This window comes from Acidobacteriota bacterium (genome assembly GCA_003225175.1).
Lineage (GTDB): Bacteria > Acidobacteriota > Terriglobia > Terriglobales > Acidobacteriaceae > Gp1-AA112.
Window position 1 is genome coordinate 113,271 of record QIBA01000066.1, and the last position, 41,532, is coordinate 154,802.

At 54.0% G+C, this 41,532-nt stretch carries 45 protein-coding genes and 2 tRNA genes (1 of these 47 cut by a window edge); 21 read left to right on the forward strand and 26 right to left on the reverse strand.

Translation table 11 applies throughout. The features are described from left to right. The 3 genes from DMG62_19825 to DMG62_19835 all read left to right on the forward strand — a co-directional run. Positions 1-519, forward strand: partial view of a hypothetical protein gene (locus tag DMG62_19825; GenBank protein ID PYY21257.1) — the 3' portion only. Its footprint begins 840 nt before the window's first position; 519 of the gene's 1,359 nt are visible here — the last part of the coding sequence; its start codon lies off the left edge, out of view; its stop codon occupies positions 517-519. Between the two features lie 316 nt (positions 520-835). After that, a complete protein-coding gene (locus tag DMG62_19830; protein PYY21258.1) occupies positions 836-1,162 on the forward strand; it encodes a hypothetical protein in 327 nt (108 codons plus the stop codon). Positions 1,163-1,200: 38 nt separating this feature from the next. After that, entirely contained in the window at positions 1,201-1,503 is a 303-nt protein-coding gene (locus DMG62_19835; GenBank protein ID PYY21259.1) for a DUF962 domain-containing protein, read from the forward strand. Between the two features lie 110 nt (positions 1,504-1,613). Here the strand turns inward: DMG62_19835 and DMG62_19840 are convergent, their stop codons facing one another. The 4 genes from DMG62_19840 to DMG62_19855 all read right to left on the reverse strand — a co-directional run bounded on the left by DMG62_19840 (position 1,614) and on the right by DMG62_19855 (position 5,547). After that, the gene (locus DMG62_19840) at positions 1,614-2,657 is read right to left on the reverse strand and encodes an agmatine deiminase (protein ID PYY21260.1); all 1,044 of its coding nucleotides are present in this window, start codon (positions 2,655-2,657) and stop codon (positions 1,614-1,616) included. 303 nt (positions 2,658-2,960) lie between these two features. Further along, on the reverse strand, positions 2,961-3,860 hold the full coding sequence (locus DMG62_19845; GenBank protein ID PYY21261.1) for an acyltransferase: 900 nt from the start codon (positions 3,858-3,860) through the stop codon (positions 2,961-2,963). Positions 3,861-3,984: 124 nt separating this feature from the next. Further along, a complete protein-coding gene (locus tag DMG62_19850; GenBank protein ID PYY21262.1) occupies positions 3,985-4,530 on the reverse strand; it encodes an arginine decarboxylase, pyruvoyl-dependent in 546 nt (181 codons plus the stop codon). A gap of 114 nt (positions 4,531-4,644) precedes the next feature. Then, the gene (locus tag DMG62_19855; GenBank protein ID PYY21263.1) at positions 4,645-5,547 is read right to left on the reverse strand and encodes a LysR family transcriptional regulator; all 903 of its coding nucleotides are present in this window, start codon (positions 5,545-5,547) and stop codon (positions 4,645-4,647) included. Between the two features lie 179 nt (positions 5,548-5,726). Between DMG62_19855 and DMG62_19860 the strand changes: the two genes are divergently transcribed. After that, complete coding sequence (locus DMG62_19860) at positions 5,727-6,008, forward strand: hypothetical protein (protein PYY21264.1); 282 nt, start codon at positions 5,727-5,729, stop codon at positions 6,006-6,008. Further along, positions 6,001-7,608 carry a methylmalonyl-CoA mutase gene (locus DMG62_19865; GenBank protein PYY21265.1) on the forward strand — a complete coding sequence of 536 codons (1,608 nt, stop codon included), beginning with the start codon at positions 6,001-6,003 and terminating at the stop codon, positions 7,606-7,608. The genes DMG62_19860 and DMG62_19865 overlap by 8 nt, the downstream gene beginning before the upstream one ends. A gap of 318 nt (positions 7,609-7,926) precedes the next feature. Here DMG62_19865 and DMG62_19870 read toward each other — a convergent pair whose 3' ends face one another. After that, on the reverse strand, positions 7,927-8,121 hold the full coding sequence (locus DMG62_19870) for a hypothetical protein (protein ID PYY21266.1): 195 nt from the start codon (positions 8,119-8,121) through the stop codon (positions 7,927-7,929). A gap of 138 nt (positions 8,122-8,259) precedes the next feature. Between DMG62_19870 and DMG62_19875 the strand changes: the two genes are divergently transcribed. After that, positions 8,260-8,988 carry a hypothetical protein gene (locus DMG62_19875; GenBank protein PYY21267.1) on the forward strand — a complete coding sequence of 243 codons (729 nt, stop codon included), beginning with the start codon at positions 8,260-8,262 and terminating at the stop codon, positions 8,986-8,988. Positions 8,989-9,079: 91 nt separating this feature from the next. Then, positions 9,080-9,973, forward strand: a complete 894-nt coding sequence (locus DMG62_19880) for a putative sulfate exporter family transporter (GenBank protein PYY21311.1) — start codon at positions 9,080-9,082, stop codon at positions 9,971-9,973. A 229-nt stretch (positions 9,974-10,202) separates the two neighbouring features. Here the strand turns inward: DMG62_19880 and DMG62_19885 are convergent, their stop codons facing one another. After that, entirely contained in the window at positions 10,203-10,400 is a 198-nt protein-coding gene (locus DMG62_19885) for a hypothetical protein (protein ID PYY21268.1), read from the reverse strand. Between the two features lie 25 nt (positions 10,401-10,425). Next, positions 10,426-10,632, reverse strand: a complete 207-nt coding sequence (locus DMG62_19890) for a hypothetical protein (protein PYY21269.1) — start codon at positions 10,630-10,632, stop codon at positions 10,426-10,428. A 320-nt stretch (positions 10,633-10,952) separates the two neighbouring features. On the opposite strand from DMG62_19890, the gene DMG62_19895 reads away from it, so the two are divergent. Next, positions 10,953-11,264, forward strand: coding sequence for a hypothetical protein (locus DMG62_19895; GenBank protein ID PYY21270.1), 312 nt, complete (start codon positions 10,953-10,955; stop codon positions 11,262-11,264). Between the two features lie 143 nt (positions 11,265-11,407). Beyond that, the gene (locus tag DMG62_19900; GenBank protein PYY21271.1) at positions 11,408-12,103 is read left to right on the forward strand and encodes a hypothetical protein; all 696 of its coding nucleotides are present in this window, start codon (positions 11,408-11,410) and stop codon (positions 12,101-12,103) included. 5 nt (positions 12,104-12,108) lie between these two features. Here the strand turns inward: DMG62_19900 and DMG62_19905 are convergent, their stop codons facing one another. After that, positions 12,109-12,444 carry a hypothetical protein gene (locus DMG62_19905; protein PYY21272.1) on the reverse strand — a complete coding sequence of 112 codons (336 nt, stop codon included), beginning with the start codon at positions 12,442-12,444 and terminating at the stop codon, positions 12,109-12,111. Positions 12,445-12,503: 59 nt separating this feature from the next. On the opposite strand from DMG62_19905, the gene DMG62_19910 reads away from it, so the two are divergent. Beyond that, positions 12,504-13,349, forward strand: coding sequence for a hypothetical protein (locus tag DMG62_19910; protein ID PYY21273.1), 846 nt, complete (start codon positions 12,504-12,506; stop codon positions 13,347-13,349). A gap of 2 nt (positions 13,350-13,351) precedes the next feature. Here DMG62_19910 and aroF (DMG62_19915) read toward each other — a convergent pair whose 3' ends face one another. Further along, positions 13,352-14,371 (reverse strand): 3-deoxy-7-phosphoheptulonate synthase, encoded by a 1,020-nt coding sequence (gene aroF, locus DMG62_19915; GenBank protein PYY21274.1) that lies wholly within the window; start codon positions 14,369-14,371, stop codon positions 13,352-13,354. Positions 14,372-15,043: 672 nt separating this feature from the next. Here aroF (DMG62_19915) and DMG62_19920 point away from each other — a divergent pair. Next, the gene (locus DMG62_19920) at positions 15,044-15,547 is read left to right on the forward strand and encodes a pili assembly chaperone (protein PYY21275.1); all 504 of its coding nucleotides are present in this window, start codon (positions 15,044-15,046) and stop codon (positions 15,545-15,547) included. A gap of 103 nt (positions 15,548-15,650) precedes the next feature. Beyond that, positions 15,651-15,726 (forward strand) — tRNA-Lys (locus tag DMG62_19925). 31 nt (positions 15,727-15,757) lie between these two features. Here DMG62_19925 and DMG62_19930 read toward each other — a convergent pair. From DMG62_19930 to aroF (DMG62_19940), 3 genes are all read right to left on the reverse strand, one after another. Next, positions 15,758-16,186: a hypothetical protein gene (locus DMG62_19930; GenBank protein PYY21276.1), complete on the reverse strand. Its 429-nt coding sequence runs from the start codon at positions 16,184-16,186 to the stop codon at positions 15,758-15,760. 164 nt (positions 16,187-16,350) lie between these two features. After that, on the reverse strand, positions 16,351-17,562 hold the full coding sequence (locus tag DMG62_19935; GenBank protein ID PYY21277.1) for a hypothetical protein: 1,212 nt from the start codon (positions 17,560-17,562) through the stop codon (positions 16,351-16,353). Positions 17,563-17,642: 80 nt separating this feature from the next. After that, entirely contained in the window at positions 17,643-18,728 is a 1,086-nt protein-coding gene (gene aroF / locus DMG62_19940; protein ID PYY21278.1) for a 3-deoxy-7-phosphoheptulonate synthase, read from the reverse strand. A gap of 148 nt (positions 18,729-18,876) precedes the next feature. Between aroF (DMG62_19940) and DMG62_19945 the strand changes: the two genes are divergently transcribed. The 3 genes from DMG62_19945 to DMG62_19955 all read left to right on the forward strand — a co-directional run bounded on the left by DMG62_19945 (position 18,877) and on the right by DMG62_19955 (position 23,386). Then, entirely contained in the window at positions 18,877-19,806 is a 930-nt protein-coding gene (locus DMG62_19945; protein PYY21279.1) for a deoxyribonuclease IV, read from the forward strand. A 125-nt stretch (positions 19,807-19,931) separates the two neighbouring features. Continuing rightward, a complete protein-coding gene (locus DMG62_19950; protein ID PYY21280.1) occupies positions 19,932-22,472 on the forward strand; it encodes a leucine--tRNA ligase in 2,541 nt (846 codons plus the stop codon). Beyond that, entirely contained in the window at positions 22,472-23,386 is a 915-nt protein-coding gene (locus DMG62_19955) for a hypothetical protein (GenBank protein ID PYY21281.1), read from the forward strand. Before DMG62_19950 ends, DMG62_19955 begins: the two co-directional genes overlap by 1 nt. 56 nt (positions 23,387-23,442) lie before the next feature. On the opposite strand, the gene DMG62_19960 is transcribed toward DMG62_19955, so the two are convergent. The 7 genes from DMG62_19960 to DMG62_19990 form a co-directional block, all read right to left on the reverse strand. Further along, entirely contained in the window at positions 23,443-24,321 is an 879-nt protein-coding gene (locus DMG62_19960) for an ABC transporter substrate-binding protein (protein ID PYY21282.1), read from the reverse strand. A gap of 279 nt (positions 24,322-24,600) precedes the next feature. After that, positions 24,601-25,191 (reverse strand): biotin transporter BioY, encoded by a 591-nt coding sequence (locus DMG62_19965; protein ID PYY21283.1) that lies wholly within the window; start codon positions 25,189-25,191, stop codon positions 24,601-24,603. A gap of 301 nt (positions 25,192-25,492) precedes the next feature. Beyond that, positions 25,493-25,765: a hypothetical protein gene (locus tag DMG62_19970; GenBank protein ID PYY21284.1), complete on the reverse strand. Its 273-nt coding sequence runs from the start codon at positions 25,763-25,765 to the stop codon at positions 25,493-25,495. Between the two features lie 53 nt (positions 25,766-25,818). Continuing rightward, entirely contained in the window at positions 25,819-27,345 is a 1,527-nt protein-coding gene (locus DMG62_19975) for a peptidase C45 (protein ID PYY21285.1), read from the reverse strand. Between the two features lie 257 nt (positions 27,346-27,602). Beyond that, a complete protein-coding gene (locus DMG62_19980) occupies positions 27,603-28,103 on the reverse strand; it encodes a DNA-binding protein (GenBank protein ID PYY21286.1) in 501 nt (166 codons plus the stop codon). A 115-nt stretch (positions 28,104-28,218) separates the two neighbouring features. After that, complete coding sequence (locus tag DMG62_19985) at positions 28,219-29,235, reverse strand: tagatose 1,6-diphosphate aldolase (GenBank protein PYY21287.1); 1,017 nt, start codon at positions 29,233-29,235, stop codon at positions 28,219-28,221. A 132-nt stretch (positions 29,236-29,367) separates the two neighbouring features. Further along, positions 29,368-30,099 (reverse strand): ribonuclease PH, encoded by a 732-nt coding sequence (locus DMG62_19990; protein PYY21288.1) that lies wholly within the window; start codon positions 30,097-30,099, stop codon positions 29,368-29,370. A 229-nt stretch (positions 30,100-30,328) separates the two neighbouring features. Between DMG62_19990 and DMG62_19995 the strand changes: the two genes are divergently transcribed. From DMG62_19995 to DMG62_20005, 3 genes are all read left to right on the forward strand, one after another. Further along, on the forward strand, positions 30,329-32,914 hold the full coding sequence (locus tag DMG62_19995) for a hypothetical protein (protein ID PYY21289.1): 2,586 nt from the start codon (positions 30,329-30,331) through the stop codon (positions 32,912-32,914). Positions 32,915-32,959: 45 nt separating this feature from the next. Next, positions 32,960-33,481: a hypothetical protein gene (locus DMG62_20000; protein ID PYY21290.1), complete on the forward strand. Its 522-nt coding sequence runs from the start codon at positions 32,960-32,962 to the stop codon at positions 33,479-33,481. Between the two features lie 308 nt (positions 33,482-33,789). Then, a tRNA-Leu gene (locus DMG62_20005) sits at positions 33,790-33,879 on the forward strand. A gap of 70 nt (positions 33,880-33,949) precedes the next feature. On the opposite strand, the gene DMG62_20010 is transcribed toward DMG62_20005, so the two are convergent. From DMG62_20010 to DMG62_20040, 7 genes are all read right to left on the reverse strand, one after another. Beyond that, positions 33,950-34,330 carry a response regulator gene (locus tag DMG62_20010; protein PYY21312.1) on the reverse strand — a complete coding sequence of 127 codons (381 nt, stop codon included), beginning with the start codon at positions 34,328-34,330 and terminating at the stop codon, positions 33,950-33,952. A gap of 148 nt (positions 34,331-34,478) precedes the next feature. After that, positions 34,479-35,165, reverse strand: coding sequence for a hypothetical protein (locus tag DMG62_20015; GenBank protein ID PYY21291.1), 687 nt, complete (start codon positions 35,163-35,165; stop codon positions 34,479-34,481). Beyond that, complete coding sequence (locus tag DMG62_20020; protein PYY21292.1) at positions 35,162-36,085, reverse strand: ABC transporter; 924 nt, start codon at positions 36,083-36,085, stop codon at positions 35,162-35,164. The genes DMG62_20015 and DMG62_20020 overlap by 4 nt, the downstream gene beginning before the upstream one ends. A gap of 73 nt (positions 36,086-36,158) precedes the next feature. Next, entirely contained in the window at positions 36,159-36,467 is a 309-nt protein-coding gene (locus DMG62_20025; protein PYY21293.1) for an ATPase, read from the reverse strand. A 234-nt stretch (positions 36,468-36,701) separates the two neighbouring features. Further along, a complete protein-coding gene (gene atpB, locus DMG62_20030) occupies positions 36,702-37,475 on the reverse strand; it encodes an ATP synthase F0 subunit A (protein PYY21294.1) in 774 nt (257 codons plus the stop codon). A gap of 25 nt (positions 37,476-37,500) precedes the next feature. Further along, positions 37,501-37,938: a hypothetical protein gene (locus DMG62_20035; GenBank protein ID PYY21295.1), complete on the reverse strand. Its 438-nt coding sequence runs from the start codon at positions 37,936-37,938 to the stop codon at positions 37,501-37,503. Then, positions 37,931-38,158 (reverse strand): ATPase, encoded by a 228-nt coding sequence (locus DMG62_20040; protein PYY21296.1) that lies wholly within the window; start codon positions 38,156-38,158, stop codon positions 37,931-37,933. Before DMG62_20040 ends, DMG62_20035 begins: the two co-directional genes overlap by 8 nt. A 94-nt stretch (positions 38,159-38,252) precedes the next feature. Between DMG62_20040 and DMG62_20045 the strand changes: the two genes are divergently transcribed. The 3 genes from DMG62_20045 to DMG62_20055 all read left to right on the forward strand — a co-directional run. Beyond that, positions 38,253-39,416 carry an aminofutalosine synthase MqnE gene (locus DMG62_20045; GenBank protein ID PYY21297.1) on the forward strand — a complete coding sequence of 388 codons (1,164 nt, stop codon included), beginning with the start codon at positions 38,253-38,255 and terminating at the stop codon, positions 39,414-39,416. Between the two features lie 186 nt (positions 39,417-39,602). Beyond that, a complete protein-coding gene (locus tag DMG62_20050; GenBank protein PYY21298.1) occupies positions 39,603-40,655 on the forward strand; it encodes a hypothetical protein in 1,053 nt (350 codons plus the stop codon). Between the two features lie 128 nt (positions 40,656-40,783). Further along, a partial coding sequence (locus DMG62_20055; GenBank protein PYY21299.1) for a glycosylasparaginase occupies positions 40,784-41,532 on the forward strand: 749 nt, incomplete at its 3' end.

Consider the following 41,532-nt stretch of genomic DNA (forward strand, 5'->3'; position numbering starts at 1 on the left):
GCGAAAGAAGGCCGCGAGTCGAGCGCCGATGCACGTGTCGCTTTGGCGTTTTTCTTGCGCAGGGAAGCGCGTTACGACGAGGCGAGTGGAGTCGTCGAGACGCTCACCAGACAGTACCCGAGAAATTTTCTCTTCGCGCTTGAACATTGCAATTTGCTGAAGGATGGCGGCAAGGGGCCGGAGGCAGTGAATTGCTACGAAAAATTGCTCGACGGCGCCAGATCCGCGCAGTATGCCAATCCGCATACCGAGTTTGCTGCCTTTGGACTGGCAGAAAGTTTGCGCGGCCAAAAGGACTATGAACGCGCGCTTCGGAATTACCAGTTCACCGCCAATGTGCCCACCGGACAGTCAAGCCTCCGTCAACGCGCCGAACTGGCGTCGGGAGAGATGTATGACGTACTGCGCAATCGAGATCAGGCTGTAATTCAATATCAGGCGGTTATTGAGCAGGACAATTCGTCAGCGCAGGCCGAAGTCGCTCGCAAGCTGCTGCGGGAACCTTATCGTCCGGAGTAGGTCCACAGAAGTGCTGAGGGAGGCTGCTTCAGGGAGGGCATCGGCTTCAGCCGTGCCGTATCTGAGCAGGAAAAATCTTGAGTGCCGGAGGCACTGCACTCGTAAATCACAGGTATGCGCAGGATTGTGCGCGCCTCCGGCGCTCAATTGTTATTAGGGAGCAGGATCGCACGGGTAAAGCCGATGCTCCTCCCTGCGCCTATTTCGCCGTTGCGTGGTGAGTTTTGTATCGGGGAACTTTTTGGGAATAAGCTGCGTTTCTTCCAATGAGTGGCTATCATGTTTTCGAGACGTCATCTTGGCCACTGGAGGCTTTATGTACTGTAATTTCTGTGGACGAACCATGGCCGATGATTGTCTTTACTGTTCGGCATGTGGACGGCAGCTAGGAGCGAAGGTGGTTCGGAGGCCGCTAGAGCGCGCGCGTGAGGGCAGGAAAATCGGAGGCGTGTGCATGGGCCTCGCGCGCCATCTTGATGTAGATGTGACGCTCATCCGGCTACTCACGCTAGTGGCAGCTGTGTTCACCGGAATCGGATTCATCGCGTATTTGATCGCGTGGATCGTGATTCCGGAAGAGCCCATAATGGTGCCGCAGACCCAGCAGGTAGTGCATACTCAGTCCAGTCCCCCGATGGCATAGCTCGCAATCACGACAAACCTGAAGGTTGGAGGATCATCATGTTCTTCGGCCGATCCTGGAGTGACTGGATCGCGCAGTACGCAACCAGTCACCAGAATGCCGCGAATCGTTTCTGCCACACGGTAGGCATTCCAATGATCATCCTGTCTGTGCTCCTCACTCCAGTGATTCCGTTTGTGGCAGGTTTCTGGAAGCTGCCTGTTGCGCTGTTCGTGATCGGTTGGATCTTCCAGTTCGTAGGGCACGCGTTTGAGGGCAAGCCTCCGGAGTTCTTTCATGATTGGCGGTTTTTGCTCGTGGGGGCGAGGTGGTGGGCAGCGAAGATGAGAGGTAGGGCTTAGGCAGGACGGGAGCGAATTCCCATTTCGAGTTCGCTCGGGCAGGCTCTGGTCACGAAGGAAGAGGAAGTAAGTTCAGGACGGACCCGCCGCCTCGCGCGGGCGCAGGTCCGTTACATGGGCGGCGCAGGCTGCTGCTGGGTTGCGCAGTGGATCGCGCCCAGTCCCCAGATGAAATCCCCGCAGTAGATGCTAACCACATCCCGATTCGGGAATAGTGCTCCAAGAACGCTCAGTGCGACTCTGTCATTCGGATCATTGAACGTTGGGACCAACACTCCGGCATTAGCGATGTAGAAGTTGGCGTAGCTCGCCGGTAGCCGCTGTCCACGAAACCATACGGGGGAGGGCAGCGGAAGCTCGACTACGTTCAGAGGCTTTCCGTTCTGATCGGTTGCGCTTCGCAAACGGCGCAGGTTTTCCTGCAACGGCGCGTGGTTGGGATCGGACGCGTTTTTGGCGACGACAGTGACGATTGTGTCCGGCGAAACGAACCTCGAGATGTCATCGACGTGGCCGTGAGTGTCGTCGCCGGCGATTCCGTTTCCCAACCAAATCGTCTTTGTCACTCCAAGGTAATCAGCGAACAGCTGCTCCAGCTGATATCGCTTTACATCTGGATTTCGTTGCTGCACATCGCTCAGCAGGCATTCCTCTGTGGTTAACATCGTGCCACGGCCGTTGACGTCGATGCTGCCGCCTTCGAGCACGATGCGCCGGAGCTTCCCGTTTATCTTTAATTTCGGTTGCCAGCTTTCAAGTGCGAATTTCTGAGCAATCAACGCAGGAAGCTTTTCATCTCTCTGGTGATTCGAATATTTCGCCCAGCCGTTGAACTGCCAATGAGTCATTGCCAAGGCAGAATCCTTCTCACGCGCGACGAATATGGGACCAGAATCGCGAGTCCAGACGCGATCTGTTTTCCAGCAAAAAAACTGAACTCGCTCCAAGGCGACGTGAGCATCTTTCAAAGTGCGCTCGGCTGAACGCTGATGTGCTCTGCCATTCACGATGATTCGCACGTGTTCACCGCGCGCAAGATGGCGAACGATGTCAGCATAGATCCACGGAATAGGCTGGAACTTGCCGGGCCAGTCGTCGCGATTGTGCGGCCACGCAATCCAGGTAGCTTCGTGCGGCTCCCATTCAGCCGGCATGCGATAACCGAGTGACGCTGGTGTGGACTTTTTGGCTTTTTCTTTCAACTTGGCAGAAATCCAAAAGGCAAATTAGCCAGGATGCTTTCTCATCGTCATTCTGAACTCGGCCCAGTCTGCCGAGTAGCGGCTGCTACGCCGCTGAATCAGTGAGGTTCGTCGCAGCTTCACTTTGAAGAACTCATGATGCGCTTAGTGCATTCGAATGAAATCACGGCATCGAAATCCGTAGGTATTCCTCATCGCCGCACAATACGCCGCATTTCGCAATGACAAACACACGTTCGTGGTTTCATTCTGGGCTCAGTCGAGGAATCGCTGCGTAATGCCCGAGTAGCTCTCGATGCGGCGGTCGCGCAGGAACGGCCAGTTGCGACGGATTTCGTCGATTTCGGCTAGATTCACGTCGGCAAAGAGGATTTCTTCGCGGTTGTGCGAAGCTTCGGCGAGGACTCGTCCGAAGGGATCGGCTAGAAATGATCCCCCCCAGAACTCCAGGCCGGCGCCTTTGGCTTCATTTCCGCGAATGTTGCCGGTCTCATGGCCAATTCGATTTACAACCGCAACGAATACTCCGTTTGCGATCGCGTGTGCGCGCTGAATCGTGCGCCAGGCGTCGTGCTGCGCTGCTCCGTACTGCTCCTTTTCAGCAGGATGCCATCCGATGGCCGTCGGGTAAAACAACACTTGAGCACCCTGCAGCGCGGTGAGGCGAGCTCCTTCGGGATACCACTGATCCCAGCAGACGAGTGTGCCGATGCGGCCGACCTCGGTATCAAATGCCTTGAACCCGAGATCTCCGGGCGTGAAATAGTACTTCTCGTAATAGAGCGGATCATCAGGAATGTGCATCTTGCGGTAGACGCCCTTGATGGCACCATCACTTCCAATGAGCACGGCGGTGTTGTGATAGAGGCCGCGTGCTCGTTTCTCGAAAATTGAAGTGACTACGATTGCCTTGGCTTCAACTGCTGCCTTCGAAATTGCTTCGGTCGTCGGACCTGGAATTGTTTCCGCCAAGTCGAAGAGCGTGGGATCTTCGCGCTGGCAGAAGTACTGCGTGCGAAACAGCTCGGGCAGGCAAATAACCTGTGCACCGTTGCGCCCGGCTTCCCGCACTTGCTGGACGGCCTTGTGCAGATTCGCATCCGGATCTGCGGAGCAGGAAAGTTGAATTAGTGCGATTTGGAAATGGTCGTTCATGAAAAATAAGAACAAGAGCGAACACCAAGATCAGGAAGGCAATATAGAAGGTCATGAAGAACCTGGAACATCACTTCGTGACCTTTGATTCGCGCTTTCGTGGCTTCGCGTTCGCCTTCCGGGTTTACTCGAAAATTAAAATCGCCGCTGCGATCACAGTGGTCCAGCGTCCATGCTTATCGCCTACTGCGGACTGAGTGATATTTGCGGTGCGCACGATCTTATTGGAAATGCGATAGATTTCCTTCTTCTCGTCCCAGGACTTGTCTGCGTCGAAGTCAACATCGAGCGTTGTAGCCAGCATCTCGGCAGCGAGTTCTTCCGCGTAATCACCTGCCTGGTCGTCCGTCTCGCCAAAGCTGTGGTGTTCGCTCATATAGCCGTAAGTACCGCGATCCGTCGGGATCGCTACGCCGATGCTAGAAGCCAGCAAACGATGCGGCTCGCGGGTTGAATTCTCGGCCACTACGGCGAATACGACCTCGCCATGATTGAGATATTTCTGGCCTTCCTTGCGAGAAACCAATTTGCAGTGCGGGGGAAAGATGGAAGAGACGCGCACTAGATTTTGAGATGCGATGCCCGCGTCACGCAATGCGAGCTCGAAGGAGGTCAAGCGCTCTTTGTGTTTTCCCACTCCTTTGGTGAGAAAGAGCCGCTTGGGAACCATGTCTTTGCCCAATTCAAAAGCCCTCCGGAAAAGGCGTCTACAAAAAACTAAAGCTAACAGAAATTGTGCACTGCGCGCAGAGGAAAATATTTGAGCGATATGAATTTCGCCGGTTCAGGAGTGTGCCAACTTGTGCACTGCCTTTTTATTGACCGCGATCTCCATAAAGGCGCGCGCAGCCCGGCTGAGAGTTTTGTCCTTGCGATGGACCAGGGCCAAATCCCTGCTGATAGGCGGGTCGATGAAGCTTAAAGCAGACAGCGTTCCTGCGCGGATTTCATCGGAGATATTTGAACGTGCGACAAAGCCGACACCAACATCGGCAGCGACGAAACGCTTGAGCAACTCACTGGAATCGAGCTCCATCGACACATGAAGCTTGAGGCGTGCTTCTTCAAAGACATCGTCGATTGCGTCGCGTGTGCGTCCGAGCTTCGGCAGTACTAACGGATACTTAGCGATTTCTTCCAGTCGGGCGTGGGAGAGCTGTGCCAAAGCATGTCCAGGCGAGGTGATCAGCACAAGTTCATCGTGGTGTATTGGCAGCGCGTCGAGGCGAGAGTCTTTCACTGGCATCGAGACCACTCCAAAGTCAACGGTCTGGTCTATGACTGACTCCAGCGTCTTTGCTGTTTCTGCCCGCTGAATGCTCACTGAAACTTTCGGGTACTGCCGCTTAAAGTCGGCAAAGACCTCGGGAAGGACATAAAGACAGGTGGCCTCGTTGGCTCCGACAACAATCTCCCCCCGTGGAGTGCGCTCCATCTCTGCAATCGTCATCTTCACCGATCTCAGCGCGCGCAGCGCTTCTTCAGCGTAGGTTTGAAACGCCTTGCCAGCAACGGTGAGACTTACCTTCGCTCCGGAGCGGTCGAACAGTTTCGCGCCAACTTCTTCTTCGAGAGCGCGAATCTGTGACGAAATCGCAGGCTGGGTACGGAAACAACGTTCGGCAGCTTTGGAAAAGCTGGAGTGTTTGGCGACTTCCAGGAAAGAGTTGAGTTGGTCCAAATCCATGGGACTGATGGGAAGCTTGGTTTGTATCGTACGCCGGATTTTGCAATTCCGCAGTGGAAATGCCTATTTCCCCATGTGTGGCCTGCGCTTAGAATCTTGCAGTGGCACACTCGCGAAATCTTCTCCGCGCTCACGCTGTTGGACGCGTTTTGTGGAGGCTCAGCAACCGTCATTACGCGGTGAGGGGCGGGGTAGCGGCGGCCAAGAGTGTAGGGAAGGCGACGGCACGCGCCACTCGGATTCTCATTCTTGAGATCACCGGATTCTTCTTCGCAGTCTTTGCTGCTATGGGCCTCGCAGCTGCATGGCGACAATGGCAGAGGATTCAATCGGGCCAGTCCGCTCCAGTGTCACACGTCATCGTTACTCTGGCATTTGTCGCCGCATTCATCTACTTCTCGGTTAGCTCGTTCTGGCGTGCTCGACGCCATGCAGCGGTCAAAGAGAGTGGCAATGGCTGATTCGGCACGACCGGAAAGACTAAAACACGCCTCTGACGTCGAATTGCGCGAGCTCTACACGGACGAAGAACTCGCGCAATCTGGCTGGAGCTACGACGAGCAGGTTGGATTTCCTGGTCAATATCCCTTCACTCGTGGCATTCAGCCGACCATGCATCGCGGTCGTCTATGGACAATGCGCCAGTATGCAGGCATGGGAGACGCGGAAGAGTCGAACCGTCGCTACAAGTACCTTTTGGCGCATGGCACCACGGGACTTTCTGTGGCCTTCGATCTGCCGACACAAATCGGCTACGACTCGGACGATCCTATGTCATTGGGTGAAATCGGTAAGGTGGGAGTGGCGATCGACTCGATTGAAGACATGCAGCGGCTGTTTGAAGGCATCGATCTCGAGAAAATCTCGACGTCGATGACGATCAATGCCACAGCCATCATCTTGTTGGCGTTGTATGTTGCGGTTGCGAAGCGCAAAGGAGCGGATCCTCGCAAACTGTCGGGTACGGTGCAGAACGATGTGTTGAAAGAGTACATCGCCCGCGGCACTTACATTTATCCGCCGCAGCACGCCATGCGAATTATTACCGATATCTTCGCGTTTGCTAATGAGCACTTGCCGGAATGGAATCCCATATCAATCTCCGGTTACCACATGCGAGAGGCCGGTTGTACTGCGGTGCAGGAGGTGGCTTTTACACTGGCAAACGGCATCGCATACGTCGAGGCTGCGCTAAATGCCGGATTGCAAGTTGATTCGTTCGCGCCGAGGCTCTCGTTTTTCTTCAATGCTCATAACAACTTTCTGGAGGAAGTTGCAAAATTTCGCGCTGGGCGGCGGATGTGGGCGCACATCATGCGTGATCGGTTTCGCGCGAGAAATCCAAGATCGTGGATGCTCCGCTTCCATACTCAAACAGCAGGTTCAACGCTGACGGCGCAGCAACCAGAAGTAAACATTGTGCGTACAGCAATTCAGGCGCTGGCGTCAGTTGTCGGCGGTACGCAGTCCCTTCATACGAACGCATACGATGAAGCCTTGGCCATTCCCACCGCAGAGGCGGCGCGCATCGCGTTGCGCACGCAGCAGATCATCGCTTACGAATCAGGTGCCGCACATACGGTTGATCCGTTTGCTGGTTCATATGCGATTGAAAGCCTCACGGATGAGATCGAGGTTCGTGCGAGTGACTACATCCAGAAGATCGAATCTCTCGGCGGCATGATCAGTGCAATCGAGCAAGGCTTTGTGCAGCAGGAGATCCAGAACGCCGCTTATGAGGTGCAGCAGAAGATCGATCAAGGCGAGGCCATCGTGGTCGGCGTGAATCGCTTTACGCTTAAGAGTGAGAAATCGATTCCGATCCAACGCCTCGACGAGGCTCTTGAGCGCAAGCAGGTAGAGCGAGTGCGCGCCCTGCGCGCAACCAGACACCTGGAGCAATGGAAAATCGCCATGCGCAGATTAAAGGACACCTCTGCAAGTGGTGCGAATCTGGTCCCTGCAGTAATCGAAGCTGTCGAAAACAGGTGCACCGTTGGCGAGATTTCTAATCAATTACGTGAAGTATTTGGAGAGCACCGAGAAACAGTCGTAATCTGACCACAAAGCATCCAACCAGCAGGTCGGCTAGGAAGAACGCTGGGCCTGGTAATCGCATGCTTCGCGGCAGTCGCGGCAGTAGTATGCGCCGTCAGCGGACAAGCGAACGTCATTTAGTGCCTGGCACAAAATACAGTATTTTTCGCAGGCACAACGCGCTTCCTCGCGGTCGCACTGCGAACAGATAAACTTGGTTGCCATAGTGAGTAATGTAGCGCGGATGACCATGAAGGAAACGGGAGGGCAGACCAAATTGTTCTGAAGGAGTAAACTTCAGTAAGAGGTGGAGCGCAGAACTGCCGTTGTGAGGCTCCTCAGTCAGTTGGGACCCTTTTCGATCCTGCGCATCTCCTTCAGCAACGCGGCCTCTACTTTCGCGGATTGGCGTTCCCCTCGCGCAACGCGGCTGACATAAGAAGGATCGATACCAAGTTGCTTTGCAATTCTGCTGTAGATACCGCGATAGAGGCTAAGTCGATTCAACTTGGGGTTTTTGATATTATCCAACGTCATGATTCGTGACCCGCTGTCCTGGTCAGCGTGGCGCGATGTTAGATCACGGCAACTGAGGGACGAGGATACTGCCCTTAGGAGTTATAACTCTAATGTTATCGAGAATAGCTCCGGCATCATCCCCTGTCAAGAACTGATATGCGCGCTGGCACCAGGCTGGCAAGGCCAGAATGGGCAGTACAGATTGAACGTCTGCGTGAGCGTCTGCACTTAAATCAGGCGGGGCTCGCGCGTCTTCTGAATGTCTCTCCCATGGCAGTATCCCGCTGGGAGCGGGCAGTCAACGAACCCGAAGCTGCGTATTACATCCATATGGGCACTCTTTCGGGAGATCCGGACTGCTGGTATTTCTGGCAACGTGCGGGACTTCCTGCCAGCGATCTAAAACGAGCGCTACGCAAATCGAAAAGTAGCAAGAGCCCGCAATCCACGGTAGCAGAGCTGGAGAACCAGTCGGTTCCGCTGCTGGGCGTCAAAGTAGGTACCACCGAGCCAGGGGACAACGATCCGAATATCGATCGCAGCCCAGTTCTTGCCAGAGTGATGGCGCCTAGTGACTGGAGCGCGAACAAGCAGAGCGTTCGCTGTATTCGGATTGTCGGGGATGGCATGAGCCCATCGATTTCCGATGGTTCCCTCGTTGCGGTAGATCTTTCACAATTCGATTCCGCGAAACTGAACAACACGATCGTGCTCGTCTGGCACAAAGACTTCGGCTTGCTTCTTCGCAGGCTTAAGAGATTTGGAGCGGCAGAGGTACTGGTTGTGGATGCTGATCATAATCAATCCGGCACACTCACCCTCGATCGAAATTGCCGTATCTTAGGACGAGTTGTTTGGTGGTTGTCTCGACCCGAGCAGGGTTGAATTTCTTTAATGCTTTGTTCGCGCATTCCTTTCCGCGGATTCGATGCTGCTATTCTGATTGTTGAAAAACGTTGGTCGACTCGCTTTCGTAATCGCTCTCATTGGCTCGGGCTACTCAGCTTCTCCTTCTCTCGCACTCGCTTTAGGGTTAGCCCTGGCGTTCATATTAGGGAATCCCTTTCCTGCATTCACGTCCCGCTGGTCGAAGTGGTTGCTCCAGATTTCGGTTGTGGGACTCGGTTTCGGCATGAGTCTCGCCGACATCATGCGTGCCGGACGCTCAGGATTCCTTTATACGCTCTTGGGAATCAGCTTTGCCATCGCATGTGGTTTGCTTCTCGGACGCGGGCTGGCGGTGCAACGGATACCTTCCGCGTTGATCTCTATAGGCACGGCCATTTGTGGAGGAAGTGCGATTGCAGCCGTGGCACCAGTCTTAGACGCTGATGAGCACGACGTGGCGGTGTCGCTGGGCACAGTTTTCATCTTGAATGCGATTGCTCTCTTCCTGTTTCCTCCAATCGGACACTGCTTCAGGCTTTCGGAAACTCAGTTTGGGATTTGGTCAGCGCTGGCGATTCACGACACAAGTTCTGTCGTCGGAGCTGCAGCGCGTTACGGAAATCTTGCACTCGCAGTGGCTGCTACAGTGAAACTGACGCGCGCCCTTTGGATCGTCCCAGTAACGCTCGTAGTCGCTGCGCTTAAGAACCACAAAACATATGTGCAAGTGCCCTGGTTCATTCTCATGTTTGTCGTGGCGTCGGTTGCGAGGAGTTATTCTCCGCCATCCTTTATTCCTGGCTATGCAATGTTACTAAGTGCCGCGAAAGTCGGGCTTGCAGTGACTTTGTTTCTCATTGGGAGTGGATTGTCACGCAAGGCGATCGCCGAAGTCGGAATACGTCCCTTGATACAGGGAGTTCTCTTATGGGCAATCGTTGCCATAGGGTCGATCTGGCTCGTACGATCAGGGTTGATTTGAGCTGCCTATGACCATTGCAGGAGCCTGCCAATGATAACGGTGTCCTTCTCGCTCTGTACCGGGGCTATCAGAGTAGGACTTGGATCGCACTCACAAAGCAGGAGCGGCTCAGATGACTGGAAAGTCTTCCCAACTCCGCTCCTGCTTGCTATTTATCTCTGCGCGCTAGTGCGCTGTTGCAGTCGGCGAAGCGTAATCCAATCGACTGCTCCACAGCCCGAATAAATGATTACCAGCCGTATTCTTTGAGCTTGCGATATAGAGTTGTCTTGCCGATCCCAAGCAGGCGGGCGGCTTTGAGCTTATCGTCGTTGACGACTTTCAAAGCGTTGGCGATTGCTTGTTTCTCCAGAGTTGCAAGAGGGACAATCTTCCCAGCTGCGCCTTTGCGCGACGCTGGAGCTTTCTTTTTCGATGATTTAGGCATATTTGGCTTAGTCCTTGGCCATTCTTTAGGATTTTGACTTCTTGCGCTGTTCCGCCCAGCGCCGCTTCTGTGCTTCTGAGATGCGTCTACGTGCTTCTGCACTCATATGCCGCGGTCCTCGGCGTCCCAGCGCGCTTCGTCCCGTTCGAGAACTCCCTCCGAGTGCAGCGATGGCCTTGTCGATGCGCTGACGTTCGGCCCTCAGTGCTTCAAGAATCTGTTCGGTATCCAACAGCGTCTCCTAACTCCCGATTCGGGAAGAAGAAATTGTATCAACAAAACTCAAAAAGTTCATGCCACAAAAGTCGCACGGATTCGCTACTCTGGACAATCGTTCCTAAGTTGTTTTGCAAATTCCAAAATGAGTTTACAGGCGAATTGAGAATGCGGCGAGGGGATTCCAATAAAGTTACTAACTTTTTGATGGCAAAATGGGAATATCCGGTAACCTGGAAGCGTTACGAGAGTTATACGAAGTTACTATCCCAAATCCGAACCGAGAATGCGTTTTCAGCACCGAATTGTTGTTGAAATTGCAGTGCACGCAGCGGAATCCGCAGTTGCGGCCAGGGCTGGCGGAGCGGATCACATCGAGCTGTTCAGCAATCGTGTGGAAGGTCGGGTACGCCCAGCCAAGGTCTCATTGCCACTGTACGCGAGAATGTAACGAAAAGTGTGCACGTAATGATTCATTCCCGTGGCGCAGATTTCCACTACTCTGATCTTGAATTCCTGACAATGACTCGCGATATCGATATGGCCAAGGGTCTCGGCGCTAACGGAGTTGTGTTCGGGCTCGTCAATCTGGATAAGGCTACAGAATATTCGGCAAAGCGTGCGAGAAACTGGCGTAAGAGAAGTTGATGCCGGGTTGCGGAGCACCATTCTCAGCCCAATACGTTGTCACAACCGGAACATTTCATTTGTGCATACAGCTCCGAATGACTACGAACGGCTTCTCGTGAAGGAACAAAACGTCCGGGATCTATTAATGAAGCGGGACAATCATGATCCGGTTTTTAGCCATAGTTCTTATTTCACAGTCAATTTGCGCAGTAGGACAGTCTTCCCAACTGGCGCGATATCAAACGAAGTTCGAAAATGACGTGGTGGCGGTCTATGGAGTCAATCTGCAGGCGCACGCTTCCGTCCCTGCGTTTCAATCAGCACGTGACACATTCTGGGTTGCTCTCACGGACTCGTCGCTAAGCTTCACTCGCCAACAAGGGAAGACTGACATTCGCTGGCAGGCAGGAGACACCCGATTCTTTCCGAGTTTTGAGACTAACGTTCTGAGCAACAGGGGGACAGCTGAGTTTCGAGGCGTGATGATCGCACTGAAGCCTCGCAGCCTCATCTCCGGCGCGTGCGGTTGTGCAGAAAACACGGCAAGAGCGATCTGTGGATGCAAGGGAGCGACCCACCTCGAACCCTTGTGGGCGCTGAGCTTGGGTGAAGTCACCCTTGCAGGGACGTCATTGGCTGCGGGTGAATCGTTTCGAGCTGCAGCCCTGCGAGATGACATGCTGCTTGTAGCAGTTACGGATCTCGACTTGACTGATCTGGGCAGCCAGGATTCCGAATCCGGCGAACGGCCGGTGCTGCACCTCAAATCCGGCGACGCTGCCTGGATTCCGGGGGGCAGACACCAGTTCAAGAACCTTGACAGCGCTGCGGTACGCTTCGTGACTTTCGAATTCTGATTCATCTAGGGGGCAGTCTGCTGCGAGTTGAGCTTCTTTTCCATGTCGCGCAGGACGAGCTGCCACATATCGATTTCAAGTTCGAACTGATGCTTCAGTGGCGTGTCTCCCGTTGAAACGAACGCAACATTTCGCTGCATCTGCCCAAGCAAGGCTCGCATTTTCGCGACGTCGGCTTTGAGATCATTGGTCTCTTCTGCGGCGCGCTGGGAGCTTGCCAGTGTCGCCGCGCTCTTGGGTGCGTCTTGAAGATCTTGTCCAGCAAGCGTAAGGATTGTGCAGAATAAAATAGCTATCGCTCCAATGAGCCTGTGACTGATCATCTTTCCTCCTCCAGACATCAGGTTTTCGGCAATATCAGAGAAATCAATTGTGAGAATTGATTTTTCTTATTGGGATAATGGAGCAGTTGCAAGGTGTAATCGAGACGAGCATAAGAGACGCCGTGAATGGATTACCAGGATTGGACCTAGATCACCTCAAGACATTCGTCGAAGTGGCGAAAGAGGGCAATTTCTCGCGCGCTGCTGCGAAAGTATTCCGGTCGCAGCCTGCGGTAAGCGCGCAGATTCGTCAACTCGAGGAAGCCTATCAGCAAAGACTGTTTGACCGGTCGGGAAAGGCCGTGCGCCTCACGCCTGCTGGCGAAATCCTCCTGCAATACGCGCAGAGCTTGTTGCGCTTGCACGACGAGTCGAGGAACGCGTTGTCGCATGCTTCGCAGGAAACGCGCGGCGTGCTCTCGATCGGCGCCAACGAGGCAACTTTTCTCTATGTGTTGCCAAGGGTCTTTGAGCATTTTCATCAGAAATATCCATCGGTCCGGATCAGTGTGTATCGGAATTTCAGTCGCAAGATCATCGAGAAGATCGAAGCTGGAGCCGTGGATGTAGGCATCGTCACGCTGCCGGTCAAGAGTTCGTCGTTGCGTGTGGTTCGCATCTTCAGCGACGAATTGCAGCTGGTAATTCAGGCGAGCCATCCCTTCCGCGATCGGCTGCGGATCTCAATGGAGCTCGGCAGCATTACTCTCATCAAGCAGTTCGTCGCGGGAGGTTTTGGAGCCTCAGTCATCAGCACGAGTTTCGCGCAGGACGATGTACAAGCCGGACGTCTTCGGCTAATCCCTATTAAGGATCTCAAGCTCAAACGAGAACTCGGGCTGGTGTACCGCAAGGATCGCACTCTGCCGCGAGCTGCAACAGCGTTCGTGGAAGTTGCGCATCAATCGCTTCGCACGAATTGAGCTCACGCCGAAACCTTCATCTGCAATGGAGCCACCCTCCGCAGCGGCTCTGATAAGGAGCGGATCATCGCGGCAAAGCCGGTCAAATCGAGGGACTGTGGGCCATCCGACAGCGCTCGCTCGGGGCAAGGATGAACCTCAACGATCAGGCCATCGGCACCAACCGCAATTGCAGCCCGTGATACAGCGCTAATCAGACTTCGTCTTCCAGTCCCATGCGACGGATCGGCGATGACGGGCAAGTGCGAGAGTTCCTTTGCCAAGGCGATTGCAGCAAGATCGATTGTGTTTCGCAGTTCCGTTTCGAAGGTCTTGATTCCACGTTCACAGAGAATAACCTGAGAGTTTCCTCCGGAGAGCAGGTACTCCGCGGCCAAAAGCCATTCCTTAACCGTCGCCGATGGTCCACGCTTCAGCAAGATAGGGCGATCGACTTTCGCGAGTCGCCGTAGCAGCGCAAAGTTCTGCATGTTGCGCGCGCCAACCTGAAGCATATCCGCGTGTTCCGAAATGAGATCAACGTCCTCGGTGCTCATCACTTCCGTGACGATAGGCAGTCCAGTCAGCTTACGAGCTTCGGAGAGGATTTTTAATGCTTCGACTCCTAAACCTTGGAAGTCATACGGAGACGTGCGAGGTTTGTAGGCTCCTCCGCGAAGCATGCTGGCTCCAGCTTCCTTCACTGCAACTGCCGTGTCGAGCAGTTGCTCTCGCGACTCAACGGAGCAGGGTCCAGCAATTACGACTACCTCTTCTCCACCGATCTTTACGCCGCCGACTTCCAACACGCTCGGTTCGCCTCGAACTTGCCGGCTAACCAACTTGAATGGATGTGCAATAGGGATGGCGTCCTCGACGCCAGGTGCGATCTTGAGCGCCTCAAGCAGTGTTCGATTTCCGCCGCTGCCGACCGCTGCAACGATGGTTCGCTCAGTTCCGCGAATTACGTGAGGTTGATAGCCACAAAGAACCACGTTATCGATGACGTGCTGAATTTCAGCCTCGGTCGCGCCTTCTGCCATATTAATGATCACTGCCCGCCTCCTTGGAATCAGTACTGAAAAGCGAAAGCCGCAACTTAAAGTTGCGGCCTTCGGTGTTTTCTGCTGATGATTGCTAAACGATTAAACTTCAGCTTCGTTCGCAGGCACGCGCTTCACCGGAGCCGCTACTCGTAAAGAACCAGTAGCGGTAGCTAAAGCCGGTAAATGGGAGTGCTTGCATCAGAATTGTCGCATAGAACTATAGGATAGCCTGCTTTCGGTGTCAATGAACGCTGGCTGAAGGAGCGGTTTCTCCCAGTCGGACTATCACACGTTTTCGATGATCACGGACCTGTCATGAGCAGTTATTCGGGCGTGAGCGTAGTGCAACAATCCAATGAACCCGTGTTTCCACACTTAGAGAACTGAACTTCGAGCCAACTTTTGTTCACCCATCCGCTATCAGGAAATGACAAATTACCGCTTTTGTGGGATGACAAAAAGTGTCATAGATCGCTGCAAATGGAGGTCGTCGTATTTTCCGCTGCGATCGCGCTCTTGAAAGTTTTCCGTAAGTAGTTGAGTTTTATGGAAATAGGAGCCATCGTTTGCAAGTTTGAGACGGGAAAACGAAATTGTCGTGATTGGCACTTCGGGTGCGATACATACTGGGTGACAGCCGCTGTATGGCTGTAGAAGGATAATTGCGACATGCGAAGGCAAAAGGGATTCTCGTTAATTGAGTTGCTGATCGTTGTCGCCATCATTCTCATCATCGCGGCGATTGCGATTCCTAATCTGCTGCGCGCGAAAATGGCAGCTAATGAAGCGTCAGCCGTATCCAGCCTACACACGATTTTCACGGCCGAATCCGCCTATTTTGCAGCAGGATGGAGCAATCCGGGAGCCCTTGGTTTCTCCACTGTCTTGCAGGATCTGGGTGATTCGAAAGGTTGCACCCCGCCTAAACTTGACAGCGCCTGTCAGATTGACAACATCTTGGCGAATGCCACGACGCCGGGAACTGCAAAGTCTGGATACTACTTTACTTATGTGCCAATCCCCAATGGACAATTGAACGTTGGTTTTTCAGTACAGGCGGATCCTGCAGCTCGTGCCCAGACTGGTAATCGCAGTTTCTTCACCGACCAAAGCGGCGTAATCCGCGCTAATACATCGCAGTCTGCTGGCTCGAATGACGCTCCAATCCAGTAATCGGCAAACCAGAATCTGTTTACACTGTGCAGTGTTTTCAAATCATCTCAGGTGCGCTGATTCCACCGCCCACGAGCTAACCCCGTGATAAATTGGGAATAGTGGGCGCGTAGCTCAGTTGGTAGAGCAACGCCCTTTTAAGGCGTGGGTCGCAGGTTCGAATCCTGCCGCGCTCACCATCCTCCAAAGATCCACGCTAACATGCCGCGTTTACTCTGTTCCGGACTTGCTCATAATTTCATTACTGATCCCGCTCGAAGTTTGCCATGCTAGAACTGGAGTGTCGGTAAAACGATAACGCAGAAAACGTGGCCGGCCTTTCCGCCTCCAGTAGTTTGACGTGTAACTGGCTACTTTCACGCCGGATCTAAGTGCGCTTACGAATTTTTTCTGCTCGGGATCAATAACGATACCGACATGTCCCGGCCAGACAATCAGGTCACCAACAGTTGGTCGATAGATTCGTCGGAAAGCATCGCTACCTCGGTAAAGGACTCGCGAGGGCTCGTAGTGATAGAAGAGGCCCATCGCGTTAAACAGCGAATTCACGAAGTGTGAGCAGTCGAGTGTGGTTTCGTGAATCTGCAAGCCGAGTTCCACTAATTTTTCCGCATGCTGCCTATGCGCCGGTTGGTTCATGAACTCACCTGATTGCGCGGCACTGATTGTTGACAGCAACAAGAATGCTCAGAGCAGCAGAGATGCTGCCACTGGATTCGAAATTGGCATTGTGGTTGAAAAATTCGATGCGCAGTAGTGAGCCCGAGCCGTGCGGAATCGAGAGTTGCCGATTTTGGACTACGCTACTGCACGACCGGTGGTTTCCGCAGCAGGAAGGCTTTTACGGCAATTGCATTTGGCTGCTGACCAACTGGGATGATGGTGAGCAGCACGGCTCCCTGTTTCACAGCCGTTCGCACGACGCTTACGTCCCCTGCAGCTGTGTCAGCGACGAACAGGAAGTTCTGATTTGGAGAGAGAGCGAGGGCGTCCGGACGCCGACCCACGGGCACCGTTGTAACGAGCTTTCCTTCGTCAATGTCGTAAACCGAAACGGTATCGGAATTGAAGTTGCTAACGTACAGAGTGGAATTGTCGGCACTCACGATCGAGCGAACTGGTCCAGCGCCAATGAGATAACTCGCCCCAACTTCATTTGTGCTCGCGATAATCTCCGAGATCGTGTTTGCGCCGAAATTGCTGACAAAAACCTGACCGCCATCGGGCTTAAGCGCCAGGTGAGTCGGCGTGGAACCAACATCGAGAATTGAAAGCAGGCGATCGGCTTTGATAGCGGCAAACTCCTTGGACTTTGTTACCTCTTTGCGATCAACAACCGACTGCGCAGAAGTCTGTGGATTCGTCATGTCAGTTTCCATATTCAACCCGATTACGGCAACCTGCCCCGAGCCGCTGCATGCTACGAATGCCTTTCCCGAATCGGGCAGGATTTCGACATCCGTTGGTTCCTTACAGGCTGAGACTGAAGACCGCACCTTCATAGTCTGAGCATCGATCACGGAAACAGAATCGCTCAGGCGTTCCGATACTACGACGGTCTTCCCGTCGCGTGAGACGCGTGCTTCTCCAGGAGCTTTGCCCACGGTTATGTTGCGCAACACTCGCCGTTGGAAAATGTCGATGATGGAGACGCTGTTTGAGCCGGAGTTTGCCACGAAAGCTCGAGTACCATCCGCAGAAACATCGACGAAATATGGTGTGCGCTCCAGGGCGATGATTCCAACGACTTTGTTCAGTTCAGCATCGATCACGCTCAGTGAGTTGGATCCCGTGTTGACGACATAAACCTCGTTTTTCTGGGTATTGACGGCAACACCAGTTGGATTGTTTCCTACCGGTATTGTGGCGATCGGCTTGTAATTGCGCATGTCCAAAACGGAAACGCTATTGCTTTTCCCATTCGTGACGAATGCATATTCGCGATAGGCCGGCGGATAGTTTGGTAGCTTTTGAGTACAAGCACCTGTGACTACAAGGCAGGACGCAATCAACATGGACAAGGTGTTTTTGAAATGGGAGAGCACTTGAGAACAGGCGGAGACCCGGAATTAGAGAGTGTAGCAGTACCAATCGACTATCGCGCAATAGCGCGACGCGAGGAACCTTGTCCCGTCCATGCCGCAGATGGGTATACCGGAGCGGTCACGCCGCGCCGCAGCACCGCGGCAATTTGAGTGACTTCTGACATCAAAGTGGCAAATTGCTCAGGCACGATCGATTGTGGTCCGTCGCTGAGCGCATGGTCGGGATCGTGATGCACTTCGACAATCAATCCGTCGGCGCCAACAGCCACAGCGGCCCGCGCCATGGGAAGCACTTTGTTCCGCTTGCCCGTTCCGTGACTTGGATCGACAAGAATCGGCAAATGACTGAGCCGTTGCACGGCAGGTATAAGGCTGAGATCGAGCGTGTTTCGCGTGTGATCGGCAAAGGTTCTGACCCCTCGCTCACAAAGCACAACGTTATAGTTGCCTTCGCTCATCACGTACTCGGCAGCCATGAGCAACTCTTCCAGCGTGGCAGACATGCCTCGCTTGAGCAGTACCGGCTTGCGAGCGCGACCTGCACGCTTAAGAAGTGAGAAGTTCTGCATGTTGCGCGCACCGATTTGGATCATATCGGCATATTCTTCTACGAGGTCCAGTGATTCGTTATCGACAGCCTCAGTAACGATGAGCAGACCAAAGCGATCACGCGCTTCCGCCATGATCTTTAATCCCTCTTCTCCCAATCCTTGGAATGAGTATGGGGAAGTGCGAGGTTTGTAGGCGCCGCCACGTAGAAAATGTGCTCCTGCATTTGCAACTTGTTCGGCAACAGTGAGCGCCTGCTCGCCAGATTCGATGGAACACGGACCTGCCATTACGACGATGTCCTTGCCGCCAATGGTTACGTGACTGTTGGGGAAGCGAACAACCGTAGTGTCCGGCTTCAGATCACGACTGACGAGTTTGTAGGGCTTGCTGACACGAATGACCTCACCAACGCCTGGCATTTCCTCCAAGCTTCCGGACTCAACAGAGCCTTGATTACCAGTGATGCCTATCGCAGTCCGCTGCGCACCGGGAATGGGATGCGCGCGCAGTCCCAGAGTCTCGACTTTTCGACAAACGTCGCGCACTTGCTCTTCAGTGGCATGAGACTGCATCACAACCAACATTCGCGATCTCCTGAAAACGTAACTGCCAGTGTAATGAATTTCGAAGAGAGGCCGCAATTTGCATCCGCGACGTGAAGTGGACATCTGCTACGAGGGTCTTCAAGGGGTCCACCGCTCTCCTCCGACTGAGCCCTGCTATGCTCGGCTTATGCCGACAAAGTGGGAGCAGGAATCCAAGGACATCCTGAAGCGACCAGCTCCCGCAGTACCTGCAAAGCTGACTTCCCGGCGAATTGGCATCCATACTTCCACATCCGGCGGCGTGGAAACCGCTGCAGAACGTGCATATCGTCTAGGCTGCAATACATTCCAGATATTTTCATCGTCGCCGCGAATGTGGAAGCCGTATGAACTCGCGAAATCCCAATGCGACGAAATGATGCGGCTGCGGGAAAAGTACGGAATCGCGCCGCTTGTGATTCACACCAGCTATCTCGTGAACCTGGCAAGCGTCACGGAAGAGTTCCTGAACAAGTCCATCGAAAGTTTTCGAGGAGAAGTACAACGAGGTCTCGCCTTGGGCGCTCAGTATCTTGTGCTCCATGCCGGGTCTTATCGGGGTCTCCGTAGAGAGGAGGGACTTGCACGAGCGGCAGAATCGATCAAGAAGGCAACTAACGGTCTCGATCTTGAGGGTTGCGGCTTCAAGGTCCTGATTGAGAATTCGGCGGGGGCAGAGTATTCGTTGGGTAGCTCCTTCGAGCAGGTGACGGAGCTGATAGAACGCCTGCGACCGGTTTTGCCCGTAGCCGCCTGTATGGATACGTGTCACATGCACGCGGCCGGTTACGACATAGTCACGCCCGAGGGTTTCGAGTACACGATGAAATACATTGAGAACACCATCGGCCTGAAGAACATTCCTGTTTGGCATTGCAACGATGCCAAATCGGCACGAGCTTCGCGCCTCGACCGTCATGAGCACATCGGGAAGGGAAAGATTGGGTTGGATCCATTTCGGCGACTGCTAAACGATTCGCGAACGGCACAGGCAGCCTTCATTGCCGAGACTCCAATCGACGAACCAGGCGACGACCAAAGAAATGTCGATGCCTTGAAGAGTTTGGTGGCTGGCTGATTCTTGGTTTCGGAAGTGTCGCTAAAAGATCAGTTTAGTGGGTGGTAAACCATCTTCGATGGCTGCACCAGTAACTAGTCCACTCTTCGCCATAAGTGGCAAAACACGTAAAATCAAGTATTCCCATGTGCAGCCAGGAGAAAACCGAAATATTGAATGGTGCTGAGCAGTCGCCAGACCGCGAACAGCGTTACGACGCACAGCGCATAGAATCGAAGTGGCATCAGCGCTGGCAACAGCAGCCTGAGCTCTATCGTGCGGAGCCCGCGACATCCGCTCGCAAGAAGTACTACGTCCTCGAGATGTTACCGTATCCTTCTGGCGCGCTGCATATGGGACACGTGCGCAATTACTCCATCGGCGACGCGCTCGCGCGCTACATGTGGATGAAAGGCCACAACGTACTTCATCCAATGGGGTGGGACGCCTTCGGCTTGCCCGCTGAGAATGCTGCGCTCAAGAACAACGCCCCTCCGCGTGAATGGACGCTGAATAACATCGCCAATATGAAGCGGCAGATGAAGCGGCTCGGCTTCTCCTATGATTGGGAGACCGAGGTTACGACGTGTCTGCCCGACTACTACCGCTGGAATCAGTGGTTCTTCTTGAAGTTCTACGAGCGCGGATTGGCGTACCGCCGCAAGAGCAAGGTGAACTGGTGTCCGGAGTGCGCGACCGTTCTGGCAAACGAGCAGGTCGTGAACGGCTGCTGCTGGCGACACGAAGAAACTCCCGTAGAGCAGCGTGATCTGGAGCAATGGTTCTTGCGTATCACCAGCTACGCGGATGAATTGCTTCGCGACTTGGACAAACTCGAAGGCTGGCCGGAGAAAGTGCGCACTATGCAGCGCAACTGGATCGGCCGCAGCGAGGGAACGCAGGTTGACTTCAAGGTCGCCGAGTCTGGCGAGAAGATCACGGTTTTCACCACTCGTATCGACACGATCTTTGGAGCAACTTCGATCCAGCTCGCTCCCGAGCATCCGGTTGTTTCGAAGTTGATTGGTGGCGATCCTGAACTGCTCACAAAGTTGGACGCACTCGTAGCTGAACAGCGCGTCCTTCGCGACGCTGGTGCGCTCGGTGAAGCGGAGAAGCAGGGCTTCTTTACGGGCAGCTATGCCATCAATCCGTTCGATGACGAGAAAATTCCCATTTGGGTAGCGAACTACATCCTGATCGAGTACGGCACTGGCGCCATCATGTCGGTCCCAGCGCACGACGAGCGTGACTACGAATTCGCCAAGAAGTACGGCATCGATGTCCGAATCGTGATCTTGCCACGCCGTCACGAGGAGGGTGAGCAGAAAGAACCTACGTTGCCGTATACAGCGATGGACAGCCTGCTCATCAATTCCGGTGAGTTCAGCGGGCTGGGCAACGAAGAAGCCATTCAGCGAATGACGCTCTTCGCGAAGGAGAAGGGATTCGGGAAGAAAACCGTGACCTATCGCTTACGCGATTGGGGCATCTCCCGACAGCGCTACTGGGGGACGCCGATCCCAATCCTGTATTGCGACGGCTGCGGTATAGTTCCGGTTCCCGAAAAAGATCTTCCTGTCGTGCTGCCGGAGAACGTGGAGATCACACAGCAGGGTGGTTCGCCTCTCGCGCGGCTGCCAGAGTTCGTGAACGCGAGATGTCCGAAGTGCAAGGGCGGCGCTCGACGCGAGACCGATACCATGGACACCTTTGTTGATTCCTCCTGGTACTTCTATCGTTACACGAATGCCAACCTCACAACTGCGGCCCTCGATGCAAGAGCTGTCGAATACTGGTTTCCCATCGACCAGTACATTGGTGGTGTAGAGCACGCAATCCTGCACCTCATCTACTCCCGCTTCTGGACTAAAGCCATGCGCGGCATGGGTTTGGTTAATAATTCTGAACCTGTGGAGCGGTTGTTCACTCAGGGTATGGTGATCAGGGGCGGCGCCAAGATGTCTAAGAGTCGGGGTAATACAGTATCCCCCGACGACATGGTGTCCCGATATGGCGCAGACAGCACGCGTGTATATTCGCTCTTTGCTGCTCCACCAGACCGGGATCTCGACTGGCAAGAGAATGGCGTTGAGGGCGTCAGCCGCTTCCTGGCAAAGGTCTATCGGCTGGTGATGAGATACGCTGATTTCTCAGTCAAACCGTCCTCCGCCCCGGCATCAGCTGCGCGCGACCTCGAACGAAAGTTGCACCAGACGCTCCGCAGAGTGTCGACCGACTTTGAAGGACGCTGGCATTTCAACACCTCGATTGCCGCGATAATGGAATTGGTGAATGCGATCACGGCCGCTGAAAGGCAAATTGCGTCCGGAGCGATTTCAGCAAAGCAAGTGGCGTCGACACTTCGGACGTTAGTGCTTATGCTGGCGCCGTTCGCGCCTTACTTGGCGTCAGAGTTATGGGAATCGCTCGGTGAAAAATCGCAGTTGCTCCGGGAATCCTGGCCCAAGTTCAATCCCGAATTGGCACGAGAAGAGCAGGTCGAGATTCCAATCCAGATCAATGGCAAGAATCGCTCACGGATTGTGGTTCCCGCCGGACTTGACGATGATGAAGTCCGTGCTCGATCCTCCGCCGACGAGAAGATTCGCGCGTTGCTGGACGGCAAAGAGATCGTCAAGATGATCGTTGTGCCCAATAAACTTGTGAACATCGTGGCTCGTTGATGTCTCGCAATGGGCTACTTGAGGGCATCCAGGAGGTAGGCCGCGATCCTGCGTTGTTGCTCATCGAAATTGGATGGCGTTGGGGCTTCGGCCTCATCGTGGTCATTATCACGGCATTCTCAGCATTCCTCGTTCTCGACAGCCTCAGCGTCAATCCCCGCAGGGTGCAGGCAATGGCGGCACTGAACCCGTTACAGCTGGCGCAAGACATTGCCGTAGGGATTGCCTCGATCCATAGATTGATCTGGCGCGCAGCTTTTTCGGCAGGGCTGGCTCTCACCGCGATCTGGGTCTTGTTCAGTGCTCTCGGCCGTTACGCCACACTGGGCCGCGCTGCTCTTAGGCCGGGAGCAAGTCTTCAACTGTGCTTTGTCGTCAGTTTGCTTCGCGCCATAGTGACGGTAGCAAGTATGGCGGGATGGTTTCTCGCAGGATTAGTTGCTGCCGGCCTGGCATCTGCGGGCGGCAAAGACAAACCAAGTGTTGGCCTGATGTCGGCAATTTTGCTTCTCGCTTTTCTGATCATTGTGAGCGCGTGGTCCACGCTGAATTGGTTCCTGTCTCTCGTTCCGCTGACAGGTGACTCGACATGGAGGGAAAGCGTTTTGAAGACGCTGACCTTGCTGCGGTCGCGACGTGATGAACTGCTGGAGATCTCAATCACCAACGGAATTTTGCGCTTCGGATTATTCGTAGTTGCAGTTCTGTTGTCGCTCACGGTGAGCAACGTGATTACAAATGCTCGAATACTCATTGCCGACCTCCTCGCGATCTCGCTGCTCTACTTTGTTTGCGCAGATTTCTTGTACATGGCGAAATTAATCGCAATCAGAAAGCTTCCGAACACAAGTGTGACACGGCCGCTTTCAGATGTGCTCTCTCGTCCAGACACAACGATGATCATCGCGGGGTAGATAAAACCAACTCTGCACTTCGGGCGCGAACTTCCTCTCGTGCGAACTAGCGGCAGCTAATCGATGAAATCGACACTCGGACGGTGTGGAATGATTCCACGGTCGTATCCCATTTCCAGCAGTCGTGTGATTGCTTGCCGCCCTTCCTGACCGTAGTCCAGAGTGCGCTCGTTTACGTACATGCTGACAAATCTGCTGGCGACCTGTCGGTCAAGGTCACGGGCGAATTGCATGGCATATTCCAGAGCTTCGTCGCGGTGATCGAGTCCGTATTGGATACTCTCTTTCAGCGCGACAGAAATTTCATGCATGAGCTCCGGCCCAAGCTCACGCTTGATCGCGTTTCCTCCAAGTGGAAGTGGAAGCCCTGTTTCCTCACGCCACCATTTTCCGAAGTCCACGATGCGCTTCAGTCCAGACTTGCCATAGGTGAGCTGGCCTTCATGGATAATCAAGCCAGCATCGTAGCGTCCATCCAGAATTTGAGGAATGATTTGATCGAAGGGAACCACCTCGGTCTGAATCTCCGGCGCAAAGAGCTTCAACACCAGATAAGCGGTGGTTAGCTTTCCCGGTACGGCGACCTTTTTCATCCTGATTTCCTCGACTGTGTAATCCCGATTCGAGACGATCAACGGACCATAGCCTTCGCCTACGCTTCCACCGCTGGGCAACAGGGCGTACCCCTCCTGCAGGTATGGATAGGCGTGAAAGGAGATAGCGGTCAGATCGTAAAAGGCCTCACGAGCCTTGCAATTCAGGGTCTCAATGTCTGAGAGCGTATGCATGAACTTCAAACCGGGAACCCGAACCTTGTTGGTCGCGAGCGCGTAGAACATGAAAGCGTCGTCCGAGTCCGGGCTATGGGCTACAGAAATCTCACGCGGCTGAACTGACAGCGAACTAGAGGAGATAGACGAAACCGAACTGGACATGGTGCTTCTCAGTGTACCTGCTGGAGATGAAAATCTGGTGAGAGGCTTGCGAATACTACCAGCAAAACTTACAACAAAAGCGAAACAACAGGGAGAACATCAGGGCCTGCGATGAATTTCATCTCAGAATGCTCGAATTCTGCCCAAAATACGCAAATTCTGCCTTGAGGCAGGAGAATAACAGGGAGTTCTGTAAATTTCTGCGTGAACGCATGATCACTTGAGAGTCCTTGCTGTTCGAGGCAGGATTAAGAGGGAACCCTCAGGGAATTTCCCGGGCTAAGCGGGCGCTTTTCCACGTGCCGTAACGCCGATCGCGGCTCCAACGGCTGCGACGCTCTTGAGCACTTCACCAGGCAAGAAGGGTACGACTGCAAGTGCCAGAACCGTCGAAGCTGGTTTATGGGATACCACAGCGAGCCAGAAAGCGCCGGCGGTGAAGACAACAATGCTGCAAGCAACTGCGCCAAGGGAGAAAGCAACCACCCGTGAGCGGAGCGAAAGCTTGTCCGCAATCAGGCCAGCCACAAGGGCCGCAAACGGATATGAGATCAGATAACCGCCGGTGGGGCCAAACAGCTGCAATAGTCCACCTGGTCCATGCGGACTGAAGACCGGCAGGCCCGAGGCCCCCTCGACAAGATAGAGAAGCAATGCCGCCGCAGATCGCCATGCTCCCAAGGTCAGGGCTAGAAACATTAAACCAAAGGTCTGAAGCGTGATCGGGACAGGCGTGAACCACAGCGGAATGGAAATGTGGCCACAAGCGGCCATGAGCAGGCTGCCGCCGATCACCAGCGCGGCATCGATGGCCCTAACCTTTGCAAAGCTTTCAACTTGATTTGTCTGGCCTGCAAGTGCCTGAGCCATTAGTCTTTCAGTCCTCAAGAACGGTCGGTATGGAAGCTGCCATGATCGCGCTCAATCTGTTCGAGTTCCCGCCGCAGAGCGGCGTCAGACGCGCGCATTCGGTGTAGCCGGATCAGAAGCAGTACAGCAGTGATGCTCCCGGCGATCACTACAAAGGAAATCAGAAGGATTAGAAACAGCACCTTCATGACGGATAAGGATACCAGAGTTCAGCGCAGCTTCCGCACCCGAAAGCCGGTGCACTGGCAGTGACGGGCCTCTGCTTGCAAACGTGAGAAGTTCGGCTGTCTTGTCGAAGCACTCACGCCGCCAGCCGTTCAGAAAGGAAGGCCATAGCTTCCCGCATGGTCTGATCTGCATCGAGGCCGATAGGAAAAATGGGATCCTGCATCTTCTTCCAAACTCCGTCAGTTTGGACATAGACCGACACATAGTAGGGAATGTCCGGATTTGAGTATGAGTGCCAAAGCTCAAGCCGGTATGCTTGCTCGCGAATCACGACCAAACCAGTCTTGATCAGCTCCCAAGCCTCGTTGATTCCAGAAAAATTGCGAAAGTCCTTCAGTGCGTCCATTCGATCTTTCCGTTCGATTTACGTCAAATCGCTTGAGTCAGAGTTCAGGTCGATTATTCGCCAATGTCCTTTCGATCTGCCGAGAGCACTTTTGGTTGTGTAACAGGCTTTAGCTTCACTTTCACGCCCTTGTTCGGGGCGGCTGCATGCTGTGCATTCGCGCGATCACCAGCCTTGAAGTCAGTCCATGGGCCGGCCTTCATGTCGCGCAATAGTGGGGCCTGCCAGCCAAACTCGGGATGTTGAGCGAGGAATTCTTTCGCGTGAAAATCTGCGCCGCAGGGATGTCCAGCACGAGCTGTGAGTTGCATCTTGCTTGCCATATCACTATCGGTAGCTTTGCCTTGCACCGCGCCTCCGGGATAGTACGGTTCCCACCCCCAAACTTTTATTCCCCGGGGACTGGTATCGCTGTGACCGCAGAGGGCACGTTCATTCGTTTCTTCTTTATTCTGATAAGAGTCAAAGTGATCTGATAAGAATTGCTCAGCCAAGGCGACATCGATCTTTCCCTGGCTCTGTTTCATGAGCTCTTCCCAGCGGACGCGACGCGCATTTGGAGTAGTGCTCATATCGTTTGGATTGAAGTCGGTTTCGTCTTTGATGACGTCAGGATCTCGGGCGAAATTCGAGCTCACGAAATACCCGTCTTTTGTGCGCCAGAGAGGCGTATGCTTCAGGCCCAATTCGAGGTACGCGATCTCGTTCGTTTTGCGATCTCCAATCAGCCAATCATTTGCGTAGCCGCCGTTGTTGCCTTCCTTCATGATCCGGACATAGTCATCGATGGAATTTGCGTACTGCATCCCCTTGCGAGAACGAACAAACTCCGGAATACCCTTTGGGTCAAAGCCATGAAACTGCGTAATTGTCGTTTCGGTGATCATGATGCCCGCGGAATTCACACCGAAATCGTCGTCTGAAGTAATGACGCCGGGAAAGCCATCCATAAGGATGCTATTTCCACGTTGCGGGACGATATCGAACATCACTACCCAGCGTGCCCCAGTCAAATAGCTTGTCCAATTGTTGTGCGCAATTACGATTTTGCCGTCTTTCGTGTAACTGCCGGTCGCGACGAAGGCACTGCAGTTACCGGGTGGAAGCAGTTGCGGCGCATTCAGCACAGCTTGCTTTTTATCTAGCGTGGGCACGTAGTAATCCGGTACTTCTTCAAAGGCATTGAGGGCAACAATGTCCCAAACATCTAATTTGCTCCCCTTTGCTCTGACGCCGTCGACGATGCCCTGTAGCTCCTGGCGATACTCATCTTCGATATGAGGCCAAAGAACCTCGCGAGCCGTATTGCGGAAGAACTCCCAATCACGCTGCGTATTGTGTCTGTCGAGTAAGCGGACAGACTGGACCGCATCCTCAATCTCGGACGCAAGCAGATATCCGTGCTGATAACCGATGTTGCTCGGCGAACCTTCGAGATGAACGTAAATCCATCCGCCGCGTTCGAAGCGATAAGACTTTCTCAGGCGAGAGTCGGCTGAATTGGCTTTTGGAAACGCAGCGGACGAGAGGATCACGATCAGAGAGGCCGTGAATATGCACGCGAGGTGTCGAAGTCTCACCAATTGCTCCTAAAACATCGGATGAAGGGAATCTTAGGGTTGCTAGTGCTACGCGTCAACAAACGAATCCCGTGCACTGAGCCTTTGGTTACATCGTTCCGGCCGCCCGCGGCCGGACACGGCGTGGGACTGCCACAATGCGCGATTTTGCAACATTATTGAAAATGTTGGCCTCGCACGAACGCACATTCACGAAGTCTGATACTGTGCCCGCCGAGGGACGGCCGGGACCACGTAACCTAAAGAACCCTGTAGAGTTATGCCGCCCGACGCTGCCTCGTCTCCGCAGCCTTTTGCGCCGCGCGCCTGCGCACGGCGGGACCCTTGGTGCGAGCCGCCTTCTTTGCAGCTTGGCTGCGCGATGTGCTGCTGCGCCTTGTTGCCGCTTGCTTAGCTTGTTTCGATAGTGCGCTCCTCGATGCAGCCGAACGCGGCTCGCGCTTCAGAGCCTTTTCAGTTGCTTGCGAGCGGCGCGTCGAAACAGTCCGGGATCGCCGATGGCCTTTCGCGAGATCTCGCTGCGCTTGTTTGCGGGTGCGACTTGAGGCCTTGCCGATTTTCGGAGCACCTAGCTGAATCCCAGCTCTGCGTGCCTTCGACAAGCCAATCGCGATCGCTTGTTTTGTGCTCCTCGCGCCGTGCTTGCCTTCCCGGATATGATCCATTTCTTCGCGTACAAACTCTCCCGCCTGCGTGCTCGGCGATTTGCCTTGTTCTTTGTCTCTCCTCGCGCGTTCAAGGGTGATAGCTTCTGGCATTGCGTGCTCCTCCAAACAGGAACGATGCTGTCCGGAAGAATGTCGATGTCTCAATGCGTGGCAAAAAAGAAAGCCCAGCGATGACCGGCTGGGCTCCTGATTCAGAGACGAAGAATTAAGCGAGAGCCGCCTTCAATTCCGCTCCGTAGACCTCGTACCAGGGAGTCGCGGCTTTCAATTTTTCATTGACGTTCTGGATGTTCTTAACGCCTTCGGTTTTCATCCACTCAACGAAAGCCTTCTGTCCCTGTTTTGCAAATACGGGAATCCCAGCGGCCCAGGTTGCGCGTCCGCAAAGCACTCCGTTAAATTTGACACCTGATTCGGCAGCTAGCTCCAGCGTCTCAGCGAATTCCTCATTGCTCACTCCAGCGGATAAATAGATAAACGGCTTCGTGGCAACGGCTGCCGATTTGCGGAATAGCTCCATCGCTTCTTTGCGGGTGTAGGCGGAACCCTTCCCTGCGTTGCTTCTCACTCCCTCCACGAACTTCATGTTGATAGGCACTTCGGCCTTCATGACGTCTATTCCGTAATTCTCCTTTGTGAACTCCTCCATGCTGCGAATTACGCTCTCAGGCTTGCGTCTCGCGTATTCCAAACCTTTTTCATCGCCACCTTGCGGATCGTATCCGACGAATTCGAGAAAGTACGGAATGTCCTGTCCGCGGCATTCGTCGCCGATGCGTTCAACGAAGGCGTGCTTCTCATCGTTGATTTCTTTGGAATCGAACGGCGAGTAGTAGATGAGTACCTTGATGCAATCCGCGCCCGCTTCTTTCAACCGACGGACCGACCAGTGATTGAGGAGGTCGGGAATGCGCCCGGGCCGGTTGTTGTCGTATCCCGTCTGTTCGTACGCAAGCAGCAGGCCCGAACTTTTGTTGCGGCGCTTCGCGGCCGGCAGTCCGTACTCCGGATCGAGCAGGATAGCGCTGGCATATTGTGTAAGCACTTCAGTGACGATGCTCTTGAACTCTTCCAGCATGCTCTCGGGGACATTAGGCACGCCCTTTTCCTTGGCAAGAGCCTTCTGCAGCGATCCGCGCTGATCCATTGCCGCCGCCGCGATTACGCCTCGCGCATCGGAGACTGCTTTCATGCCGGCCAGTTTTCCGGGTGTCAACTTCACGGGAATTCCTCCTTGGGAATTTCTTGAGATTATCGAGAACGCCTAATGGAACATGATTCAGCTGCTATGAGCCATCTGGCTGAAGAATTCAACAATTGCGACGCTGATTCTAGCCTACCGCTTTCGAAGGTGCTACTGGACTCGCTCTAATGCCGCGTTCTGCAACTTCATTAGTTCTGTAATACCTTGACGGCCGATTCGCAGGAGCTGTGCCAGTTGTTGGTCATCAAATGCGACCTGCTCGGCTGTAGCTTGCAGCTCTATAAATCGGCCGGCCCCGGTCATGACCAGATTCATGTCCACCTGTGCACGTGAATCTTCGTCATAGGCGAGATCGAGGAGCACAGCGCCATCGACGATGCCTACACTCGTTGCTGCCACGGTGTCGCGCAACGGCGATTTCTTCAAGGTTCCGGCAGCCATCAATCGGCGCAGCGCCAGCGCCAACGCAACATAAGCTCCGGTAATTGACGCCGTGCGGGTGCCCCCATCTGCCTGAATGACATCGCAGTCGATATAGATCGTTCGCTCACCCAATTTTGACAAATCCACAACAGCTCGCAGCGACCTGCCGATGAGGCGCTGGATCTCATGTGTTCTTCCCCCAACGTGCCCTTTGCTCGATTCCCGTGGAGTTCGCGTGAGCGTCGCCCGTGGCAGCATAGCGTACTCACTGGTAATCCAGCCTTTCCCGCTGTTGCGAAGGAATCCCGGTACCGTTTCTTCGATCGATGCCGTGCAGATTACCCGCGTATGTCCAACCTCAATGAGCGCAGATCCCTCAGCCATAGCGATGTAATCAGGGGTAATTTTTACCGGACGCATCTGCTCAGAGGTGCGATTGTCACTGCGGAAAGAAGACATGAGGAAGTCTATTTAACCATGCGCCTGGGGGAGAATCGCGTGATCGGGTGAAGTGAAGAGGGCGCTCGGCTTCGGGGATCGGGTTGCGCTCTTAGTCTCTGTGACTACACGCGACGTAATCAGGCCGAACGCCCGCCGGCCGATAGCTAAAAGCGGGCTTTGTTAGTACTTCATCCGATTCTTGTCTCCAGATTCTTACTTATTGACCGCCGTCTGTTCCCGACATAGGATGACGCAAACATGTCCCGCTATGTCTGCGCCCACGATCCATACCGGAGGAATGCTCGGACGGTACCGTCTTCTAGAGCAAATCGGCGCGGGCGGAATGGGCGTCGTCTACCGAGGCCATGACGAGCGGCTCGACCGTGATGTAGCCATTAAGCTCCTAAATCCTGGAAGCATACGAAGCGCGATTGCACGCCACCGGGTGCGTAATGAGGCGCTTGCGCTCTCTCGCCTTAGTCATCCGAATATTGAGACTATTTTTGAATTTGACACGAAAGATGACTGCGATTTTCTTGTGGTTGAACTTATTCCTGGCGCTTCGCTGGATGAGTTGCTGAGCCGCGGCCCTCTGCCCCAAACTCTTGCGGTTTCACTGACAATGCAATTGCTGCGCGGACTGGCGGCCGCCCATGAGAAAGGGATTATTCATCGCGATCTGAAACCATCAAACCTCCGGCTCACGCCAGACAGCTTCCTCAAAATCCTCGATTTTGGACTGGCACACATACACGATCAGGAGGAACCCGAAAGACACGCTTTAACTACCGAAACTCACAGCACCGTCCTCTCCGGCACCTTGGCATATATGTCCCCGGAGCAACTCCGAGGCATCCGATTTGACCCTCGCAGTGACGTCTATGCTGCGGGACTAGTGCTGTATCAGATGTGCACAGGGCGGACGCCATTTACCGAATCGGGAGCATTGCTGATTGACGCCATCCTCAACCGTCCGGTACCGCCTCCCGCGAAGCTTAACAATGAGATAAGCGAACCGCTTCAGACGGTAATTCTCAAAGCTCTCGAGAAAGATCCCGGGCGGCGCTATCAATCAGCGCGCGAGATGTTGCGCGATCTGGAAGTGCTCGACACGGCGATAGCATCCAGCGCCCGCAACCGCGCTCTGAGTATTTCGATCGTGGGACTCCTGGTACTCATCTTTGGATTGATCGTAGGCCTCGAGCGCGGAAGGATCGCCGGCTGGATAGAGCGCCAGCTGCATCCCGTTCCAGTCAATAAATATGTGGCGGTGATGCCATTTCGGAGTATCAACAATGACGATCCGGCTTTTGACGAAGGCCTTGCAGAGGCAGTGGCAGCCAAGTTGACGGAAATCACAGCCGCCCAATCCGTACAAATAGTCTCTCCGCGGGAAATAAAAGCGGAACGCGTTGAGGACGTCGCCGATGCGCATAAGAAAATGGGCGTAAATCTGGCGATTGCCGCTAACCTTCAGCGCATCAAGGGTGTCACTCGTGTCAGTCTCGAATTGGTAGACGCGGCTACGCGGCGGCTGTTGCGGGCCGAAACTCTCGAAGCTAGCGTCTCCGATGCATTCACGCTGCAAGATCAGGTAATCGAAAAAACTGTGCAGATGCTCGAAATCGAAATGCACAAGGGCGTTGGCGAGCACGGACACGGTACGACGGACAGTGAAGCATTTCGGCTCTACACTCGCGGAGTTGGGTTCCTGGAGAACGAGACCGTTCCCGAGGACGTGGATAGCGCGATCGTGCAGTTTCAGCAGGCCCTTACTCTGGATCCAGGGTACGCTCGAGCCTCAGCCGGTCTGGGTCTTGCATATTTCGAAAAGTATCGACTCACCAAGGAAGCGTCGCTGATAGACCAATCTCGCTCGGCGTGTGAACGGGCTCTAACCTTAGACCCGCCGTCCCCTCAGGGTAATGTCTGCCTCGGAGTAGTCCATCGTGGAATCGGCAAGTACCAGGCGGCTGTCTCAGACTTTCAGATGGCGATTGCAGCCGATCCGAACGACGATGAAGCCTATCGCGGACTGGCCTCAGCTTTCGTTGAGCTGAATCGAATGCAGGATGCCGAGGACACATACAAGAAGGCGATCAGTATTCATCCGCAGTACGCCAGCGGATATGGCCAGCTCGCACATCTATATCGCCGCGAAGCTAAGTACACGCTCGCCATCGCAGAATACAAGAAAGCAATTGAGCTGGCTCCTGAAGATGCGCGTTACTGGTTTAGCCTCGGGGCGGACTACTACTTTGCCGGCGACTACGCGCGGTCTATTGAGGCTTTACAGAAAGCGATTACTATTCGACCTTCCTATCAGGCATATTCCAACTTGGGACTAAGCTATCTGGCTCTGCGGCGCTTTCCAGAAGCCATTGCGTCGTTCGAGCAGGCTGTCGCTATGGGAAGCCATACGATCCAGACCTTTGGCAATCTGGGACGGGCCTATTACTTCTATCCGTTTAAGCGCGATCTGGCCGGGAGCCCTCTGGAGAAGGCGCTCCAACTGGCGGCCGACGATCTGAAAGTAAACCCGCAGGATGCGGATGTGTATACTCTCGCAGCCGAGTATTCCGCGATGCTCGGCAAACGAGCCGAAGCTCTCCAGCACTTGAATAAGGCACTTCAACTTCGCCCAAACGATGCCGAAACGTTATACTTTGCGGGCATAGTTCATGCCGTACTCGGGGAAAAGGACCAAGCTATCCCTTGGTTGCAGGCGGCAATGAAGCGCGGATACTCTCGTGCTGAGATGAATAGCGCTTTGGAACTGGATGAATTAAGGAACTCGACGGAATTCAAGTCGCACCTCACAGACGTACATTGAGCCCAGTCGTTCGGCCCTTCATTACATTCGGATTGGAGAACTCCAATGAAGAACGCGTTGATTCTTGTGCTTCTAGTTGTCGTGACTGTCCTCGGCGTCCTGCTCTACAAATGCAAAAGTCTGAGCAAGTTACAAGTCACGCATCATCAGCGGAAGGACCATAGTGGGAACAGCCTGGAAACTGTGGACTGTCCCGTCCGAACCGGACAGGATAAGAAAACTTGCATTATTCCGGTCAGCTATCTTACAAGCATGGTGAACGGTTGGGATGAAGATTATGCCATCGAGGTCCATCATAAGGATACGATCAAATGGATTGGAGATAATGGCGAATCAATCGACGTGCCTGAGATGCTCGGAGTTCGTTGTTCTGATCACACGAAGAGGGACACGCCGGCGGACGGCGATCTATCACTGATTAGTCAGATATCGCCCTCGGGGAACATCGTGACCGCTCAGGTTACTGCCAACAAAAAGAACGAAAACTACTGCTACAAGAATACTATCAGAGTCACTGTAAACGGCAAAACCACCCCCATTGATCCACATGAATTCCTTGAGCAGTGAATTAATGTCGAGCTGGGTTGCTTCCGGTTTGGACCCGTTTTGGGATTGCCATTCCAGGCGCAAAACGCGCCAGACTTCAAGTGACTTGTGGTGCAGGTTCAGTCCTCGAAAAGCATGCTTTAAGCCGTGATCTGCGGCCTAGGTAAGATCTTCGCGCTGCTTCAGGATCGCATGTGCGTCCGCTGCTTCCTCCTGGCGACGAGAAGTTTGAATCCGCATCCACACCGGCTTGGCCCCAATCTAAGCTATGTGCCAAACTGAGAGTGTGGCAGCACTGGCACGAGTGCTGCATCATTCAATTCCTGCAAGCCGGGATGGCGAAACTGGCAGACGCAGCGGACTTAAAATCCGCAGGGCTTAAAAGGCCTGTGGGGGTTCGATTCCCCCTCCCGGCACCATGAACTTGGCTTTATGTCCCCAAAGACGCATTAGAAGGCAGGGAGAGCTCAGACGCTCAAAGCAGTGTAGTCAGTCGCGGAGCTTAGCCAGCAAATCCTGCGGATGAACCGGTTTGGCGAGGATTTCGAATTGATGGCCTTTGGCGCGAGCGTTTTGCAGCAGATCGGCCGTTGCGGCCTGTCCTGAGAAAAGCAGGATTTTGCAGGAGGGCAGAAATTTGCGGATGTTGATGGCGGCATCGATGCCGTTCATGTCGTCCATGATGACATCGCTGATGATCAGGTCTGGCCGTTCGCTGCGAGCTTTTTCGATCGCTCCCGTGCCGCTGTAGACTGCGGTTGCGGCGAATCCGTTTTGATTCAGGATGATTGCCAGGGTATCCGCGATTACGCGCTCATCATCCACGACCAGAACTTTGGGTTTGCTTTTTCCGCTATTGTTTTCAGTCATCCGTCCTGTCCAAGGATTCCATTGGCCAGCGCTCGGTCGAGGGAATCCGGCGAAAGCAGCGCGTAACAAGTCTGTTTCGATTATAGCCGAAGGTCTTGCGTGCCATCGCGCGTGACGGTTCTCGGCGCACTGCCGCTCCAGCAACAAATTACTCGATACTTACAGCTACGTCTCGACGTGCAAAGATTTGTGCCGCGAGGACGAGAATGACAAATGATTCTCCCAGTGAACTCAGCAACGCTGCAAATGGCATCACATTTACCAAGTCATCGGAGCCTCTCATTAGGACTGCGGCTGGCGCGAAAAACATGTTTACACTCTTGAAACCAAGTGGTGCAAGGGCTATCAGCAACGCAACTGCAGCCGCGAAAAACGGATACAGCAACGTTGAGAGAAACATTCCAAGCGCGGCTGCCCACAGCGACGCCAGAGTGCCACGCACAAACAGTGCGAGGGCGGTTTTTAAGACTGTGTAGGAAACGCCGACAAGCCAAATAGTAGTGATTCCAACCGATGCGAAATACGCCAGCGCAAAGTATGCTGAGCCCAGCAGTAATGCGAGCAGATATTGTCTTCGGCTCACTGCCTTTGAGAGTACGCCGATGATTCGTCGTGAACGCTTCTCGTTGTAAATCGCTGAACTGGCAAGAAACGTGACCACTGCAATTCCATAGAACATCTCCTGCTGAACCATTTCAGCAACGTCTTGCCGGCTCGCAGACTGATGTGGTGACCACAAAAATGCTCCTAACAGAAGCGGCAAGGCCACAAAAGCCAACAGCAGCCAGCGGTTCTGCCGCAAGAAACTCTTAGCGAGAAGCAGAACGGGAATCATTGCGTCTTCCCCCGCGTGGATTCGGAGTTGGTCATAAGCTCAACAAACAATTCTTCCATGGTTCGCGTTTTTGGTACGACGCTGACGACGGTTCCTCCCGCTGACCAGACTTGCTCGATGGACCTGCGCTGTTGTGCTGCCGTTGTCAAAAACACAAGATGTCCGTCCTGGACGTGACTCTTCTGTGCCTGCGGAGGCGCCAAGCGAAGGCCAGATGCTGTGATCTCGAATTCACCGCAATCCCGGAGCAGTTCTTGCGTGTGACCTCCAGCTATCACACGACCTTTTTGGATGAAGATCACGCGATCGCAGATCAGTTCGATTTCGGAGAGCTGATGCGAGCTCAGGAAGATGCTCTTTCCACGACTGCGATGCTGCAGCAAAAGTTCTCGCATTTTGAGCCGCGATAGGGGATCAAGGGCTGAGGTGGGTTCATCAAGAATCAGCAATTCGGGGTCGTTGATCAGCGCCTGCGCGATTCCAACTCTCTGCAGCATTCCGCGCGAGAATTTGCCGATGTTGCGATTCGCGTCTTCTGCCAGATCGACTGACTCAAGAAGATCCTTCACGCGACGCGAGAGGTTTGGTTCCGTCACGCCATTGAGCTGTGCATAAAACTTCAGAGCATTACGTGCATCTTGATGATAAAAAGCTGGAGCTTCCGAAAGAAAGCCAAGCTTCTGCCGAACGAGAACATTTCCGAACGGCTGACGTAGCAGAGTACCCTTTCCCGCTGTCGGTTGGACCAAGCCTAGGGCGATGTGAATGGCAGTTGTTTTTCCCGCGCCGTTCGGGCCGAGGAAACCCATGATCTCGCCAGGTTCCAATTGCAGGCTGAAGTCACGAAGCGCCCAATGCTCTGGTCCGCGGAATGAGCGGTATCGCTTGCTGATGCTTTCGAATTCGAGGACTGCAGCCATGCTGCGATTGTAGTCGGCAAATAAAAAATGCCCTCGGCGAACCAAGGGCAGAGTGAGTTCAATTTCTTAATGTCTATGTCTTGGCGAAGATGATTACCAGTGTGTACAGCGCGAGGGACTCAATCAGAGCGAGGCCGAGGATCAGGAAGAGCTGGATTCCGGCGCGTGCTCCGGGATTGCGAGCCAGCGCTTCTGCAGCCGAAGCAGTGGCGCGTCCCTGACCAATACCGCAAAGACCAGACGCGATTCCCATTCCAATACCAGCACCGATCGGAATTGCCCAGTTGAAAGTTGGTGCAGTGCCCCCTCCCGCTTGCGCGTAGAGCGGCGAGGCAATGAAGAGGACCGTCATTGCCAGAAGAAAGAACGTGAACTTACGCATGGTTGGTGCTCCGTACTATGAATTGCTGCAAGGAGGTGGTTGACGCTCACCGAGCTCGCGCCCTCACACTCGCAGCTTCAAGCCAGGACCGCCTGGGCGAGAACTTGTAGTCGCCTCTGTCATTCCGAGCCGCTGATGTTGCGACGAGGAATCCCCAGGACACCCGTAAAGTTTGGGCACAGTACAGTAGGGATTCCTTACCTCGTTCGGAATGACAAAGCAAAAAAAGAAAGTCTAGTGTTCTTCGGCCACTGCGCCGGCGAGGTACACGGTCGCGAGCAGCACGAAGATGTATGCCTGAAGCAAGGCAACAAATAAGTGAAGACCGAGAAAAATGACCGGAATACCAATTGGAATGAGCGAAAAGAAGACCAGCGTTACCAAATCACCGGCGAAGATATTGGCATAAAGACGAATCGTGAGCGACATCATGCGAGCGATGTGGCTGATGATTTCAATCGGGATCATTAACGGCGCCAGAATCGGCATAGGGCCGGTGAAATGCTTCGCGTAGGTAAGCACACCCTGTTTTCTGATTCCATGCCAGTGGTAGTAGAGCCACGCTACGATTGCCAGCCCCAGCGGCACTGCAGGAGTGGCCGTTGGCGATAGGAATCCGGGCACCAGTCCGATCAAGTTGCTGATTAGGATAAATAGTCCTAACGCCACTAGAAATGGCGTGAACTTCTCAACACCGTGAGCGGGAATGATCTCTTCGCTTTGATGATTGACAAACTCTTCGACTACTTCGAAGGCGTGCTGCATCGCTCCGGGACGATCGACTGAGATTCTAGATCGCGTCCAGATGAACAGAACCACGAGGATGCTGCCGACCAGCACCTCCATGGCGAAAAAATTCGATATCGGGGCCGCAGGATTGTAAGTGAACAGGTAGGCTTTGTTTTCGCCGGCTGTAACGGGATGCGCGCCGAGCGCCGCCAGGATCTTAATGGCGATTGCGCCAAAGTACTTGTTCAAGAAATGCGTAAAAAGCAGCTCTTCTGTCATTCGGGAAATCAACCGAGGGTCTGGATCAATAACCGCGACGCCAGGATCCGTACAGCTCGTATCCGGCCTCAATCATGATGCCGATAGCCGGAATAGCGAGCCCGACCAGGAGGCCGTACGCGCTCATGGCGGAACTTTTGACTATAACATAGCCCGCAATCGCGATAATCCCATATCGGAGTACAAAGCGCAGCACGAATCCCGACGAACGCTGAGCGCCGGAGCTGGCTATCACCCGGTCTGCGAAGGCAATTACGAGTTTTCTGAGCGACAGGAAGTTTACGACTGCAATCGCTCCGCCTATGACAAAACCGACAGCGAATCGATGATTATAAAAAATCCAGAATCCAATCGTCGCGCAGGGAATGAGTACGGCGAGAATGCGTACTATGCGCGTATAAGCGGTGGCGAAGAAAGGCGCATCTGAGTTCGGCTGATTCGCGCCCAGCGGTTCTTCAGTCATCGCCTGCCTTCAACGCTACCCGGAAGAGTTGAATGAATCCGGCAGCAATTCCGAATCCGAGACCGACGAGATAGATCCACTTCGTATGGAAGTAGGCATCGAGCAAGTGTCCAATCAGCCACCCTACGAACGTGGCCGCCGGCAGCAGCACACCCAGCTGAATATACCTTTCAATTTCTACCCACTTAGTTTTCGGCGATTTTTCGGGTTCGATCGACATTGCTGTAGAGACACAGCATGCCGTGTCTCCACGAGACTCTATCATCACCCGCGGCTGCTGACTCTGCCTGTTTGTATGGGCTATCATCAGATCAATGTCCAGCACGCTTCCGATTTCCGCATCAGCCTCTTCTGCCCGTCACGGCTTTCAAACTGACGACGCTCATCTGCGTCCCATTGCTGAAAAAGTACTCGCTCAGGAGCGGCTAAGTTTTGAGGACGGACTTTGGCTGTATCGCTCGCCAGACATTCTGGCGGTAGGCTGGCTTGCTAATCACGTCCGCGAAAGGTTGTGGCGCGATACGACATTCTTCAATGTGAATCGGCACGTTAATCCGACGAACGTTTGCGTGGCGGCTTGCCGGCTGTGTGCTTTTGGGCGAAAGAAGGATACAGACGGCGCTTACACCATGGCGCTGGAAGAAGCATGGCAAACCGCTGCCTCTGGTTACTCGGAAGCAGTCACCGAGTTCCACATTGTGGGCGGACTGCATCCTGATCTGCCGTTTCAATACTTTCTTGATCTAATTTCCGGGCTCAAGGAACGCTTTCCAGAGGTCCACCTAAAAGCCTTCACCATGGTGGAAGTGGCTTTCCTAGCCAAGCGCGCAAAGCTCACAATTCGCGAAACGCTAGAGAAATTGAAAACTGCGGGCGTAGATTCGTTACCTGGAGGCGGCGCAGAGATCTTCAATGATCGCGTGCGACGCGTAATCTGCGACCACAAGATCGATGGCGATCAATGGCTCGACACGGCACGCACCGCGCATGAAATTGGTTTGAAGTCGAACTGCACGATGCTCTACGGACATGTTGAAAATGAAGAAGACCGCGTTGACCATCTAGTGCGCTTGCGGGATCTGCAGGAACTGACGCATGGGTTCCAGACGTTCATTCCACTGGCATTTCATCCAGATAATACACCGTTGCAACATTTGCCAAAAACGACAGGAATGTCAGACATTAAGCAAATCGCGATCGGTCGTCTGATGCTCGACAACATTCCGCATATCAAAGCGTACTGGCAGATGCTCACCCCGAAGATTGCGCAGGTCTCACTTCGGTTCGGCGCTGACGATCTTGACGGTACAGTGATCGAAGAAAAGATCTACCACGATGCCGGTGCTACAACACCGCAAGGCATGCGTCGACAAGAGTTGGAGCGCCTGATCCGCGAAGCCGGACGGGTTCCAGTGGAGCGCGATACGTTGTATCGTCCCGTGGTTCGTACCGAAGACTCGTTCACTGTAGCCGTGTAATGAGGAGCTCGCGTCGCATCTAGGGCAATCTGACAGCCGTCTTTCCGCACGAAAAATGCAACACATTGATTTACGCTCGCGTCTTATTCAACAGGTGTAAAATCTGCCACAAGAAAAGGTTGGGCCGGGGCCGGCGCGCTTCGTGCCACGTCTGTGGACTGAAGCTGGCTCTCGCATGAGGCGTAAATGAACGTCCACTTCAGCTATAAGGCCTCGAAGAACACAGACACCGAGCGAGAAATCAAACAACAAACAGACAAACTCGCCAAACGCCTCCAGGTGTTTCGGCCGGAGCTCGTACACCTCCACGGAATTGTCGCTGAGAGTTCAACCAAAGGTGGAGGGGTCACTGTCTCTTTGAACCTGCGCCTGCCTTCCGGACAGATGGCGAGCCAAAGCACCGCGCCAACTGCAGTGGGTGCCGTGAAGAGCAGCTTCCACGATTTAATCCATCAGCTGAACGCACATAAGGATTTGCTGCGCAATCGTCATAAGTGGCGCAGGATTTCGAAAGAACATCGGCGCGTGCCGTTTGAGCAGACCGTCGCTTCGGTGACCAACGGGGGACCGATTCCAGGTGGAGCTCTCGTCAGCCGCGACATCGATCACTATGTAGCCACTGAGCTCCCTCGCCTCAACCGTTTTATCGATCGTGAGCTTCGCTATCGAGAAGTCACCGGACTCTTGCAGCAAAATTTGGTAACACGCGAAGAGGTGATTGATGATGCCATCGCGACAGCGCTCTCAGGCGAAGAGCAGCGGCCCGACAAAGTATCAGTGGAACGTTGGCTCTATGGTCTCGCGCTGAATGCAATCTCCACTGTCGCTGCGCGTAATGGCGACGAGACTGAAACGGTGCATTTTGAAATGCCTGCCGGAAAGCCGAACGTGAGCGGCACCGACGACGCTTATCTGCAGTTTCATCAGCCAGACGACAGGCTCAGCACAGAAGATGTCTTGCCAAATCGCGACATCAGCACTCCCGAGGCAGTTGCGCTCTCGGACGAATTTATCGATCAAGTCGAGAAAGCCCTAACTGGAGCTCACCCACAACAGCGTGAGGCTTTCACTCTATTCGCAATCGAGGGCTTCACCATCGAGGAAATCGCTGAGGTTTCAAAGCGCGATCCGGGAGAGATCAAGAAATCCATTAAGGCCGCTCGCGATCTGGTTGACCATAAGCTTCCAAACGGGAATGCACTCAAGAAGCACTTGCTGAATAGCTCACAAGTAGCGTAAGGAGCTACTGGCCACTAGCGAGCTTTCGTGTTCGCCCCTGGTCTTGTTTCCTGCCATCCACTGCCAGTAGCTAGAACCCAGCAGCTCAGTTTATCCTTGTCGGTTTCTTTTTCCCTGGAGGACCGTGCATGTGGTTTTCCCGCAGAGACTTTCTGTCTAGCGCCGCCGTCACGACTGCCTCTCTTGCTTTTAGTCGGGACGCAATCGCTCAACGTCAAAACGGGAATCAGTCATCGATGGGATTGTCTCAGACCAGGGAACTACTGAAGCCCAAGCAGCCGGTCATCATTACCAAGGTTACGGGCAAGCAGTCCATTGACCAGGCCTGGCAGATGCTTAAGGATGGGCAGGACACACTCGACGCCGTTCTACAGGTAGCCAAGGCACAGGAAGATGATCCCAACGATCAGACTGTAGGACTTGGCGGGCTTCCGAATGAAGAAGGGGTCGTGGAGCTTGATTCATGCTGCATGCATGGTCCCACGCGCAAGGCAGGCTCCGTCGGGGGAGTAAGAAATATAAAGAACGTCTGTCTGGTAGCGCGTGATGTGATGCGTCACACCGGGCACGTCATGCTCTGTGGCGAAGGCGCAGAGCGGTTCGCAGTAGCGATGGGATATTCGCGTGAAAACCTCCTGACCGAGCCTTCGCGGAAGATGTGGCTGCTATGGAAGGAGACGAATTCCACGCAGGATTGGTGGGGACCTGGTCCCGACGACTCACATTGGAAGACGCCAGAGCCGCCGCACATCACACTGGAGCGCAAGAGGAAGAAGCTGATCAAGTTGGCCGCCGACTTCGGTATCGAGCCAGGATTGCGCGAGCGAGCCGCAGAATACATTTTGTTCCCTCCTAGCGGCACGATTCATGTCTCAGC

What these genes read in the sequence shown, in the direction of transcription:
- DMG62_19830 (PYY21258.1), top strand. Translation starts at nt 836, where the DNA reads ATGTACTGTAATTTCTGTGGACGAACCATGGCCGATGATTGTCTTTAC.
- DMG62_19835 (PYY21259.1), top strand. Translation starts at nt 1,201, where the DNA reads ATGTTCTTCGGCCGATCCTGGAGTGACTGGATCGCGCAGTACGCAACC.
- DMG62_19840 (PYY21260.1), bottom strand. Translation starts at nt 2,657, where the DNA reads ATGCCGGCTGAATGGGAGCCGCACGAAGCTACCTGGATTGCGTGGCCG.
- DMG62_19845 (PYY21261.1), bottom strand. Translation starts at nt 3,860, where the DNA reads ATGAACGACCATTTCCAAATCGCACTAATTCAACTTTCCTGCTCCGCA.
- DMG62_19850 (PYY21262.1), bottom strand. Translation starts at nt 4,530, where the DNA reads ATGGTTCCCAAGCGGCTCTTTCTCACCAAAGGAGTGGGAAAACACAAA.
- DMG62_19855 (PYY21263.1), bottom strand. Translation starts at nt 5,547, where the DNA reads ATGGATTTGGACCAACTCAACTCTTTCCTGGAAGTCGCCAAACACTCC.
- DMG62_19865 (PYY21265.1), top strand. Translation starts at nt 6,001, where the DNA reads ATGGCTGATTCGGCACGACCGGAAAGACTAAAACACGCCTCTGACGTC.
- DMG62_19870 (PYY21266.1), bottom strand. Translation starts at nt 8,121, where the DNA reads ATGACGTTGGATAATATCAAAAACCCCAAGTTGAATCGACTTAGCCTC.
- DMG62_19875 (PYY21267.1), top strand. Translation starts at nt 8,260, where the DNA reads ATGCGCGCTGGCACCAGGCTGGCAAGGCCAGAATGGGCAGTACAGATT.
- DMG62_19885 (PYY21268.1), bottom strand. Translation starts at nt 10,400, where the DNA reads ATGCCTAAATCATCGAAAAAGAAAGCTCCAGCGTCGCGCAAAGGCGCA.
- DMG62_19900 (PYY21271.1), top strand. Translation starts at nt 11,408, where the DNA reads ATGATCCGGTTTTTAGCCATAGTTCTTATTTCACAGTCAATTTGCGCA.
- DMG62_19905 (PYY21272.1), bottom strand. Translation starts at nt 12,444, where the DNA reads ATGTCTGGAGGAGGAAAGATGATCAGTCACAGGCTCATTGGAGCGATA.
- DMG62_19910 (PYY21273.1), top strand. Translation starts at nt 12,504, where the DNA reads ATGGAGCAGTTGCAAGGTGTAATCGAGACGAGCATAAGAGACGCCGTG.
- aroF (PYY21274.1), bottom strand. Translation starts at nt 14,371, where the DNA reads ATGGCAGAAGGCGCGACCGAGGCTGAAATTCAGCACGTCATCGATAAC.
- DMG62_19920 (PYY21275.1), top strand. Translation starts at nt 15,044, where the DNA reads ATGCGAAGGCAAAAGGGATTCTCGTTAATTGAGTTGCTGATCGTTGTC.
- DMG62_19930 (PYY21276.1), bottom strand. Translation starts at nt 16,186, where the DNA reads ATGAACCAACCGGCGCATAGGCAGCATGCGGAAAAATTAGTGGAACTC.
- DMG62_19935 (PYY21277.1), bottom strand. Translation starts at nt 17,562, where the DNA reads ATGTTGATTGCGTCCTGCCTTGTAGTCACAGGTGCTTGTACTCAAAAG.
- aroF (PYY21278.1), bottom strand. Translation starts at nt 18,728, where the DNA reads ATGTTGGTTGTGATGCAGTCTCATGCCACTGAAGAGCAAGTGCGCGAC.
- DMG62_19945 (PYY21279.1), top strand. Translation starts at nt 18,877, where the DNA reads ATGCCGACAAAGTGGGAGCAGGAATCCAAGGACATCCTGAAGCGACCA.
- DMG62_19950 (PYY21280.1), top strand. Translation starts at nt 19,932, where the DNA reads ATGTGCAGCCAGGAGAAAACCGAAATATTGAATGGTGCTGAGCAGTCG.
- DMG62_19955 (PYY21281.1), top strand. Translation starts at nt 22,472, where the DNA reads ATGTCTCGCAATGGGCTACTTGAGGGCATCCAGGAGGTAGGCCGCGAT.
- DMG62_19960 (PYY21282.1), bottom strand. Translation starts at nt 24,321, where the DNA reads ATGTCCAGTTCGGTTTCGTCTATCTCCTCTAGTTCGCTGTCAGTTCAG.
- DMG62_19965 (PYY21283.1), bottom strand. Translation starts at nt 25,191, where the DNA reads ATGGCTCAGGCACTTGCAGGCCAGACAAATCAAGTTGAAAGCTTTGCA.
- DMG62_19970 (PYY21284.1), bottom strand. Translation starts at nt 25,765, where the DNA reads ATGGACGCACTGAAGGACTTTCGCAATTTTTCTGGAATCAACGAGGCT.
- DMG62_19980 (PYY21286.1), bottom strand. Translation starts at nt 28,103, where the DNA reads ATGCCAGAAGCTATCACCCTTGAACGCGCGAGGAGAGACAAAGAACAA.
- DMG62_19990 (PYY21288.1), bottom strand. Translation starts at nt 30,099, where the DNA reads ATGTCTTCTTTCCGCAGTGACAATCGCACCTCTGAGCAGATGCGTCCG.
- DMG62_19995 (PYY21289.1), top strand. Translation starts at nt 30,329, where the DNA reads ATGACGCAAACATGTCCCGCTATGTCTGCGCCCACGATCCATACCGGA.
- DMG62_20000 (PYY21290.1), top strand. Translation starts at nt 32,960, where the DNA reads ATGAAGAACGCGTTGATTCTTGTGCTTCTAGTTGTCGTGACTGTCCTC.
- DMG62_20010 (PYY21312.1), bottom strand. Translation starts at nt 34,330, where the DNA reads ATGACTGAAAACAATAGCGGAAAAAGCAAACCCAAAGTTCTGGTCGTG.
- DMG62_20015 (PYY21291.1), bottom strand. Translation starts at nt 35,165, where the DNA reads ATGATTCCCGTTCTGCTTCTCGCTAAGAGTTTCTTGCGGCAGAACCGC.
- DMG62_20020 (PYY21292.1), bottom strand. Translation starts at nt 36,085, where the DNA reads ATGGCTGCAGTCCTCGAATTCGAAAGCATCAGCAAGCGATACCGCTCA.
- DMG62_20025 (PYY21293.1), bottom strand. Translation starts at nt 36,467, where the DNA reads ATGCGTAAGTTCACGTTCTTTCTTCTGGCAATGACGGTCCTCTTCATT.
- atpB (PYY21294.1), bottom strand. Translation starts at nt 37,475, where the DNA reads ATGACAGAAGAGCTGCTTTTTACGCATTTCTTGAACAAGTACTTTGGC.
- DMG62_20035 (PYY21295.1), bottom strand. Translation starts at nt 37,938, where the DNA reads ATGACTGAAGAACCGCTGGGCGCGAATCAGCCGAACTCAGATGCGCCT.
- DMG62_20040 (PYY21296.1), bottom strand. Translation starts at nt 38,158, where the DNA reads ATGTCGATCGAACCCGAAAAATCGCCGAAAACTAAGTGGGTAGAAATT.
- DMG62_20045 (PYY21297.1), top strand. Translation starts at nt 38,253, where the DNA reads ATGTCCAGCACGCTTCCGATTTCCGCATCAGCCTCTTCTGCCCGTCAC.
- DMG62_20050 (PYY21298.1), top strand. Translation starts at nt 39,603, where the DNA reads ATGAACGTCCACTTCAGCTATAAGGCCTCGAAGAACACAGACACCGAG.